General features: G+C 61.2%; 54 protein-coding genes and 3 pseudogenes (2 of these 57 only partly in view). 20 read left to right on the top strand and 37 right to left on the bottom strand.

Annotation, left to right across the window (positions count from 1 at the left end; all coding sequences use genetic code 11):
- Positions 1-2,155, top strand: partial view of an efflux RND transporter permease subunit gene (locus L901_RS06085; RefSeq protein ID WP_059754464.1) — the 3' portion only. 1,166 nt of this gene lie to the left of the window's left edge; only the last 2,155 of its 3,321 coding nucleotides appear in the window; the start codon falls outside the window, past its left edge; it ends in the stop codon at positions 2,153-2,155.
- A gap of 473 nt (positions 2,156-2,628) precedes the next feature.
- Positions 2,629-3,318, top strand: coding sequence for a Crp/Fnr family transcriptional regulator (locus L901_RS06090; RefSeq protein ID WP_059754467.1), 690 nt, complete (start codon positions 2,629-2,631; stop codon positions 3,316-3,318).
- A 72-nt stretch (positions 3,319-3,390) separates the two neighbouring features.
- Here L901_RS06090 and L901_RS06095 read toward each other — a convergent pair whose 3' ends face one another.
- The 16 genes from L901_RS06095 to urtE all read right to left on the bottom strand — a co-directional run bounded on the left by L901_RS06095 (position 3,391) and on the right by urtE (position 14,873).
- Positions 3,391-4,215 (bottom strand): MBL fold metallo-hydrolase, encoded by an 825-nt coding sequence (locus L901_RS06095; protein ID WP_059754470.1) that lies wholly within the window; start codon positions 4,213-4,215, stop codon positions 3,391-3,393.
- Between the two features lie 3 nt (positions 4,216-4,218).
- Positions 4,219-4,830: an urease accessory protein UreG gene (gene ureG / locus L901_RS06100; protein ID WP_059754473.1), complete on the bottom strand. Its 612-nt coding sequence runs from the start codon at positions 4,828-4,830 to the stop codon at positions 4,219-4,221.
- An 89-nt stretch (positions 4,831-4,919) separates the two neighbouring features.
- The gene (locus L901_RS06105) at positions 4,920-5,591 is read right to left on the bottom strand and encodes an urease accessory protein UreF (RefSeq protein WP_059754475.1); all 672 of its coding nucleotides are present in this window, start codon (positions 5,589-5,591) and stop codon (positions 4,920-4,922) included.
- Positions 5,592-5,594: 3 nt separating this feature from the next.
- Complete coding sequence (gene ureE / locus L901_RS06110; RefSeq protein WP_003520598.1) at positions 5,595-6,080, bottom strand: urease accessory protein UreE; 486 nt, start codon at positions 6,078-6,080, stop codon at positions 5,595-5,597.
- Between the two features lie 308 nt (positions 6,081-6,388).
- Complete coding sequence (locus tag L901_RS06115) at positions 6,389-6,925, bottom strand: peroxiredoxin (protein WP_003520599.1); 537 nt, start codon at positions 6,923-6,925, stop codon at positions 6,389-6,391.
- Positions 6,926-7,068: 143 nt separating this feature from the next.
- A complete protein-coding gene (locus tag L901_RS06120) occupies positions 7,069-7,752 on the bottom strand; it encodes a TIGR02117 family protein (RefSeq protein WP_059754478.1) in 684 nt (227 codons plus the stop codon).
- Between the two features lie 9 nt (positions 7,753-7,761).
- Entirely contained in the window at positions 7,762-9,471 is a 1,710-nt protein-coding gene (gene ureC, locus L901_RS06125; RefSeq protein WP_020808771.1) for an urease subunit alpha, read from the bottom strand.
- Between the two features lie 4 nt (positions 9,472-9,475).
- Positions 9,476-10,120, bottom strand: coding sequence for a hypothetical protein (locus L901_RS06130; protein ID WP_059754482.1), 645 nt, complete (start codon positions 10,118-10,120; stop codon positions 9,476-9,478).
- Positions 10,121-10,124: 4 nt separating this feature from the next.
- Complete coding sequence (locus L901_RS06135) at positions 10,125-10,550, bottom strand: lysozyme inhibitor LprI family protein (RefSeq protein ID WP_082710500.1); 426 nt, start codon at positions 10,548-10,550, stop codon at positions 10,125-10,127.
- 3 nt (positions 10,551-10,553) lie between these two features.
- Complete coding sequence (locus L901_RS06140) at positions 10,554-10,910, bottom strand: GFA family protein (RefSeq protein ID WP_059754485.1); 357 nt, start codon at positions 10,908-10,910, stop codon at positions 10,554-10,556.
- Position 10,911: 1 nt separating this feature from the next.
- Positions 10,912-11,217, bottom strand: a complete 306-nt coding sequence (locus L901_RS06145) for an urease subunit beta (protein ID WP_059754488.1) — start codon at positions 11,215-11,217, stop codon at positions 10,912-10,914.
- A gap of 18 nt (positions 11,218-11,235) precedes the next feature.
- Positions 11,236-11,493 (bottom strand): DUF1272 domain-containing protein, encoded by a 258-nt coding sequence (locus L901_RS06150; RefSeq protein ID WP_059754491.1) that lies wholly within the window; start codon positions 11,491-11,493, stop codon positions 11,236-11,238.
- 9 nt (positions 11,494-11,502) lie between these two features.
- Positions 11,503-11,805 (bottom strand): urease subunit gamma, encoded by a 303-nt coding sequence (locus tag L901_RS06155; RefSeq protein ID WP_031233386.1) that lies wholly within the window; start codon positions 11,803-11,805, stop codon positions 11,503-11,505.
- Positions 11,806-11,910: 105 nt separating this feature from the next.
- Positions 11,911-12,762 carry an urease accessory protein UreD gene (locus L901_RS06160; RefSeq protein ID WP_059754494.1) on the bottom strand — a complete coding sequence of 284 codons (852 nt, stop codon included), beginning with the start codon at positions 12,760-12,762 and terminating at the stop codon, positions 11,911-11,913.
- Entirely contained in the window at positions 12,669-13,922 is a 1,254-nt protein-coding gene (locus tag L901_RS06165) for a PHB depolymerase family esterase (RefSeq protein ID WP_059754497.1), read from the bottom strand. The genes L901_RS06160 and L901_RS06165 overlap by 94 nt, the downstream gene beginning before the upstream one ends.
- Positions 13,923-14,177: 255 nt before the next feature.
- Positions 14,178-14,873 carry an urea ABC transporter ATP-binding subunit UrtE gene (urtE, locus tag L901_RS06170; RefSeq protein ID WP_031233384.1) on the bottom strand — a complete coding sequence of 232 codons (696 nt, stop codon included), beginning with the start codon at positions 14,871-14,873 and terminating at the stop codon, positions 14,178-14,180.
- Between the two features lie 257 nt (positions 14,874-15,130).
- Between urtE and L901_RS06175 the strand changes: the two genes are divergently transcribed.
- Positions 15,131-15,415: a GIY-YIG nuclease family protein gene (locus tag L901_RS06175; protein WP_059754500.1), complete on the top strand. Its 285-nt coding sequence runs from the start codon at positions 15,131-15,133 to the stop codon at positions 15,413-15,415.
- Positions 15,416-15,564: 149 nt separating this feature from the next.
- Here L901_RS06175 and urtD read toward each other — a convergent pair whose 3' ends face one another.
- The 5 genes from urtD to L901_RS06205 form a co-directional block, all read right to left on the bottom strand.
- Complete coding sequence (gene urtD, locus L901_RS06180; RefSeq protein WP_020808761.1) at positions 15,565-16,326, bottom strand: urea ABC transporter ATP-binding protein UrtD; 762 nt, start codon at positions 16,324-16,326, stop codon at positions 15,565-15,567.
- Between the two features lie 7 nt (positions 16,327-16,333).
- Positions 16,334-17,509, bottom strand: a complete 1,176-nt coding sequence (gene urtC, locus L901_RS06185; RefSeq protein WP_059754503.1) for an urea ABC transporter permease subunit UrtC — start codon at positions 17,507-17,509, stop codon at positions 16,334-16,336.
- On the bottom strand, positions 17,506-19,119 hold the full coding sequence (gene urtB, locus L901_RS06190) for an urea ABC transporter permease subunit UrtB (protein ID WP_059754507.1): 1,614 nt from the start codon (positions 19,117-19,119) through the stop codon (positions 17,506-17,508). Before urtB ends, urtC begins: the two co-directional genes overlap by 4 nt.
- A 293-nt stretch (positions 19,120-19,412) precedes the next feature.
- A complete protein-coding gene (gene urtA / locus L901_RS06195; RefSeq protein WP_035219970.1) occupies positions 19,413-20,702 on the bottom strand; it encodes an urea ABC transporter substrate-binding protein in 1,290 nt (429 codons plus the stop codon).
- Between the two features lie 360 nt (positions 20,703-21,062).
- A complete protein-coding gene (locus tag L901_RS06205; RefSeq protein ID WP_003520619.1) occupies positions 21,063-21,269 on the bottom strand; it encodes a DUF2735 domain-containing protein in 207 nt (68 codons plus the stop codon).
- A gap of 480 nt (positions 21,270-21,749) precedes the next feature.
- On the opposite strand from L901_RS06205, the gene L901_RS06210 reads away from it, so the two are divergent.
- The 5 genes and pseudogenes from L901_RS06210 (at position 21,750) to L901_RS06230 (ending at position 28,918) form a co-directional block, all read left to right on the top strand.
- Positions 21,750-22,784 carry a glutamine synthetase beta-grasp domain-containing protein gene (locus tag L901_RS06210; RefSeq protein ID WP_003520621.1) on the top strand — a complete coding sequence of 345 codons (1,035 nt, stop codon included), beginning with the start codon at positions 21,750-21,752 and terminating at the stop codon, positions 22,782-22,784.
- 218 nt (positions 22,785-23,002) lie between these two features.
- Positions 23,003-23,772: pseudogene (locus tag L901_RS06215) on the top strand (SDR family oxidoreductase).
- Positions 23,773-23,803: 31 nt separating this feature from the next.
- Positions 23,804-27,193 carry an ATP-binding protein gene (locus L901_RS06220; RefSeq protein WP_059754512.1) on the top strand — a complete coding sequence of 1,130 codons (3,390 nt, stop codon included), beginning with the start codon at positions 23,804-23,806 and terminating at the stop codon, positions 27,191-27,193.
- Positions 27,190-28,119 (top strand): response regulator, encoded by a 930-nt coding sequence (locus tag L901_RS06225; protein ID WP_059754515.1) that lies wholly within the window; start codon positions 27,190-27,192, stop codon positions 28,117-28,119. The genes L901_RS06220 and L901_RS06225 overlap by 4 nt, the downstream gene beginning before the upstream one ends.
- Positions 28,120-28,393: 274 nt before the next feature.
- A complete protein-coding gene (locus L901_RS06230; protein ID WP_059754518.1) occupies positions 28,394-28,918 on the top strand; it encodes an AAA family ATPase in 525 nt (174 codons plus the stop codon).
- Between the two features lie 24 nt (positions 28,919-28,942).
- On the opposite strand, the gene L901_RS06235 is transcribed toward L901_RS06230, so the two are convergent.
- From L901_RS06235 to L901_RS06265, 7 genes are all read right to left on the bottom strand, one after another.
- The gene (locus L901_RS06235) at positions 28,943-29,659 is read right to left on the bottom strand and encodes a polysaccharide deacetylase family protein (protein WP_059754624.1); all 717 of its coding nucleotides are present in this window, start codon (positions 29,657-29,659) and stop codon (positions 28,943-28,945) included.
- 124 nt (positions 29,660-29,783) lie between these two features.
- Complete coding sequence (locus tag L901_RS06240; RefSeq protein ID WP_003522916.1) at positions 29,784-30,902, bottom strand: branched-chain amino acid ABC transporter substrate-binding protein; 1,119 nt, start codon at positions 30,900-30,902, stop codon at positions 29,784-29,786.
- Positions 30,903-31,021: 119 nt separating this feature from the next.
- Positions 31,022-31,375 carry a DUF6867 family protein gene (locus L901_RS06245; RefSeq protein WP_059754520.1) on the bottom strand — a complete coding sequence of 118 codons (354 nt, stop codon included), beginning with the start codon at positions 31,373-31,375 and terminating at the stop codon, positions 31,022-31,024.
- A 171-nt stretch (positions 31,376-31,546) separates the two neighbouring features.
- Positions 31,547-32,275, bottom strand: a complete 729-nt coding sequence (locus L901_RS06250) for an ABC transporter ATP-binding protein (protein ID WP_003522918.1) — start codon at positions 32,273-32,275, stop codon at positions 31,547-31,549.
- Positions 32,275-33,153 (bottom strand): ABC transporter ATP-binding protein, encoded by an 879-nt coding sequence (locus tag L901_RS06255; RefSeq protein WP_059754523.1) that lies wholly within the window; start codon positions 33,151-33,153, stop codon positions 32,275-32,277. Before L901_RS06255 ends, L901_RS06250 begins: the two co-directional genes overlap by 1 nt.
- Entirely contained in the window at positions 33,153-34,505 is a 1,353-nt protein-coding gene (gene livM / locus L901_RS06260) for a high-affinity branched-chain amino acid ABC transporter permease LivM (protein WP_371259707.1), read from the bottom strand. The genes L901_RS06255 and livM overlap by 1 nt, the downstream gene beginning before the upstream one ends.
- Before the next feature lie 49 nt (positions 34,506-34,554).
- The gene (locus L901_RS06265) at positions 34,555-35,457 is read right to left on the bottom strand and encodes a branched-chain amino acid ABC transporter permease (RefSeq protein WP_059754529.1); all 903 of its coding nucleotides are present in this window, start codon (positions 35,455-35,457) and stop codon (positions 34,555-34,557) included.
- 335 nt (positions 35,458-35,792) lie between these two features.
- Here L901_RS06265 and cysQ point away from each other — a divergent pair, with 335 nt between their 5' ends.
- The 4 genes from cysQ to L901_RS06285 all read left to right on the top strand — a co-directional run bounded on the left by cysQ (position 35,793) and on the right by L901_RS06285 (position 38,924).
- Positions 35,793-36,581 (top strand): 3'(2'),5'-bisphosphate nucleotidase CysQ, encoded by a 789-nt coding sequence (gene cysQ / locus L901_RS06270; RefSeq protein ID WP_059754532.1) that lies wholly within the window; start codon positions 35,793-35,795, stop codon positions 36,579-36,581.
- Positions 36,582-36,909: 328 nt separating this feature from the next.
- Positions 36,910-37,950, top strand: coding sequence for a DUF2793 domain-containing protein (locus tag L901_RS06275; RefSeq protein WP_059754535.1), 1,041 nt, complete (start codon positions 36,910-36,912; stop codon positions 37,948-37,950).
- A 191-nt stretch (positions 37,951-38,141) separates the two neighbouring features.
- Positions 38,142-38,417: a DUF1153 domain-containing protein gene (locus L901_RS06280; protein WP_003491799.1), complete on the top strand. Its 276-nt coding sequence runs from the start codon at positions 38,142-38,144 to the stop codon at positions 38,415-38,417.
- A gap of 225 nt (positions 38,418-38,642) precedes the next feature.
- Entirely contained in the window at positions 38,643-38,924 is a 282-nt protein-coding gene (locus L901_RS06285) for a GNAT family N-acetyltransferase (RefSeq protein WP_003522924.1), read from the top strand.
- A gap of 253 nt (positions 38,925-39,177) precedes the next feature.
- On the opposite strand, the gene L901_RS06290 is transcribed toward L901_RS06285, so the two are convergent.
- Both L901_RS06290 and L901_RS06295 read right to left on the bottom strand, forming a co-directional pair.
- A complete protein-coding gene (locus tag L901_RS06290; RefSeq protein WP_003522925.1) occupies positions 39,178-39,381 on the bottom strand; it encodes a DUF1059 domain-containing protein in 204 nt (67 codons plus the stop codon).
- A 286-nt stretch (positions 39,382-39,667) separates the two neighbouring features.
- Positions 39,668-40,018: a flagellar export protein FliJ gene (locus L901_RS06295; RefSeq protein ID WP_003491821.1), complete on the bottom strand. Its 351-nt coding sequence runs from the start codon at positions 40,016-40,018 to the stop codon at positions 39,668-39,670.
- A 480-nt stretch (positions 40,019-40,498) separates the two neighbouring features.
- Here L901_RS06295 and ctrA point away from each other — a divergent pair, with 480 nt between their 5' ends.
- A complete protein-coding gene (gene ctrA, locus L901_RS06300) occupies positions 40,499-41,203 on the top strand; it encodes a response regulator transcription factor CtrA (RefSeq protein ID WP_003522926.1) in 705 nt (234 codons plus the stop codon).
- 229 nt (positions 41,204-41,432) lie between these two features.
- A pseudogene (locus L901_RS06305) lies at positions 41,433-41,949 on the top strand (GNAT family N-acetyltransferase).
- Between the two features lie 52 nt (positions 41,950-42,001).
- Here L901_RS06305 and L901_RS06310 read toward each other — a convergent pair.
- The 3 genes from L901_RS06310 to chpT all read right to left on the bottom strand — a co-directional run bounded on the left by L901_RS06310 (position 42,002) and on the right by chpT (position 44,458).
- Complete coding sequence (locus L901_RS06310) at positions 42,002-43,048, bottom strand: alpha/beta fold hydrolase (RefSeq protein ID WP_059754538.1); 1,047 nt, start codon at positions 43,046-43,048, stop codon at positions 42,002-42,004.
- A 150-nt stretch (positions 43,049-43,198) separates the two neighbouring features.
- Positions 43,199-43,726 (bottom strand): GNAT family N-acetyltransferase, encoded by a 528-nt coding sequence (locus L901_RS06315; protein WP_059754541.1) that lies wholly within the window; start codon positions 43,724-43,726, stop codon positions 43,199-43,201.
- Positions 43,727-43,810: 84 nt separating this feature from the next.
- The gene (gene chpT, locus L901_RS06320) at positions 43,811-44,458 is read right to left on the bottom strand and encodes a histidine phosphotransferase ChpT (RefSeq protein WP_003522930.1); all 648 of its coding nucleotides are present in this window, start codon (positions 44,456-44,458) and stop codon (positions 43,811-43,813) included.
- A gap of 251 nt (positions 44,459-44,709) precedes the next feature.
- On the opposite strand from chpT, the gene L901_RS06325 reads away from it, so the two are divergent.
- Both L901_RS06325 and L901_RS06330 read left to right on the top strand, forming a co-directional pair.
- Positions 44,710-45,306, top strand: a complete 597-nt coding sequence (locus L901_RS06325) for a DUF1134 domain-containing protein (RefSeq protein ID WP_003522931.1) — start codon at positions 44,710-44,712, stop codon at positions 45,304-45,306.
- Positions 45,307-45,578: 272 nt separating this feature from the next.
- Positions 45,579-46,808, top strand: coding sequence for a hypothetical protein (locus L901_RS06330; RefSeq protein WP_059754543.1), 1,230 nt, complete (start codon positions 45,579-45,581; stop codon positions 46,806-46,808).
- 219 nt (positions 46,809-47,027) lie between these two features.
- Here the strand turns inward: L901_RS06330 and L901_RS06335 are convergent, their stop codons facing one another.
- A complete protein-coding gene (locus L901_RS06335; protein ID WP_059754549.1) occupies positions 47,028-47,882 on the bottom strand; it encodes an RNA methyltransferase in 855 nt (284 codons plus the stop codon).
- Positions 47,872-48,264: a hypothetical protein gene (locus tag L901_RS06340; RefSeq protein WP_059754555.1), complete on the bottom strand. Its 393-nt coding sequence runs from the start codon at positions 48,262-48,264 to the stop codon at positions 47,872-47,874. The genes L901_RS06335 and L901_RS06340 overlap by 11 nt, the downstream gene beginning before the upstream one ends.
- Before the next feature lie 38 nt (positions 48,265-48,302).
- On the opposite strand from L901_RS06340, the gene L901_RS06345 reads away from it, so the two are divergent.
- The 3 genes from L901_RS06345 to rpoH all read left to right on the top strand — a co-directional run bounded on the left by L901_RS06345 (position 48,303) and on the right by rpoH (position 51,493).
- Positions 48,303-49,325, top strand: coding sequence for an RluA family pseudouridine synthase (locus L901_RS06345; RefSeq protein ID WP_035259711.1), 1,023 nt, complete (start codon positions 48,303-48,305; stop codon positions 49,323-49,325).
- Positions 49,326-49,599: 274 nt separating this feature from the next.
- Positions 49,600-50,424 carry a class I SAM-dependent methyltransferase gene (locus L901_RS06350; RefSeq protein WP_059754558.1) on the top strand — a complete coding sequence of 275 codons (825 nt, stop codon included), beginning with the start codon at positions 49,600-49,602 and terminating at the stop codon, positions 50,422-50,424.
- 166 nt (positions 50,425-50,590) lie between these two features.
- On the top strand, positions 50,591-51,493 hold the full coding sequence (gene rpoH / locus L901_RS06355) for an RNA polymerase sigma factor RpoH (protein ID WP_003522581.1): 903 nt from the start codon (positions 50,591-50,593) through the stop codon (positions 51,491-51,493).
- Between the two features lie 321 nt (positions 51,494-51,814).
- Here rpoH and L901_RS06360 read toward each other — a convergent pair whose 3' ends face one another.
- Positions 51,815-54,109 carry a hypothetical protein gene (locus L901_RS06360; protein WP_059754561.1) on the bottom strand — a complete coding sequence of 765 codons (2,295 nt, stop codon included), beginning with the start codon at positions 54,107-54,109 and terminating at the stop codon, positions 51,815-51,817.
- 70 nt (positions 54,110-54,179) lie between these two features.
- Entirely contained in the window at positions 54,180-55,478 is a 1,299-nt protein-coding gene (locus L901_RS06365; protein WP_003522583.1) for an adenylosuccinate synthase, read from the bottom strand.
- 241 nt (positions 55,479-55,719) lie between these two features.
- Here L901_RS06365 and L901_RS06370 point away from each other — a divergent pair.
- Positions 55,720-56,559: pseudogene (locus L901_RS06370) on the top strand (DMT family transporter) (it continues 47 nt past the right edge of the window).

The raw sequence follows: 56,559 nt of genomic DNA on the forward strand, positions 1-56,559 counted from the left end.
CCTGACGCTCGCCACGGGTATTCTCGTCGACGACGCCATCGTGGAAATCGAGAACATCGCCCGCCATATCAAGATGGGCAAGACGCCCTATCGCGCGGCGCTGGAAGCGGCGGATGAAATCGGCCTCGCCGTCATCGCCACCAGCTTCACCATCATCGCCGTCTTCGTGCCGGTGTCGTTCATGCCCGGTATTCCCGGCCAGTACTTCATCCAGTTCGGCCTTACCGTCGCCTTCTCGGTGTTCTTCTCGCTCGCCGTGGCCCGTCTCATCACACCCTTGATGGCGGCCTACCTGATGCGCGCCGAAGATGCGATGGACGATCACCACGACAATGACAGCCGGTTGATGAAGGCCTATACGCGCATGGTAACCGCCACCACCCGCAAGTGGTGGGCGCGCTATCTGACGCTGCTCGGCGCCATCGGCTTCCTCGTCGCTTCCGTCATTCTGCTTGCCGGCGTTCCGGGCAGCTTCCTACCGCCGGACGACGCCTCGCGCGTGACGCTTTCGGTGGAACTGCCGCCCAATGCGACGCTCGACGAAACCGACCGCACGACGACCCAGATTTATCATGCCCTGCGTGACATCAACGGCGTCGAAAGCGTCTTCATCCTCGGCGGCGCTTCGCCCAAGGGCGATCTGGAGCTCCGCCGCGCCACCGTCAACGTCATCCTCCAGCACATCGATCATTCGCTGCTCAAGCTGGTGGTTAACAAGGGGCTGGGCTCCATTCCGCTCATCGGCCAATACTTGCCGAAGGTGGAGGAAAAGGGTCGCACACGTCCGCAATGGGATGTGGAACGGGATATTTTCGCACAGGTGCGCGGCATCCCGGATGTCCGCATCATCAAGCTGAACGACCGTGCGGAACGCGAGCTCTCCTTCAACTTCCTCTCGACGAATGAGAAGGATCTGAACGATGCCGTCGGTCTGCTCGAAAGCCGCCTGCGCGCCTCGCCCATCCTTGCCAATGTCAGCTCGGAAGGTGCCCTGCCCCGCCCCGAACTGCAGATTCGCCCGCGCAAGGATGAGATCGCCCGTCTCGGCATCACGCCGCAGCAGATTTCGCAGACCGTGCGTGTCGCCACCATCGGCGATATCGACGCGCAGCTGACGAAGATTTCGCTGGATGACCGGCAAATTCCAATCCGTGTGCAGGCATCGCTCGATACCCGCCGCGATCTCGCCACCATCCGCGCGCTGAAGATCAAGACCGCCTCCGGATCGCTGGTGCCGCTCTACAGCGTTGCCGATATCGACTATTCGGAAGGTCCAAGCTCGATCAAGCGCAACGATCGCAACCGCGTAGTCTCCATCGGCTCCGACGTTCCCTTCGGCACGGCGCTCGATACATCGACGGCCGAGTTCAAGCGCATCGTGTCGGAAACCGACCTGCCGGCAAGCGTGCGCCTTGCCGAAAGCGGCGACGCCAAGGTGCAGGGCGAAATGCAGCAGGGCTTCGTCAACGCCATGCTGCTTGGCCTGATGCTGGTGCTGGTGGTGCTCATCCTGCTGTTCAAGGATGTCATTCAGCCCTTCACCATCCTGTTCTCGCTGCCGCTTGCCATCGGCGGCGTGGCGGTCGCGCTCATCATCACGCAGAACGCGCTGTCCATGCCCGTTCTCATCGGCATCCTGATGCTGATGGGGATCGTGACGAAGAACGCCATTCTGCTGGTGGATTTCGCCATCGAAATGCGCCGTCACGGCATGGAACGGGTGCATGCCATGGTGGAGGCCGGCCGCAAGCGCGCCCGCCCGATCATCATGACCTCCATCGCCATGTCGGCGGGCATGTTGCCCTCCGCACTCGGCGTCGGCGAAGGCGGTTCGTTCCGCGCGCCGATGGCGATTGCGGTGATCGGCGGCATCATCGTCTCGACGGTGCTGTCGCTCATCGTGGTGCCGGCCTTCTTCCTCATCATGGACGACCTGTCGCGCCTGCTCGCCCACCTCTTCGGCCGCTTCGTCGGCAAGAAGGAAGAGGAGGAAGAGGCCCTCTCCAACGAGAAACTCTCGGAGATCGCCCGCGAAAACAGCCTGGCGCTCTCCTCGCTGGAGGCACGCGTCGCCAGCATGGAAAAGGGCACCGGCGACAAGGCCGCGGACAAGGGCAGCAACATCTTGCGGCTGCCGCCGCTCGCTGCGGAGTGAAGCTTGCAGAATAGCGATTGAGACGCCGGGCCCTGTGCCCGGCGTTTTCTTTTGGGGGGATGTTTAAAGGGCAAAACGTCGCCGCCTGTTTCTTCTCCCCGCCGGGGAGAAGGTGGCCCGAAGGGTCGGATGAGGGGGCTACGTTGCCGAATATCTTTACCCTTGCCCCCTCATCCCGCTGCCGCGACCTTCTCCCCCTCAGGGAGAAGAAATATGTGGCGCTCGCCCGCTCCATATTTCCCCCTGCGCTTCTCAGCACGAATGGACGAACCATTTCCTCCCCGTAACGACTGCAATCCTGTTTGATCGAAATCAATTCGCTTTCCAGGTGAACTGCTAATCTCCCTCGCATCGGGAATTGCCGGTCGAAGGATAATGCGATGAGCTCTTTTCAGATAGGCGTGCGGGAACACGAACATCCCCGGTTTCGTATCGCTTCGGACAGCCCGGCAAAAGGTATGAGCGGGAGCCGGATGGACGTGAACAAGACCGTGAAGCTGAGCAACAGGGACAGGAACATTCTGCTGCGTGCACCCTTGATCGGGATAGCGGATGATGCGGCGGCATTGAAGTTGATGGAGGCGGCGACCATCGCCAATGTGAACGCCCGCCATGTGCTCTTCAAGGAAGGCGAAGCGGCGCAACATTTCTACTGTGTGCTGTCGGGTTATATCAGGCTTTACCGGCTGGACCGGCATGGGCGCGAGGCGGATGTGCGCGTCAGCGGCCCCGGCGATACCTTCAACGAATGCCTGATTTTCGGCAGCGATACCTATCGCTACAGCGCGCAGGCGGCGGAAAGCTGCACCGTGGCGCGGTTCGAACTCACGAGAATCCGCAGCCTGATCGATCAGGAGCCGGCAATCGCCAAGGCCGTCATGCGTTGCCTGTCCAACAGCCTGCTGGCCACGATGGATTGCATCGCCAACGACCGGCTGCAGACGGCGCCGCAACGTGTCGCCCATTACCTCATCAATCAGGGCCCGCGCGACGCGACATCCTTTTCGCTGCGGCTGCCCTTCCAGAAAAGCCTGCTCGCCGGCAAGCTCGGCCTCGCGCCGGAAGCGCTGTCGCGCGCCTTTTCGGCACTCAAAAAGGCTGGCGTTACCGTGCGCGGACGCATCGTGCAGGTCAATGACGTCGCCGCATTGAAGCAAATCTGAAAATACCGGGAGAGGACGAAGGGCGGGATGCCATCAGGCATTCCGCCCTTCTACATGTTCGAAATCGGAAAATCAGTCCGGCTGCGGCACGAAGCGGAAGCTGTCACCCTGCCGCTCGACACGGAAAAATCCGCCGAGATGACCGCCGGAAACCAGCCAGCCATGATCGGCGGCCTCGGCCAGCGCCTTGAGGCGTGTTTCATAAGCAAGCGCGGAATCGATATCGTAGACGAAACCGACGCCGGGATCCTTCACCTGCAACGCGCTCACATGCAGCACATCGCCCCATAATAACAGCCGCTTGTCGCCACTGCCGATCAGATAACCGGTGTGCCCCGGCGTATGGCCGGGCATGGCGACTGCCTCGATACCCTCGGCGACCGCGCCCATGGGGATCGGCCGCAGCATCGGGCCGCAAATGTCGAGCAGCCGTGCGGCAAGGTCGAAACCGCCCTGCCGGGCGGGCGGCAGGCTCTTGCGCGCCTCCGCGCTGCTGAAAAAGCCGAGATCGGCCTCGGGAACCCATATGTCGGCATTGGGAAAATAAGGCCGCTCGCCATCGATGAGGCCAAGCGCATGGTCGCCATGAATATGGGTGAGGATGACACGCCTCACATCGGCCGGCTGGATCCCGGCGGCGATCATCGCCGCGCGGGCATGGCCATAGGCTGCACCCCAGGCCGTGCCGCAACCGGCATCGATCAGCCAGACGCCGTCAGGCCCGGACAGCGCGAAGCAGTTGACGTCCATATCCACCGTTTCGCCCTGATGGCTGGCAAGGGCCGCAGTCAGCGCTTCGGCACCCTGACGGTGGATGAGATGGCCGACCGGCGCCTTGTAGACACCGTCGACAAAACGGGAAACCTCGTAAGCGCCGAAACGGCGGGAGATAGCCATATTTCAGAGACCGCCCTGCTCTTTCAGGAAACCGACGATGCGATCCACGCCGTCGCCGCGTTTCATATCGGTGAAAACGAAGGGCATGGCGTTGCGCATGCGGGTCGCATCGTTGTCCATAACGGTGAGGTCAGCGCCGACATAGGGTGCAAGGTCCTTCTTGTTGATGACCAGCAGGTCCGAGCGGGTGATGCCCGGCCCGCCCTTGCGCGGAATTTCCTCACCCTGGCAAACGGAGATCACATAGATGGTGATATCGGCCAGATCGGGAGAGAAGGTCGCCGCCAGATTGTCGCCGCCGGATTCGATGAAGACCACGTCGAGATCGGGAAACCGCGCATTAAGCCCGGCAATCGCCTGCAGATTGATCGTCGCATCCTCACGAATGGCGGTATGCGGGCAACCACCCGTCTCGACCCCGACGATACGCTCGGACGGCAGTGCCTGCATGCGCACCAGCGCCTCGGCATCTTCCTTGGTGTAGATATCGTTGGTAACGACCGCGACGGAATAATCCGCGCTCATCGCCTTGCAGAGCTTTTCCGTCAACGCCGTCTTGCCAGAACCGACCGGCCCGCCAATGCCGACGCGCAGCGGCCCATTACCCGATTTCATCACGCTGTTCCCTTCGATATGCTTTGGTCTTGTTTCACCATAATCCCTCAACGGGACGCTTCAAGATATGCAAGGACCGTGCCGCCCTTTCATGACCGGAAAAGCCGGGTGCCCTGCGTTTCATGGCGCATGGCTGCCGTATCGGCGATGATCGTCGCGCTGCCGAGATCGTCGAGCGTGGATTGCATCGCCCGCGCCGCCATCGCCGTGATGATCGCCTCGCTTGCGGCCAGAATGGTAACGCCATCCTTCTGTCCCGCGACCCCGAGGCGGATGCCCGCTGAAACGATCTGCGAGGCGCCGGCATGCAAAAAGGCGGCAATCGTTTCCCTGAGCGGCACCGCATGGCCGGAAGCGACCACCCCGACGGCGATGGGATAGGGAACGTCTTTCGGCAAGAGGTCCAGAACCGCATGCGGCCAGGCGCTGGCGGCGGCAACGAAAGCATCGCCCAGAAGCACCGTCTCGCGGTATCGCTCCGCCGAACCGGCCAGCGCCCGCGCCAGATCGGCCGTTTCGCTCAACACGACGGCGTCCCCGGCGCTGCGCCAGGCATGCGCCAGAAACACCGCATCGTTCCACAGGCTGCCATGGCCCAGCAGCGTTTCGAGCCAGTCGCGCAGGGCCGCCGCATCGCCGACGCGCCGATCCTCCACCGCCTTTTCAAGCCCGCCGGAATAGGAAAAACCACCGACGGGAAAGGCCGGCGACATCCAGGCCATCAGCCGCAGTAACGCGGCGACGCCGCGATCTTCACTCACGGCTCAGCCGTGATCGTGATGGTGATGGCCGTGGTCATGACCATGGGAATGGCCGCCATGAGCGTGGTAAGCGCCGCGCGCCGGCTGGAATGGCTCTTCCACCTCACGCACGGTGGCGCCCAGACCTTCCAGCATGGCGCGAATGACATGGTCGCGCAGGATGAGAATACGCTCTTCCTCGATCTGCGCGGAAAGATGCCGGTTGCCCAGATGCCAGGCAAGTTCGATCAGGTGAAGACGATCCTTCGCCTTGATTTCGAACAGCTTTTCATCCGCCGCACGGACCTCGATCAGATCACCGTTCTCCACCACCAGAAGATCGCCATGGGCAAACAGCACGGCTTCCTTCAGGTCCAGCATCACCATCTCATCATTTTGCAAATGCAGCAGCTTGCGGCGCAGATGCCGCTGGTCATGCGCCAGGGTGACATAACCGGAAGCTTCGTCGGCAGGAGTTCCGGCCGGATGATAGGAGGTGACGCGCAGCATGGGATGATCCGTTTCAGAAACAGTCTTGGGGGTCTGATTTTTGCCGGATAGGCGGGGTGATTTCAAGGTGAATGAATGCAAGGTATGAAAAAGGCCGGCATTGCCGGCGTAAAGACTTGAGGCGTCCGGCAACTTCTCCTCCGTCATGCCGGACTGGATCCGGCATCCAGCCACGGCGCGTCTGCGCCGTGAGAGTAGTCCGGGATGACGGTGTGCGGATGAGGCGGCATCGCGAAAGACAATCACGTCCCAGAAAACGAAAAAGCCCGGCATTGCGGCCGGGCCTTCGTAAAATCGCAAAACCAAAATCAGGCCGCAGCGCGTGCCTTCAGGTTTTCCAGAATGTTCTGCGGCGCGGAAACGCCATAGGGGTCGGATTCGCAATTGTCCGAATAGCCCTCTTCCTCGAACCACTGCTCGACGACGCCATCGTTGACGACGGCGGCGTAACGCCAGGAGCGCATGCCGAAACCGAGATTGTCCTTGGCGACCAGCATGCCCATCTTGCGGGTGAACTCACCCGAACCATCCGGAATGACCTTAACGTTTTCGAGGTTCTGGCCCTTTGCCCAGGCATTCATGACGAAGGCGTCATTGACCGACAGGCAATAGATGTCATCGACGCCGAGCGCGCGGAACTCGCCCGCCAGCTTTTCGAAATCGGGCAGCTGGTAGGTCGAGCATGTCGGCGTAAAGGCGCCGGGCAGCGAAAACAGAACGACCTTCTTTCCCTTGAAATAATCGTCGGAGGTCATGTCCTGCCAACGGAACGGGTTGGGGCCACCGACGGCCTCATCGCGAACGCGCGTGCGGAAGGTTACGGCGGGCACTTTTTTGCCGAGCATGTCTTGTCTCCTGTTCTGGCGTTTTACGAGGATCGCTTGGGATCGATCCGCGCGGAATTCTTTTGCCGTTTCCATAGCGCAAGACGCGCTGCGGTGCAGCATAAAAATAGGCTTTGCCGGAGGAAAACCGCGGCTTGCGAGGATCAATTATGCAGCGCCACCGACCAGCGCAGAAATGGCGGCAACGGTGTCCACCAGCCGGTGCGAATGCCGGCTTCCCGAAGCATCGCGGCCGACCATGTGTTGCAGCCGACAAGGGCATTGAACCGGCCATTCGCCTCGAAAAACGCATCCGTCAGACCATAAGAAACGCCGGGTATCAGCCGCACCTTGCCCCCACCCCCGTCATCGTCCCGCAGGAAGCTTGCGCGAATGGCGGCCACGAGGCGCCGATAGCCCGCTTCGGAAATGCGAAGGCGCTTTACCTCGGCAAGATCGGCGGGAAAATCCCCCGTCACATCCACATGCATCACCGACCGGTCGAGCGTCAGCGAACGCAGGACCGGCATGGGCTTCAGATCGGCCCAGGTGGGTGTCTCGGTGTAAAACGACCGGCCGCCCCAGCCGAACACCAGATAGGCCGCCGCCGGATGGTTGACGGCAATGCCGCTCTCCTGCAATTCGGCAAATGCCCGCCGCAGATCGTCGTCAACCGGCAGGGCGATATCGGTATGGATCGGGTTGGATAACAGCAGGATTTCACGACCCGCCGCGCCGCCGCTCACATCCCCGGCAAAAAACGGGCGCGGCACGACAGTGCCGAGCAGAAGCAACAGGAGGATCAGCAGCATGCCGCCGCCGATCCGCCTTGTGAGAAGTCTCAACACGAAATGCCGTCAAAACAGGAAATAACGCTGCGCCATCGGCAGCACCGTCGCCGGTTCGCAGGTCAGAAGCTCGCCATCGGCGCGCACTTCGTAGGTTTCGGGATCGACCTCGATATGGGGGGTCAGCGAATTGTGGATCATCGACGCCTTGGAAATACCACCGCGCACATTCTTTACCGGCAGCAGCTTCTTGGCGACGCCGAGGCGCTGGGCAAGGCCGGCATCCAGCGACGCCTGCGACACGAAAGTCACCGAGGAATTGGTGCGCAGCTTGCCATAGGCGGCGAACATCGGCCGATAATGCATCGGCTGCGGCGTGGGAATGGAGGCGTTCGGATCGCCCATCGGGGCGGCGGCAATAGAGCCGCCGAGCAGCACCATCTCCGGCTTCACGCCGAAAAAGGCCGGGTTCCACAACACCAGATCGGCGCGCTTGCCGACTTCGATGGAGCCGATCTCGTGGCTGACACCCTGGGCGATGGCCGGGTTGATGGTATATTTGGCGATATAGCGGCGGACACGGAAATTGTCGTTTTCGCCGGTCTCTTCCTTCAGGCGGCCGCGCTGGCGCTTCATCTTGTCGGCCGTCTGCCAGGTGCGGATCGCCACTTCGCCGACGCGGCCCATGGCCTGGCTGTCGGAAGAGATGATCGAAAACGCGCCAATATCATGGAGAATATCCTCCGCCGCGATGGTTTCCTTGCGGATGCGGCTTTCGGCAAAGGCGATATCTTCGGGAATGGACGGCGACAGGTGGTGGCACACCATCAGCATGTCGAGATGTTCGGCGAGCGTGTTGACGGTATAGGGCCGTGTCGGGTTGGTGGAAGACGGAATGACGTTGGGATTGCCGCAAACCTTGATGATATCAGGCGCATGGCCGCCGCCCGCCCCTTCTGTGTGGAAGGCATGGATGGTGCGGCCCTTGATGGCGGCGACCGTATCTTCCACGAAACCGCTTTCGTTCAGCGTGTCGGTGTGGATCATCACCTGCACATCGTATTGATCGGCAACCGTCAGGCAATTGTCGATGGCGGCCGGCGTCGTGCCCCAATCCTCATGCAGCTTCAGCGACGACGCGCCGGCAAGGATCATCTCTTCCAGAGGGGCCGGCAGCGAGGCATTGCCCTTGCCCGCGAGCCCAAGATTCATCGGGAAGGCATCGAAGCTTTCGATCATCCGCTCGATGTGCCAGGCGCCGGTGCAGGTGGTGGCAAGCGTGCCATGCGCCGGGCCGGAGCCGCCGCCCAGCATGCAGGTAATACCGCTCATCAGCGCTTCTTCGATCTGCTGCGGGCAGATGTAATGGATATGCGCATCCATGCCGCCGGCCGTCAGTATCCTGCCTTCGCCGGCAATCGCCTCCGTCGATGGGCCGACGATGATCGTCACACCCGGCTGCGTATCGGGATTGCCAGCCTTGCCGATGGCGTGGATGCGGCCGTTCTTCAGGCCCACATCCGCCTTGTAGATGCCGCTATGGTCGACGATCACCACATTGGTGATGACGGTATCGACCGCGCCTTCGGCCCGTGTCGCCTGGCTCTGGCCCATGCCGTCGCGAATGACCTTGCCGCCGCCGAATTTCACTTCCTCGCCATAGATCGTGTGGTCCTTCTCGATCTCGATGAAGAGTTCGGTATCGGCAAGACGCACCTTGTCGCCAACGGTCGGGCCGAACATGCCGGCATAGGCGGCGCGGGAAATCTTGTAGGGCATGGGCTCAGGCTCCTTCGGACGCGGAGAAAATCGATGTGGGAGAAATTCGTGTCAGCCGGCCCTCGCCCGCGAGGGCTTCGACCAGCTGTTGTTCGGCGGTAAATGGATGGCCACTCCAGCCCTGATGACCGAAACCGGCAATCGCCACCTCGTCGCCATCGTCACTCACGCTCTCAAGAACATGGGCGATGGCGAAAAGGCCGGTGCTGGGGCAGACATAGGGCATGGGCGCATAGGCTTCGAGCGCGGCATCGAGCCTTTCATGCACACCGCGCGGAATGACGATGTGACCCTTGCCGGCTTCTCGTGCGATGGCGGCAAAACCGGCGGTATAATCGGCGCAGAAATCGGTCAGTTCCGGCCAGCGTGCGCGGATATCCGGTTCCATTTCGGAAAATTTTGCGGGATCGCGCACCGACCAGATGGCGGAGGCCTGCCGCACGCCGTCGCTTTCGCGCCAGTCTGTCCCTTCCGCCATCTCGCGGCCAGGCCGCCCGGTATTGCACACCGCCACCACATCGGTGCGCGTACCGCCTGGCCCCAGCGACCGGCAATCATTGAAGCGGATGACGATATCGGAACAATCGATGAAATCAGCAGCACCCGGCGGCAGTTCCCCGTTTCCAACGATCGTGATGCGCCGCCCCATGCGTTCAGAAACCTTCCGACAACTGACGCAGCTCTTCCGCCCGCTTGCCGCTCATTTCGGCAAGGCAGGAGGAAATCAGCATCGGTTCCATCGAGCCGCCGCGGGCCTGAAAGCCTGAAAGTGCGCAATTGGCGTCACGAAACGCCACCCAGGCGCGCTGGGCAGTCACCAGCGCGTCGGTCGCACCCTTGCCGTCCGCATCCGCCGCCTTGTCGCGCTCGGTGAGCAGCTTGCGCAGCTTCTGATATTCGGCGTTCAACTGCTTGTCGGCCTTTTCGTAATCCTTGCCGGCGCAGATGGTCATGTCCGCCTGCGTCTGCGGGGCCTTGCAATCCGGCTCGCCCTGCGCGGCGGCCGACATGGACAGGCCGGCGGTCGCACTGAACAGCACGACGGCCGCCATAAGGACGTTTTTTCGGCTCATCTCCATCGCTCAGGCCGCCGCGCCATCGAAAGCCTGCGGCTTCAGCGCCCGGGGATCGACACCATCGAGACAATTAGCGTTTACCGCCACCATCGGCGTGCCATCCGGCCCGTCGGCATAAGCAAAGCTCTCAATGCCGCAGGTGGCGCAGAAAAGATGATGGATCTTGTGTTTGTTAAAGAGATATTCCGCCAGCTTGTCCTCCCCGGAAAGCAGCGTGAATTTCTCACGCGGCGCGAAGGCCAGCGTGGAACCGAGACGCTTGCAGCGCGAACAATTGCAGATGACGGTATGGTCGAGATCGGCATCGACCTCGAAGCTCACATCGCCGCACTGGCAGCTTCCATGATAATGCGCCGTCGCCATTTCATAACCTCCCCATGACCTGTTGACGGAAACCGTAGACCTCGCGCTTGCCGGAAAGCGGCACCAGCGTCACTTCCCGCTTCTGGCCGGGTTCGAAACGAACCGCCGTGCCGGCCGGAATATCGAGGCGCATGCCGCGCGCCTTGTCGCGGTCGAACAGGAGACCCGCATTGGTCTCGAAGAAATGATAGTGGCTGCCCACCTGCACCGGCCGGTCGCCCGAATTGGCAACTTCGATGGTCACGGTCGGCTGGCCGGCATTGAGTTCGATGCTGCCCTCTGCGGTAATGATTTCGCCGGGTTTCATGGTATTTCCCCTTTTGTCTCAGGCAGCGTTGGCCGCCGTGCAGCCTTCGGCCTTCAGGACGCGCCGTGTCGACGCAGGATTATTGACGAGTTTCGCCACCGGGCGAACGGGCCTGCGAACCAGCTCACCGCCGCAATTCGGGCAGGCGCCGTGAAGCACATCCGTCACGCAATCGACGCAGAAGGTGCATTCGAACGAGCAGATCATCGCATCCCGGCTGTCGGGAGCAAGATCGCGGTCGCAGCATTCGCAATTCGGCCGAAGCTCCAGCGCCATATTCGCCCCCTACCGTATCGGTTCGTGAACGGTCACCAGCTTGGTGCCATCGGGAAACGTCGCTTCCACCTGCACATCATGGATCATCTCGGCCACACCTTCCATCACCTGATGGCGGGAGATGACATGCGCGCCGGCTTCCATCAGCTCGGCCACGGCGCGGCCGTCGCGGGCGCCTTCGACCACGAAATCGGTAATCAGCGCAATCGCTTCCGGGTAATTCAGCTTCACGCCGCGTTCCAGCCGGCGGCGCGCCACCATGGCGGCCATGGAAATCAGCAGCTTGTCTTTTTCTCTTGGGCTAAGGTTCATCGTGGTCCCGCAGCTTGGAACCTGTTCCGCAAGCATGGCTGCGGCAAGCAGATCCGACATGTTGACAGACCCCGAAGGCCGCCGGTTGCCGACGATCCGAAGGGTTTACAGATTCCAGACTTTCGGCACTGGCGCGCCGTTTCGCAAGAGCGAAATGATCGGAAAAAGCAATTTTCTCAAGGAGAAACCATCGGCGGCAGAGACCCGAACGACAAGCTTGCCCTGCCATTCGCTGGCGCCGCCGCTTTCCCCGGCAATAGCCCGGATTTTAGGCAGAAGCGCCTCGGCCAGCGGCCCGATATAAAGCAGCGTCGCAAAGGCGACCTGACCGGCCAGAACCGCCGGTTTCGCGGTCAGCGCCGCTACCTCGCCTTCCAGCAGAAGCTCTTCGGCATGCACCAGCCTGCCGCCGTGGCGAATGCGCCAGCGGTCGCGGAAAAGGCCATGCGCCATCGCCTCGCCCATGGCCTTGCGACCGAGCAATACAGCTTCGACAGCGATGAATTCGGAAGATTGGTCGAGATCGGCTTCAAGCCGGCGGGTCAGCGACGCCCGGTCGAAAAGAATGGTTTCCTGCGGCAGCCAGTGCAATCTGGCGCCCGGCCCGGCGGAAACCCGGGCGGTAACGGTGGCTGTGCCGGAGGATGCCTTGTAGACCTTCTCGCAGGCCTGCGTGGTTACCACCAGCGATGTGCCGGCGCCGGCAACCGCCTGCCATTCCAGTTCGTCCCCGCCGGTCAGGCCGCCGGAGGAATTGATGAGAATGGCTTCGGCTTCGTTCGAAAAGGTTTCCGGCAGGCGGATTTTGGCGCAGCCTTCCTGGAACAGTTCCTCCAGCCGGCTGCGCCCTTCAACCGCTTTGGTTACAATGCGTCCTCTGCCACGGGCGCGCTGCTGCCGGACAGGTTGAGCGTCTTGGCGACCGGAAGGGCCGATGGCTTGCTGTTGCTGCTGCACGCGGTCTCCGAAGCGGTTGCGGAAGCGGACGAGGCCTTTGCGCCGCAATCCTTCTTGACGACGGCATCCACGACCAGCTGCCCTTCCGTATTGCGGAAGAAATCCCACATTCTTTCCGCCGCATCAACCGTGCGCGTCACTTCGCCTGTGGGCATCTTGCGCTCCACGGCCGGTTCCGCCTTCGGCGTCTGTTCGCCGCCCGGCTTGCGGGTAACGACGGCGCTTGCGGCCAGCACTTCCGCCTTCATGGTGGCGCGCGGCCAGGCATGGTCCCAGTCGTTGATGACATAGGACTGAATGCGTGCGCCGGCCTTGCAGACATCGTAGGAATTGACCGTGAAACTTTCGCCCACCTTGCTTTTGGCGGCGCCCTTGCAGCCGTCCATCTCGGCCCAGCGCTTCAGCGCCGTCTCGCCGCCATATTGCCAGTAGGATTTGCCGCCGCCCTGATAGGGGTTGGCGGGATCCTTCAGCCCGGCAAAGGCGATGATCGACATCGGCCGCGCCGGCGTGCAGCTTGCCGCATCCGGTGCCCATTTGCCCTCGGTCTCCAACGGATAACCCGCGCGCAGCGAGGCGACGAAACCGGCAGCGGTGAAATCCGCGCTGCCATTGCAGATGAATTGCGACAGCATGCGCCCGCCGCCGGAATAACCGGAACCGTAAAAACGCTCCTCATCGACGCAGAACTTGCCCTTCACCATGGTGATGGCATCGCGAATGAAGCCGACCTCGTCCAGCCCGCCCGGACGCTTGGTGACGCCGGGAACATTCCAGGCATGGGTGCCGGGCAATTCGCCATTCAGGCTGCCGGCCAGCGCCACGACCACCAGACCGTCACGTTCCGCCAGCTTGTCCCAGCCGCTGCGGTTCAGCTGGCCATGCGGATTGCTGTTGGAGCCATGGAAATCGAACACGACAGGCAGCGGCTTTTTTCCGTCATAGGCGGAGGGAACAAAATAGACGCCGTCGCGTTTTTCACCGTTGGAGAGAATGGAAAAATCATGCCTGCCCGGTTCCATGCCGGGTCCGGGTAACTGACCGCAGGTCGATGCCGACGCTGCGACACCGGCGCTCGCGCACATCGCAAGACCCAGAAACAGGGTGCGGGCGGAGCGGAACAGCCGGGCGGCCCGGCCAATGGCAAAGTCTTGATTCATTGACACGCCTTTATTGGGCACGGTTTCCCCGACGATACGTCGGACGTGCGTGGAATGTAAGGGATCAACTGTCGCGGCGTGCGAATAGACTTTTCCTGTGTCTCGCATGCAGCATTTTCGCTGCCAATATCACAGGCAATTATTCAATGAAATGCTAAAATTACGCATGAAAGCCATGTCGAGACGCATAGGCTTTCAAAATATTAATCGGCCGTTTGCACGCCGTGATCGGCGCACAAAGGTTTTAGTCTCGATCTATACTGTCAGGTGACGCCGCGCTTCCGGCGTATCCAGCGTTTCGGCCAGCCCCTGATGCACGATTTCGCCGCGGTCCATGATGTAAACGTAATCGGCAAGCTCGCGGCAGAAATCCAGATATTGCTCGACCAGCAGGATCGCCATGCCGGTGGAATCGCGCAGATATTTGATCGCCCGGCCGATATCCTTGATGATCGACGGCTGAATACCCTCGGTCGGCTCGTCGAGAACGAGAATTTTCGGCCGCGTCACCAGAGCCCGGCCAATGGCGAGCTGCTGCTGCTGGCCGCCGGAGAGATCGCCGCCGCGTCTTCCCAGCATGGATTGCAGTACCGGAAACAGGCTGAAAATATCATCCGGAATGAACCGTTCCTTACGCGGCAGCGGCGCATAGCCGCTTTCGAGATTCTCCTGAACGCTGAGCAGCGGAAAAATCTCGCGCCCCTGCGGCACGTAACCGACACCGCGCTTGGCCCGGTGGTAAGGCGCCAACCCATCCAGCGCCGCCCCTTCAAAGCTGATCGTCCCGGCACTGATGGCGTGCTGGCCGGTAACGGCCCGCAGCAGCGAACTTTTGCCCACCCCGTTGCGGCCGAGGACGCAGGTGATCTTGCCCATCTCCGCCGTCAGCGAAACGCCGCGCAGGGCCTGCGCCGCGCCGTAGTGGAGATTGATGTTGTCGACGTTCAGCATGGTGCCACCTTGTCTGAAAAAGCTTGATGGGCGCGTGGGGCATGGATCCTCGGGTCAAGCCCGAGGATGACGTGGAGGTGGAACGGACGGGAGGCGACATTGCCAAATGCCGATTTCGGTGCGCAATTTTGCCGTTCTGAAGGGGTCACAATCGAGCGAAAATTTCTTGTGACATTGCCGGAGTAATCTCCAGACGTAACCTCCGCCCACCCGTCATCCTCGGGCTTGACCCGAGGATCCACTTCCAGGAACACACCGTGGCCGGCTTCGTCTACATCGTCGCAAGTGGCAGACACGGAACGCTTTATATCGGCGTGACGTCGAACCTCGAGCAGAGAGTTTACGAGCACCGCGAAGGACTGACGAAGGGATTTACGAGCCGATATGGGTGTACGAAGCTCGTCTGGTATGAAGAGCATATGAGCATCGGCACCGCGATCCAGCGGGAAAAATCGTTGAAACGCTGGTATCGCGATTGGAAGATAAAGCTGATTGAAGATTTTAATCCGAGTTGGCGTGATCTTTACGAGGAGTTCGGCTGAGGGTTTGCGGGTGGATCCTCGGGTCAAGCCCGAGGATGACGGCAGCGAATGGGGCACAGGCAATACCATACGCACTGACGTCATCCTCGGGCCTGACCCGAGGATCCATAGCAGCAAACGCCCAAATGTCGTTGTGAAACACCGCACCATCACCGCCCCAGATAATTCTCGATCACCTTCGGATCGTTCGACACAAAATCGATCGATCCCTCCGCCAGCACCGAGCCTTCGGCAAGGCACGTCACCTTCACCCCCAGCTCGCGGATAAAACCCATGTCGTGTTCCACCACCACAACCGAACGGGTCTTGGCGATTTCCTTCAAAAGCACGGCGGTTTCGGCGGTTTCCGCATCCGTCATGCCGGCCACCGGCTCATCCACCAACAGCAGCTTCGGCTCCTGCGCCAAGAGCATGCCGATTTCCAGCCATTGTTTCTGGCCGTGCGAGAGGTTCGCGGCGAGATCGCCGCGGCGGTGGCCGAGGCGCACGGTGGCGAGGATTTCCTCGATGCGGGCCTTGTCCTCTTCCGTCAGCCGGTAAAACAGCGTCGCGAAAACGCCGCGCTTGCGGTTGAGCGCCAGTTCCAGATTGTCCCAGACGGTATGGCTTTCGAACACCGTCGGTTTCTGGAACTTCCGCCCTATGCCGAGCTGGGCAATATCCGCCTCGTCCTTCTTGGTGAGGTCGATGCTGTCTTCAAACAGCACCGTGCCCGTATCCGGCCTTGTCTTGCCGGTGATGATGTCCATCATCGTCGTCTTGCCAGCACCGTTCGGGCCGATAATGGCGCGAAGCTCACCCGGTTCCACCACGAAGGAGAGGGAATTGAGCGCCCTGAAACCATCGAAGGACACCGAGACGCCGTCGAGATAAAGCAGGCTTTTCGTTCTGTTTTCGGAAATCGTGTTCATATCCGCCTCACTCCGCCGCCTGTTGCGCCACTGTCGAGCCGCTGTCATTGCCCGGCTGGACGTCGCCTGCCGCGAGCGTGACCCGCTTTTCGCGCCGCCGGGCCAGATAGTGTTGCAGCGTGCCGACGATGCCCTTGGGGAAGAACAGCGTCACCGCGATGAAGAGCCCGCCCAGTGCAAACAGCCAGAATTCGGGAAAAGCGCCGGTGAAATAGCTCTTGCCGCCATTGACCAGGACAGCGCCGATAATCGGCCCGATCAGCGTGCCGCGCCCGCCCACCGCCGTCCACACCACCACTTCGATGGAGTTGGCGGGCGAAAATTCACCGGGATTGATGATGCCCACCTGCGGCACGAACAGCGCACCGGCAATACCCGCCATCATGGCCGAAACGACAAAGGTGAAGAGCTTGATGTTTTCCACCCGGAAGCCGAGGAAGCGCACCCGGCTTTCGGCATCGCGCACGCCCACCAGCACCTTGCCGAATTTGGAATTGACGATGCCGGATGCGATCAGCAGCGAAAGCGCCAGCATCGCGGCCGTCATGGCAAACAGCACGGCGCGCGTGCCATCCGCCTGCACGGGAAAGCCGAGAATATCCTTGAAATCGGTCAGCCCATTATTGCCGCCGAAACCCATGTCGTTGCGGAAGAAGGCAAGCAGCAGGGCGTAGGTCATGGCCTGGGTGATGATGGAGAGATAAACGCCGTTGACGCGCGAGCGGAAGGCGAACCAGCCGAACACGAAGGCCAGCAGGCCCGGCACGACAAGCACCATCAGCGCCGCAAACCAGAACATGTCGAAACCCTGCCAGAACCACGGCAGTTCCTTCCAGTTGAGGAACACCATGAAATCAGGCAGCACCGGATGGCCATAAACCCCGCGCGTGCCGATCTGACGCATCAGATACATGCCCATGGCATAACCGCCGAGCGCGAAGAAGGCGGCATGGCCGAGCGAGAGAATGCCGCAATAACCCCAGACGAGATCGAGCGCCAGCGCCAGCAACGCATAGGCCAGATATTTGCCCAGCATCGACATGATATAGGTCGGGATGCGGAATGCGCTGTCTGCCGGCAACAGCAGGTTGGAGGCCGGCACCAGCACGGCGATGGCAAGGATGATGCCGATGGCGATGGAGATGCGGCGGTCGAGCGCGCGCAGGAGGAAGCCGGTAATCATGCTTCGATCGCCCTTCCCTTGAGTGCGAAGAGACCGCGCGGCCGCTTCTGGATGAACAGGATGATGAGGACGAGCACGAGGATCTTGCCGAGCACGGCGCCGACCGTCGGCTCAAGGAACTTGTTGAGCACACCGAGAGACAACGCGCCGACCAGCGTTCCCCAGAGATTGCCGACGCCGCCGAACACCACCACCATGAAACTGTCGATGATGTAGCTCTGGCCGAGATTGGGCGAGACATTGTCGATCTGCGACAGCGCCACGCCGGCGAGACCGGCGACGCCCGAACCGAGCGCGAAGGTGAAGGCATCCACCCACGGCGTGCGAATGCCCATGGAAGAGGCCATGCGACGGTTCTGCGTCACGGCGCGCATCTGCAGGCCAAAGGCGGAGCGCTTCAGGAGAACCAGCAGCGCGAAGAACACCGAAAGCGAGAAGCAGACGATCCACACCCGGTTCCAGGTGAAATTGAGATAACCGACGCTGAAGGAGCCGGACATCCAGCTCGGGCTGCCGACCTCACGATTGGTAGGCCCGAAGATGGAGCGCACGCCCTGTTGCAGGATAAGCGAAATGCCCCAGGTGGCGAGCAGCGTTTCGAGCGGCCGCCCGTAAAGGAAACGAATGACGCCACGCTCCATCACGAGGCCGACGAAGGCCGTCACCAGAAAGGCGGCGGGCAGAGCGATGGCGAGCGACCAGTCGAACAGGCCGGGGAAATGCGTGCGGATCACCTCCTGCACCATGAAGGTGGAATAGGCGCCGATCATCACCATCTCGCCATGCGCCATGTTGATGATGCCCATCACACCGAAGGTGATGGCAAGGCCGATGGCGGCGAGCAGCAGAACGGAACCGAGCGACAGGCCGTACCAGACATTCTGCGCATAGTCCCAGAAGGCAAGGGAGCTTTCGATGCTCGATATGGCGCTGTCGATATCCGGTTTCAGGCTCTGATCCACCGACGAGGAAGCCGCCATGAGAATGCCGATGGCATCGCGCCCGCCAAGGCTCTTGATGGTGGCGATTGCCTCTTTCTTCTGTTCGAGCGACCGTTCGGAGGAGAGCAGCGAGACAGCCCGCGCCTCCTCCATCCGGGTCCGCACCTCAGTATCGGTCTCCTTGGCGATGGCCGCTTCCAGCAATTCGAGATTTTCCGCGCTCGGCGCTTTCAGAACCGCATCGGCCGCGGAAAGCCGCACGGATTTTTCCGGGCTGAGCAGGGTCAGGCCGCCAAGTGCGGCGCGGATGACGCGGCGCAGATTATTGTTGACCTTGATCTTGCTGACAGCCGCCTTCGGCGCTTCACCCGCACTTTCGCCCGTCAACGGGTCGATCAGCGTGAAATTGGAGCCTGCCGGCTTCGTCATGAACACCAGATTGTCGGCCTTGCGCACGTAAAGATCGCCCGCCGCAAAAGCCTCGAGCGCCGGCACGACACGCGCATCGCCTGTGGCGGCAATCTGCCCGATCAGCACTTCGGCCTGCTTGAAATCCGCCGTGCCGAGCTGGTCGATCAGCGCCTTCGGCTCGCTTTGCGCGAAGGATTGGGCTGCGATCCCCAGGGTGAGCCAGAGGAAGATGGCTCCGAGAAAAGATCGGATCGTCATGTCGGGTTCCTTGGGCGGTTTGCGACGGGGCGTTTGTGGGTAATGCCACTTGAGTATGTGGTTTACCCCCCTCTGCCCTGCCGGGCATCTCCCCCACAAGGAGGGAGATCGGCAAGGTGCGCTCGCATCGCTCTATCTCGACCGAAGAGAAATGCGGGGCCTAGCCACGAGTCGATCTCCCCACCTGTGGGGGAGATGCCCGGCAGGGCAGAGGGGGGGCACGCTTGTTCAGTTTTCAACTATTGAAGCACCGCCCCCAACGAAGAGGGAGCGGCACCATCCCCCGGGGCTAATCAGCTACCCTTGCCGCCGCACTTCCCACTGGCCACATTGAAGTTCCCGCAAGACATCGGCTTCCTCCAATCCGAGATCAAATCCTTCGAGTCCGGCAGATAATCCGACCACTCGTCACCCACGACCTGCGGCGTCTGCTGTACGATTTCGAACTGGCCATCGGCCTGGATTTCGCCGATCAGCACCGGCTTGGTGATGTGGTGGTTCGGCATGACGGTGGAGTAACCGCCCGAAAGGTTCGGCACGGAAACGCCGATAATCGAGTCGAGAACCTTGTCCGTATCCGTCGTGCCGGCGGATTCGACGGCCTTTACCCAGGCGTTGAAGCCGATATAGGCGGCTTCCATCGGGTCGTTGGTCACGCGCTTGTCGTTCTTGGTGAAGGCATGCCAGGTCTTGATGAACTCGGCATTGACCGGCGCATCGACGGACTGGAAGTAGTTCCAGGCGGCAAGGTGGCCGACCAGCGGTGCGGTATCGAGACCGGCCAGTTCTTCTTCGCCGACCGAGAAGGCGACGACCGGAATGTCTTCAGCCTTGATGCCCTGGTTCGCCAGTTCCTTGTAGAAAGGCACGTTGGCGTCGCCGTTGATGGTGGAGACCACGGCGGTCTTCTTGCCGGCCGAGCCGAATTTCTTGATGTCGGACACGATCGTCTGCCAGTCGGAATGACCGAACGGCGTGTAGTTGATCATGATGTCCTCTTCCTTGACGCCCTTCGACATCAGGTAGGCCTTCAGGATCTTGTTGGTGGTCTGCGGATAGACATAGTCCGTGCCGGCCAGAACCCAGCGCTCGACGCCTTCGGTATTGGCAAGGTAGTCTACGGCCGGAATGGCCTGCTGGTTCGGTGCAGCACCCGTGTAGAAGATGTTGCGCGAGGATTCTTCACCCTCATACTGAACCGGATAGAACAGGATCGAATTCAGTTCCTCGAAGACCGGCAGAACCGACTTGCGCGAGGAAGACGTCCAGCAGCCGAAAACGGCGGCGACCTTGTCCTGCGAAATCAGCTGGCGGGCCTTTTCGGCAAATAGCGGCCAGTCGGAAGCCGGATCGACCACCACGGCTTCGAGTTTCTTGCCAAGCACGCCGCCCTTCTTGTTCTGCTCATCGATGAGCATCAGCATGGCGTCCTTCAGCGTCGTTTCTGAAATGGCCATGGTGCCGGACAGCGAATGCAGCACGCCGACCTTGATGGTGTCGTCAGCGGCAAAAGCGCCATGGAAGGCGGTGGTGGACAGGATTGCGCCAAGCAGCGCGGCACTAAGCGTCTTGCGGAATATCATCGGAAGAACCCCTCTCCTTGTTTGGCCTCTCGTGGAGGCTCAGCGGCATCTGCGGCCGCTGCTGGAAGGGACTATCGATCTCGTGAGAGCGAAACCGTATACGTCAATTGACGTAGGCGGGGTGGCGAAAGATGCAGGGGGGGTGTTTGGGAATAAGCTGAACCTGAAGGGGCATGTCTGTGAAGCAGGAGGGCTCAGCTTGTTTCTTCTCCCCGCCGGGGAGAAGTCCGTGGCAGCGGGATGAGTGGGCGAGCGCCGCGATATACGGAGGGGTTGCCCCCTCATCCGACCCTTCGGGCCACCTTCTCCCCGGCGGGGAGAAGAAATGCGCGGCACGGTCTCACATCAGGAATGCGGCCATCAGGAATGCGGCTTGTCGTTCCGCTCTTCGTCGCGGATCGCATCGTCGTGATACCACGAACCGAAATCGATATGCGGCTCCTGCGCCTGACGCTCGAGGTCGCTGAGGCTGCTGTTGCGGAACTTGGAAAGACCCGCACGCCCGCCGACCGGGAATTGATAGATCGTTGCCGTCTCGCGATGAATGCCAGTTGCCATTTCGATCATCTCACTTTGTTTGCATCGAAGCACTTTATGTCTGGAGCTAACCCGCAAAGGCCAGATTCGCTCCGTTTGATTAAAAAAAAATCACCTTGCGAAAAATATAGGCATTAATCGTCTCATCTACAAGAAAAACCATTCCGAAAGCGCCGGTTTTTGGGGCAAATGCCAATCCCTCGCGCGCAACCGAAATCATTGCACCGCAGCAGGGCATTCCGCCGGGAGACGCCGGCTATCTATCAGGATTCAATGATGAAACATGAGGGGTGAATTTGCCTGCCGCAGTGCAGCAGAACCAGCCACGCGCGATATCCAGGCTCCTGCGCGACAGGGCCCCTGAAAGATTTTTCGAAAAAATCGTCTGATATCGCCAATCTGGCACGCGGCATGCATCTAAGGGGTCAGCCCTTGAACGCGAATACGCTTCGGTGGCCAAAGCCACGGGAGGCCTCAAGGCTTCGCATTGTTACCTATGAGAGGTTCGTAATGACTAAGTTCAAACTCGAGTACATCTGGCTGGACGGATACAAGCCGGTCCCCAACCTGCGCGGCAAGACCCAGATCAAGGAATTCGACGAATTCCCCACACTCGAGCAGCTGCCGCTTTGGGGCTTTGATGGCTCGTCCACGCAGCAGGCCGAAGGCCACTCGTCGGATTGCGTGCTGAAGCCCGTCGCGATCTATCCCGACCCGGCCCGCTCCAACGGTGCACTCGTCATGTGCGAAGTCATGATGCCCGATGGCGTCACCCCGCATGCTTCGAACAGCCGCGCAACCATCCTCGACGACGAGGACGCATGGTTCGGCTTCGAACAGGAATATTTCTTCTACCAGGACGGCCGCCCGCTCGGCTTCCCGGAACAGGGTTACCCGGCTCCGCAGGGTCCTTATTACACCGGCGTCGGCTTCAAGAACGTCGGTTCGGTTGCCCGCGAAATCGTTGAAGAGCACCTCGATCTCTGCCTCGAAGCCGGCATCAACCACGAAGGCATCAACGCCGAAGTGGCCAAGGGCCAGTGGGAATTCCAGGTATTCGGCAAGGGCTCCAAGCGCGCCGCCGACCAGATCTGGATCGCCCGTTACCTGCTGCTGCGTCTTTGCGAACAGTACGGCATCGACGTCGAATTCCATTGCAAGCCGCTCGGCGACACCGACTGGAACGGTTCGGGCATGCACTGCAACTTCTCCACCAAGTTCATGCGCGAAGTTGGCGGCAAGGACTATTTCGAAGCCCTCATGGCCGCTTTCGCCAAGAACTGGAAAGAGCACATCGACGTTTACGGTCCGGACAACCATCTGCGCCTGACCGGCAAGCACGAAACCGCTCCGTGGAACAAGTTCTCCTACGGCGTTGCCGACCGTGGCGCGTCGATCCGCGTTCCGCATTCCTTCGTCAACAACGGTTACAAGGGTTACCTTGAAGACCGTCGTCCGAACTCGCAGGGCTGCCCTTACCAGATCGCTTCCGTCGTTCTGAAGACGATCGCAGAAGTGCCGCTCGCAAAGTCGGCTGCTGCCTGATAAGCCAAGACATGGCGTCGCCCGCAACCGGGCGACGCCATTTTTCTGTCCACCGAACGGCCGGGCCGGTCAGGCGACCTTTCGCCGAGCGCCGCACACGGCATAGTCTTCCCATACGCAAGCTCAAACAAGCGGCGTGGCTTTGACCAACAGCCTCGGATTTTCCGAAAACCGCACCGTCGTTTTCGGTCCGACGCTCTGAAGCAAGAAGGTGAGCGATGGGCATTCTCCAGAAATTCTCTCTCGAAAACCGCACGGCCATCATCACCGGCAGCGGCCGCGGCCTCGGTTTTGAAATTGCCAGCGCCTTTGCCGAAGCGGGCGCGCATGTGTGGCTGACCGGCCGCAATGCCGAAACGCTGGAACAGGCGGTCGACACGTTGCGCAAGGCTGGCGGAAAAGCCGATTACGCCGCCTTCGATATTGCCGATACGGCAGCCGGCAGCGCCCTTGTTCGCCGTATCATGGACGAGTTCGGCCACCTCGATATCCTCGTCAACAATGTCGGCGCGCGCGACCGCCGCCCGCTTGCCGAATTCAGTGACGAGGACGTGCTGGAATTGATCCGCACCGATCTCACCTCCTCCGTCTCGCTGTCGCGGGATGCAGCGCAGGCCATGAACGCCAATGGTTACGGCCGCATCATCACCATCACCTCCATTCTCGGCCATATCGTCCGGCCGGGGGATGCCATCTATCCCGTCGCCAAACAGGGGCTGACCGGGCTGATGCGGGCGATTGCCGTGGAATATGGCGACGCGGCATCACCAGCAACGCCATCGCACCCGGCATGTTCGCCACCGAAACCAATGCCGCCCTTGCCGAAAATCCTGAGATGGTGGCCTTCGCCAAGCTGCGCGTGCCGTTGGAGCGCTGGGGCCGGCCGGATGAGATTGCCGGTGCGGCGCTGTTTCTGGCCAGCGATGCGGCCTCCTTCGTCAACGGCCATGTGCTGACGGTGGATGGCGGCATGTCGGTGCGGCTGTGAGAGGCCCGTTGCGAAAAGGCGCTCGATAGGCATGGCCGCACGGCAACGCATCATCCCCGTCAGGCGCGAATATAACCGCTGGGTCGCCAACCAGACGCTGGAAGATTATGCGCTGCGCTTCACCGCCAAAAGCGCCCGGCAATTTTCCTCCAACCGCATTTCCCACACCGCCATCGGCGCGATTTCCTTTCTGGCGCTGGAAGCCATCGGCGGGGCCATCACGCTCTCCTACGGCACCACCAACGCCTTTTACGCCATCCTCGTCGCCGCCATCGCCATGCTGGCCGTCGGCCTGCCGATCAGCCGTTATGCTATCCGCCACGGTGTCGATATCGATCTTCTGACGCGCGGCGCGAGCTTCGGTTATATCGGCTCCACCATCACCTCGCTGATCTATGCCGCCTTCACCTTCATGCTCTTCGCCATCGAGGCGTCGATCATGTCCGGCGCGCTGGAACTGGCGCTCGGCATTCCGCTGTGGATCGGCTACATCATCTCGGCCGTCATGGTCATTCCGCTCGTCACCCACGGCGTGCGCCTCATCAGCCGTTTCCAGATCATCACCCAGCCCTTCTGGATCATCCTCAACGTCCTGCCTTTCGTGTTCATCGCTTTGTTGGACTGGGAAAAATACGATCTCTGGCGCGCCTTTGCCGGCATTCATCACGCCTCCGGCCCGCCGGGAACGGTCGCGGATTTCAACCTCGTGGAATTCGGCGCGGCCTCCGCCGTCATTCTGGCGCTGATGTCGCAGATCGGCGAACAGGTGGACTTCCTGCGCTTCCTGCCGGCCGAAGGGCAAAGCCGCCTGCGCCATCGCATTGCGGTGTTCCTGGCGGGCTCGGGCTGGGTCGTCGTCGGCGTGCCGAAGCTGCTGGCCGGCTCCTTCCTCGTGGTACTTACCTTCAGCTCCGGCGTTTCGGTGGACCGCGCCGCCGATCCGGCGCAGATGTATCTCACAGCCTTCGGTTACATGATCCCCAACGAAACCGCCGCCATGCTGCTGATGGTCGCCTTCGTGGTTGTCTCGCAGCTGAAGATCAACGTCATGAACGCCTATGCGGGTTCGCTCGCATGGTCGAACTTCTTCTCGCGCCTCACCCACAGCCACCCCGGCCGCGTCGTCTGGCTGGTCTTCAACGTGGCGATCGCGCTGCTTCTGATGGAGCTCGGCATCTACCGGCTGCTGGAAGAAACACTCGGCATCTTCTCCATCATCGCCATGGCGTGGCTCTGCACCATTTCCGCCGATCTCTTCATCAACAAGCCGCTCGGCCTTGCCCCGCCCGGCATCGAATTCAAGCGCGCCCATCTTTACGATATCAACCCCGTGGGCGTCGGCTCCATGGCGCTTTCGGCCACCATTGCGCTGATGGCGCATTTCGGCGCCTTTGGCCCGCTCGCCGCATCGCTCGCGCCCTATCTGACGCTGATCGTCGCTTTCATCGCCTCGCCGCTGATTGCATGGGGCACGAAGGGCAGATTCTACCTCGCCCGCAAGCCACGCCAGAAGTGGCGTGAGGAAAGCAGCATCACCTGCTCCATCTGCGAACACCCCTTCGAGCCGGAAGACATGGCCTGGTGTCCCGCCTATGCCGCGCCGATCTGTTCGCTCTGCTGCTCGCTGGACAGCCGCTGCCACGACATGTGCAAGCCGAAGGCCAAGCTGAACTATCAGGTCGCCACCGTCGCGAAATCCTTCCTGCCGGATCAGCTGGTGGCCAAACTCGCCACCCGGCTCGGACGTTACGGCATGGCGGCGGCGATTGCCGTCACCGCCATCGGCGGCATTCTCGCGATGATCGCCCATCAGGTCGGCACCGCCTCGCCAGAAACGGCCGATGTGGTGAACCGCACCATCCTCATCGTGTTTTTCGTCTTCGCCGTCATTGCCGGCATCGTCTGCTGGTTCCTCGTGCTCGCCCATGACAGCCGGGTGGTGGCGGAAGAGGAATCCTCGCGCCAGAACACATTGCTGCTGAAGGAAATCGCCGCCCACAAAAAGACTGATGCCGCCCTTCAGGACGCCAAGGAAACGGCCGAGGCCGCCAACCGCGCCAAGAGCCGGTATGTGGTGGGCCTCAGCCATGAATTGCGCACGCCGCTCAATGCTGTTCTGGGGTATGCCCAGATCCTCGAACGCGACGACACCATTCCCCCGCCCCGGCAATCGGCGATCAAGGTCATCCGCCGCTCGGCCGATCACCTGTCCGGCCTGATCGACGGGCTTCTCGATATTTCCAAGATCGAGGCCGGCCGCCTGCAGGTCTATTCCAACGAGATCAATATTCAGGATTTCCTCGACCAGATCGTCGACATGTTCCGCCCGCAGGCGCAGGCCAAGGGGCTGGAGTTCCGCCATGACCGCTCCCGCGCTTTGCCGCAATATGTCCGCACCGATGAAAAGCGGCTGCGCCAGATCCTCGTCAACCTCATCTCCAACGCCATCAAGTTCACCGATGAGGGCGCCGTCACCTTCGATGTCGGCTATCGCAGCCAGGTGGCGAGTTTCACCGTCTCCGATACCGGCCGCGGCATTGCCGAAAAAGACCTCGCCCGCATCTACGAGCCCTTCCAGCGCGGCGAGGCAGACAGCGTGCGCCCCATGCCGGGCCTCGGCCTTGGCCTCACCATCACAAGGCTCCTCACCAACACGCTCGGCGGCGAAATTTCCGTTTCCAGTGCAAAGGATGAAGGCTCCACTTTCCGCGTGCGCCTCATGCTCTCTGCCGTGCACCGGCCAAGCACGGCGCCGGCGGCGGAAAAGACCATTCGCTCCTATTCCGGCCCGCGCCGCACCATCGTCGTGGTCGATGACAATGAGGATCATCGCGAACTGATGCGGCAGGTGCTCTCGCCGCTGGATTTCGTAGTGCTGACGGCGCAGAGCGGGCCGGAATGCCTGACGCTCATCGAAGGCGTGAAGCCCGACCTTTTCCTCATCGATATTTCGATGCCCGGCATGACCGGCTGGCAGCTTGTGACGAAACTGCGTGAAGCCGGCCAGACCGCCCCGCTCATCATGCTCTCGGCCAATATCGGTGACGGAACCGTGGCGGGTGCTGGAGAAGACAACCACAATGACGCCATCGCCAAGCCTGTCGATATCCGCCAGCTTTGCGACAGGCTTGCCGTGCATCTCGGCCTGAAATGGATTTACGAGGCGGATATGCCGCCCCCGCCATCGCCCGTAGCGCAGATCGTCCATCCCGGCGCAATTCACATTCAGGATTTGCAGCGGCTCGGCGAAATAGGCTACATACGCGGCATCGAGGCGAAACTCGCCGATCTTGCCCGCAACACGGAAAACCTGCCCTTCACGCAGGAGCTCGGCACCTATGTGCAGGCCTTCGATCTGGCTGGTTACGCGCATTTTCTCAAACGATTTGCGGATAGTGACACGGGAGACGGCAAGGCATGAGCGGTCAGGCGGCGGCAGCCCCGAGAGACATCGTATTGCTGGTGGATGACAGCCCGGAGGCACTGGGGTTCCTCACCGATGCGCTGGAACAGTCCGGCTTTTCCGCCCTCATCGCCACCTCCGGCCAGGCCGCGCTCAACATTGCCGAACGCATCACGCCCGACATCATCCTGCTCGACGCCGTCATGCCGGCCATGGACGGTTTCGAGACCTGCCGCCGCCTGAAGGCCAATGCGGCGGTGGCGCAGGTGCCCGTCATCTTCATGACCGGGCTCACGGAAACAGAACATGTGGTGCGGGCGCTCGAATCCGGCGGCGTCGATTATCTGACCAAGCCGATCAATATAGACGAGCTGCGCGCCCGCATCCGCGTCCATCTCTCCAATGCCCGCTCGGCACAGAGCGCCCGCGTCGCGCTCGACGCCGCCGGCCGCCACCTGCTCGCCGTGCGCGCCAATGGTGCCATCCACTGGTCGACGCCGCAGGCGACGCGGCTCGTCAACGCCGCCACCGGCCGCGACGACGGCATGGAAATCGTCACCAGCAATATCGGCCGCTGGCTCGCAGAACGGGCGGCGGCGGAAACCGGCCGCGACGTGCCGCTGACGATCACCGAGGCCGGGCGGCCTGCCCTGCAGCTGTCCTTCCTTGGCGCCATGGGGCCGGATGAATTCCTCTTCCGCCTCACCGCCGCCAATGAGAAATCCGGCGACCACCTGCTGCGCGAACATTTTTCCCTCACCGCCCGGGAATCGGAAGTGCTGCTGTGGATCGCGAAGGGCAAATCCAACCGCGATATTGGCGATATCCTCGGCCTTTCCGCGAGAACCGTGAACAAGCATCTGGAGCAGATCTATGTGAAGCTCGGGGTGGAAAACCGGGCATCGGCGGCCGTGAAGGCGGCGCATATTCTGCATCAGGGGTGACGACAGCCATTATTATGGTAGGTTGTCCGACATATTCCGCTTGAGTTCACGACGTCCGCTTATTGGGCGAGCGTCCGCCGCTTGTTTCTTCTCCCCGCCGGGGAGAAGTCCGCGGCAGCGGAATGAGGGGGCTAGCCCTCCGAAATCCGGCAACGTTGCCCCCTCATCCGACCCTTCGGGCCACCTTCTCCCCCTCGGGAGAAGAAACAGGCGGCAACGCCGCAACCCATTCCCACATACATGCCTCGCATCCCCCAACAAGGAGGACGTTCCCATGGACCGTTTCACCATCCTTTCCGGCTGCTCCGGCGGCGGAAAATCCACGCTTCTCGCCGAGCTTGCCCGACGCGGTTTCGCCACCGTGGAAGAACCCGGCCGCCGCATCGTCATCGAAGAAACCCGCAATGGCGGCACGGCCCTGCCGTGGATCGACATCGAAGCCTTTGCCCGCCGCGCCATCGCCATGGCGCTCGAAGATCGGCAAAAAGCCCCACCGGAAGGCCCGGTCTTCTTCGATCGCGGTCTGATCGACGCCGCCTCAGCGCTTCGCCATATAAATGGCGATGCTTTCATCGAGACGCTGCGGGTTGCGCACCGCTATAATCGTCTGGTCTTCCTCACCCCGCCATGGCCGGAAATCTACAGGGGCGACAGCGAGCGCAAGCACGGCTTCGATGCGGCGGTCGAGGAATATGAGCGTTTGCTCCGCGACTATGACGAACTTGGCTACGATATTTCCGTGCTTCCGAAATCCGGCATAGGGGAACGTGCGGACTTTATTCTGACCCGGATCGACTGAACCGCTCTGGCAAGAGAACGGGCGTCAGCGGTTTTCGAGTAATTGCGAGACGGTGACAAACTCAAACCCGCGTTGACGCAGACCGTCGATGATCAAGGGCAAAGCCTGCCGGGATATCTCGCGGCTTCGATACATGACATGCATGATGATGATGGAGCCGTTTCCGGTCCGCTCGATGACGTGTCTGGCGAAGGCGGCAGCATCCTCGGCGACATCGGGAAAGGATTCCGGCTCGACATCCCACATGATGGTTTTCCGGTCATGCCGGGAAAGATACCAGGGCAAGGTCAGCAGCTTCTTGCCATAGGGCGGGCGGAACATGATCTCGCCTTCATAACCCGCAGCCCGAATGGCCGCATCGGTGCGCTCGATCTCGTCCCCGATCCGCGCCAGCCCCATCAGCATCATGTTGGAATGCGTGTAACTATGGTTGCCGATCTGATGCCCGTCGCTGACGATCATGCGCGCCTGCGGCAGATTCTCTTCGGTCTCCTTACCGGTCAAAAAGAAAGTCGCTTTTACCCCGCGCTCCCTCAGGATCGCCAGGACATCAGGCGTGAAACGCACCGACGGCCCGTCGTCGAAAGTCAGCGCCACCATCGGCCTCGCTGTTTCAACCCTTGCGATGATGCCGCCGAATAATTGCGTCGTCCGGGATTTGCTGAAGAAATGCAGGCCGACAAGCGCCGTCGCCAGCACGGCGAGAACAAGGAAGAGCGACACGGCTCGTTTTGTCGTCATTGCCATCCCTCATTGCAGTTCCCGAGAGGATTAGTTTCCTGCCTTGTTGTCCCTAGTGTGGCCGAGACCGCAAACAAAAAGCCCGGCATCGCTGCCGGGCTTCGATAGGGTGTCGCAGAAGGGCTTAGCTGCCCTGCTGGATGTAGGTGAACTTGCCGTCCGGACCCTTCTTCCATTCGTACATGACGTAGCCGGGAAGCTTCGGGTCACCCTTCTCGTCGAAGGAAATCTCGCCGAGCGCGGTCGGGAAGGTGCCGGACTTCAGGGCCTCGGCAACCTTTTCCGGCTCCACGGAACCGGCGGCCTTCGCCGCACCGGCAATCGCCTGCATCGCGGCATAGGAGTAGAGCGTGTAGGCTTCCGGGTTGAAGCCGGCGGCCTTGAACTTCTCTACCAGTTCCTTGTTTTCCGGGCGCAGCGTCGGATCGGGGCCGAAGGTGTTGAGCGTGCCTTCGACGGCGTCGCCGGCGATGGAAGCAAGTTCGTTCGAGACGATACCGTCGCCCGAAACGAGCTTGGCCTTCAGGCCCTGGTCAGCCGCCTGACGGATGATGAGGCCGGCTTCGGTGTGCAGGCCGCCCCAGTAGATGATGGAAACGCCGGCTTCCTTCATCTTGGAGATCAGCGCGGAGAAGTCCTTGTCGCCGACGTTGACGCCTTCATACATGACTTCCGTCACGCCAGCGGCATTGGCAGCCTTCTTGGTTTCATCGGCAAGGCCCTGACCGTAAGGCGTCTTGTCGTGAATGATGGCGACCTTGGCGTCCTTGAAATGATCGGCCAGGTACTTGCCGGCAATGCCGCCCTGCTGGTCGTCACGGCCGCAGGTACGGAACGTGTTCCACAGGCCGCGCTCGGTAAAGACCGGGTTGGTTGCGGCGGGTGTGATTTCGAGAATGCCGTTTTCGGCATAAACTTCAGAAGCCGGAATGGAAACGCCGGAGTTGAAGTGACCGACAACGAATTTCACGCCGTCAGCGACGAATTTGTTGGCAACCGAAATACCCTGCTTGGGGTCGGATACGTCGTCGCCCAGCACGATCTTGATCTGCTCGCCATTGATACCGCCGGCGGCATTGATGTCTTTCGCGGCCTGTTCGGCACCCTTCTGGATCTGAGCGCCGAAAGCAGCGTTCGGGCCGGTCAGCGGTGCGCCGACAGCGATCACGACATCGGCCCAGGCCGAACCGCCAAACGCGACCATGGCGGTCAGCGCGACAGCGGAAAGAAGAGACTTCTTCATTACTTTACTCCCAGTTCCTTTGGATGGGTTGATTGCAAGGACCTGTTCAGTACCCACCTTAACCGAACAGGAAACGTTCCACTCTGCCGAGTATTAGTGACCCCGGAAAAGACCGGCTGTCAATTTTTCTTTTTATAGGAGAATGCCGACGTGCGGTCGTAGAGCCAATAGTAATTATTGACCATCTGGCTCGTCCTGCGCATGCGGAAACCGACGCTGGAAAAGACCAGAAGAAGAACGACGTCAAACACGTAGTAGAAGCCGTTGATGAACGGCCCGTTGAAGAGCGCGTGATGCAGAAACCGCATCACCAGCCCGAGTGCGAGCGTGTAGATCACCACCCGCGTATAACCGCCCCAGCCATCGGCCACGGATCTGCCCGTGCGCCATGCCGTCCAGAAGCCCAGGAGAACAACCAGTGCGCGCAGAACATAACGCACGCCGTTATCGGTTTCGAAAAAAAGGCCCTGCATCTCTTTCCCCATCAGTGCCGGGCGCAAACGCCCAGGCCCTGCCTTGTCTGTCGTCCCGCCGTTTTCCCGCCGGGCATTTTATTGTTCGCGTCCCGCCGCTTGGCGCCAAGGCGGCGGCGGGTCGCCGTTTGCAATCTTGCGCCGCAAGACGTCCGGCGCAAGTAAAATCTTTCAGTGCCGTCCGCCTTCCAGATAGGCGGCGCGCACCTGCGGATCGGCAAGCAGTTCCCTGCCCGAACCGCTCATCGTCACCTTGCCGTTGACCATCACATAGGCGCGGTCGGAAAGCTTCAGCGCGGCAAAGGCGTTCTGCTCCACGAGGAAGACGGTCAGCCCCTCTTCCTGGTTGAGTTTCTTGATCGCCTCGAAAATGCCCTTGACGATCAAGGGTGCGAGACCGAGCGACGGCTCGTCCAGCAGCAGGAGCTTCGGCCGTGCCATCAGCGCACGGCCGATGGAAAGCATCTGCTGCTCGCCGCCGGAAAGCGTGCCGCCGCGCTGGCTCTGGCGCTCCTTCAGGCGCGGGAACATCACGAAGATTTTCTCGACGTCTTCCTTGAAATATTTCAGGTTGTCGAGATTGGCGCCCATCTGCAGGTTTTCCAGCACCGTCATGCGCGGGAAAATCCGTCGGCCTTCGGGCGACTGGGCAATGCGCTTGCGGGCGATGAGATGGGTCGGCAGATGGGTAATATCCTCGCCGTCGAAGATCACCTGGCCGGCGCGCGCCTGCGGGCTGCCGCAGATGGTCATCATCAACGTCGACTTGCCGGCGCCGTTCGCGCCGATCAGACTGACGATCTCACCCTTTTTGACCTCGACATCGACACCGGCCAGAGCACGGATATTGCCATAATAGGTTTCGACACCCTGGACTTTCAGAAGCGGTTCACCGGACATCAGGCCGCTCCTCCGTCGAGTTCTTCCGCAATCACGTCTTCCACTTCATCATCCTCGACACCCAGATAGGCGGCGATGACCTTCGGGTCGTTCTTCACATGGTCCGGCGTGCCGTCGGAAATCTTCTGGCCATATTCCAGAACCACCACATGGTCGGAAATCTGCATCACCACGGACATGTCGTGCTCGATGAGGAGCAGCGACGTGCCCTCGCCGCGGATGCCGCGCAAGAGCGCGTTGAGCGCCAGCGATTCCTTCGGGTTGAGGCCGGCGGCCGGCTCGTCGAGGCACAAAAGCTCCGGCCCCGTGCACATGGCGCGGGCGATTTCCAGACGGCGCTGCGCACCATAGGGAAGGTCGCCGGCCGGGTCGTCGGCGCGGTCGATCAGATCGGCCTTTTCCAGCCAGTATTTAGCCTTTTCGATAGAGGCATCCACCGCCCGCCGGTAAGCGGGCAGGCCGAGAAGACCGAGGATCGTGTAACCCGAGGCCTTCATCAGCGCATTGTGCTGCGCCACCAGCAGGTTTTCCAGAACGGTGAGGCCCGAAAACAGGCGGATGTTCTGGAAGGTGCGCGCCACCTTTGCCTTCTTGGTGATTTCGAAATCCGGCAGGCGCTCGAGAAGATGCGCCTCGCCGCTTTGCTGGCGCATGGTGATCATGCCCATGGTCGGCTTGTAGAAGCCGGTGATGCAGTTGAAAACCGTGGTCTTTCCAGCACCGTTGGGGCCGATCAACGCCGTGATCTCGCCGCGCTTCGCCTCGAAGGAGAAGTCGTTGATGGCCATCAGGCCGCCGAAGCGCATCGAGAGATGTTCGACCTTAAGGATCGTATCGCCAGTCGTATTGGGTGTCATTGTTGCCGTTCCGGAAGCCATCAACCGTGACCTTCCTTGGTAAAGCTGCCGGAGACGGCCTTGCGTTCCTTGAGGAAGGCCGTGGGTTCACGCGAGCCGACGAAGCCGCGCGGCTTGAACAGCATGACGATGACCATGGCAAGGCCGAAGAGCAGCATACGGTAAAGTTCAGGCGTGAAGTCGGGCCCGAAGACATGCTTCAGGAACTCCATTTCGCGCAGAAGCTCGGTGCCGCCGACCATGACCAGCGCCGCAATGGCGATACCCGTCAGCGAGCCCATGCCGCCAAGAACGACGATGGCGAGGATGACGGCGGATTCGAGGAAGACGAAGCTTTCCGGCGACACGAAACCCTGACGCGCGGCGAAGAAGGAGCCGGCAAAACCGCCGAACATCGCGCCCGTCGCAAAGGCGGTGAGCTTGGTGATGACGGTATCGATGCCGAGCGAACGGCAGGCGATCTCGTCCTCGCGCAGCGCTTCCCAGGCACGGCCGATCGGCATGCGGCGCAGGCGGATGGTCACATAGGCCGTCAGCATGCAAAGCAGCAGGATCACATAGAACAGAAAGATCTTGTAATAGGCCGACGACATCGACAGGCCGAAGGCCTTGGCGAAATTGTTCGACGCGCCGACATCGAAGGACCAGATGCCGAAAACGGACGCCTTGGCGATGCCGGAAATGCCGAAGGTGCCCTTGGTCACATCCGTCCAGTTCAAAAGCACGAGGCGGATGATTTCACCGAAGGCGAGCGTCACGATTGCCAGATAGTCGCCGCGAAGACGAAGCACCGGAAAACCGAGGATGATGCCCCAGAAGCCCGCGAGAATGCCGGCGACCGGCAGGAGCACCCAGAAGGACAGGCCGAAATGGCTGGAGAGCAGCGCATAGGAATAGGCGCCGACCGCATAAAAGGCCACGTAACCGAGATCGAGCAGGCCGGCGAGGCCGACGACGATGTTGAGGCCCCAGGCCAGCATCACATAGATCAGGATCTGGATGCCGAAATTGTCGACGAATTTCAGCGAACCCTGAAAGCCGAACAATTGCACGGCGATAACGGGATAAAGCAGCAGCAGGACCAGCGCCAGCTTCAGGAAGTGCTTGTGGAAAAAGCCCTTCTCTTCGGAAATCTCCAGCACGCCGCTCTTGGCCTTGGCCAGCTTGCGACGATCCAGCGACGGCTTGATGAAGCCGACGACGAGGAAACGGCCGACAGCGGCAATGCCAACGAAGACCGCCAGAAGCCCCCAGCGGGTGCCCCAGATCAGCTGGTTATTGATATCCTGATAGGTGACGATGCCGACATAAAGAATGAACATGCCGAACGAGATGAGGCCCGCAATCAGGCCCTCCTTCACAGCCGCCGCCATCAGGCTCGGGCTGGAAGCAGCGTTGTCGGAAGCGATATTGGTCATGGGATCACACCTTCTCGACTTCCGGACGACCGAGAATACCGGTCGGCTTGAAGATCAGCACGAAAGCCAGGATGCCGAATGCCGCGACATCCTTGTAGGCGATGGAAAAATAGGCCGACCACAGCGATTCGATGAGGCCGATCAGCAGACCGCCGAGAACAGCGCCCGGAAGCGAGCCGATGCCGCCGAGAACGGCTGCGGTAAACGCCTTGACGCCGGGGACGAAACCATCGCTGAACGAGGCCACGCCATAATACATCAGATACATCGTACCGGCGACGGCGGCCAGCGCCGCACCCATGATGAAGGTGATGGAGATCGTCTTGTCGACATCGACGCCCAGCAGCGCCGCCATCTTGCGGTCCTGTTCGGTGGCGCGCTGCGCCCGGCCGAGCGGGGTCTTGTTGACGATATACCAGAAAGCGAAGAGCAGCACCGAGGTGACGACCATGATGATGAGCTGCTTCAGCGACACGGTGACGGCGCCGAAATGATAGCTTTCCGTCACCATCGACGGGATCGGCTTGTTACGCGGACCCTGCGTCACCTGAATGAAGTTGGACAGCGCGATCGACATGCCGATGGCCGTGATCAGCGGTGCAAGACGGAAGGAGCCTCTGAGCGGGCGATAGGCGACGCGTTCGATCACCCAGTTCCACAGGCCGGTCATCAGCATGGCGACGACCATCATCAGAAGCAGAAGAAGCGCCACCGGAATGCCGGCGACAAAAGATGTCACGATCAGGAAAACGATCAGCGCGGCGAAGCCGCCGAGCATGAAAATATCGCCGTGGGCGAAGTTGATCATGCCGATGATGCCGTAAACCATCGTATAGCCGATAGCGATGAGGCCGTAGATCGATCCAAGAGTCAGCCCGTTGATGAGCTGCTGGATAAAATACTCCATGTCTTTCCCCCGGGCACGACCTCGAATGGGCCACGCCTCGTTATGTTAATTATAGGAGCGCCCTTTAAAGGCAGGCCCCCACCCCCAAAATGCATATCGTGTTCGTTAAAAATGTGAAGTCAAAAACGGGCGATCCTGCACAAAATTTGGAATTTCCACATGGACTGCCGCTTTCCCGGTCAAAAGAGCCATGATTTTGGCAGGAAGTGCTGAAAAAATGACGGCCGGATGCTTATTTCAGCATTGTCCGACGCCATTATTTGACGGGCAGCGGGCAAAGGAGTAGCGAAGATCGGAACGGCGATATCCCGCAGACGGGATCAATTGGCAAAGAGATGATCGACATATTGACGAAAGCGGCGCTGGACGCCGGGCAGGCCATCATGGCGGTCCACCGTGCCGGCCCGCATGTGTCGTATAAGGACGACTGCTCGCCGGTGACCGAGGCCGATCAGCGCGCCGAGGCGATCATTCTTGCGGCGCTCGCCGCCCATTTTCCCGATATCCCCGTGGTTGCCGAAGAGGCGGTATCGAGCGGCATCCTGCCGGAAACCGGTGCGGAATTCTTCCTCGTCGACCCGCTGGATGGCACCAAGGAATTCATTTCCGGCAAGGACGATTTCACCGTCAACATCGCGCTCATCCGCAACGGCGTTCCGGTGGCCGGCGTGGTTTACGCCCCCTGCCGCGGACAGGCTTGGACGGGCGAGGACAATGCCGCCGAAAAGCTCGCCATTTCCGGCGAAGGCGTCATCCTGTCGCGCCACCCCATCCGGGCGCGCCAGCGCGGCGCTTCCCCCGTGGCGTTGATCAGCCGCTCGCATTGCACGGCGAAAACGGAAGCCTTCGTGGCCGAACACGGGCTGAAGGACTGCATCTCCGTCGGCTCCTCGCTGAAATTCTGCATGCTGGCCGAGGGCGCCGCCGATATTTACCCCCGCTTTAGCCGCACCATGATGTGGGACACGGCCGCCGGCGACGCCGTGCTGCGCGCTGCGGGCGGCAGGACGCTCGATTGCGAGGGCAGGCCGCTTGCATATGCGGTAAGGGGTGACGGCGAGGATGCGCTGGCCAATCCGGATTTCATTGCCGAAGGGGCGATGGCAGTGGAGCACGCGGGGTAACGGGCGCTCGGCGTTTGCTGCGGCCATTGGTGAGCTTCGGCGTATGCCGCTTCACCCCCCTCTGCCCTGCCGGGCATCTCCCCCTCAAGGGGGGGGGGGAGATCGGCAGGAGGCGCTACCACCGCTTCATTCGCAAACGTGGTGATAGGCGAGACCTATCCACGAGTCGATCTCCCCCCTTGAGGGGGAGATGCCCGGCAGGGCAGAGGGGGGTGAAGCGGCATACGCCGAAGCCCCCCAAAAAATAATCCCATCCCCTCTCATCCCCACCCCACGCTACCGCCCCACAATGCCCCGCAACGAAACACCGCAGCGCGGAAGGCACATCATGACGGAACAGACGGCGAGACTTCGGCTTCCCTATATCCTCCCCTCGCAGGCACAGAAACACGTCACCCACAACGAAGCCCTGCAAAGGCTGGATGCGATCGTGCAACTGGTCATCAAGGCCATCGTCACCGCGCCACCCGATAATGCAGCGGAAGGGGATTGTTTCCTCCTCTCCGCCGATGCCACGGGCGACTGGGCCGGCAAGGGCGGCAGGCTCGCCTTCCGGCAGGATGGTGCCTGGCTCTCGATCACGCCGCAGCCCGGCTGGACGGCATGGTTTGCGGCCGAGAGCAGATATCGCATCCTGCGCGACAGCAACTGGCGCGACATGCCGCTGCCGGCCGCCGGCCGGCTGGAAAGGCTGGGCATCGGCACGGAGGCCGACGCCACCAACCGGCTGGCGCTCACCTCCCCCGCCAGCCTCTTCACCCACGCCGAAGAAGGTGGCAGCCACCGCATGACGATCAACAAGGCGGGCAAGGGCGATACCGCCTCGCTGCTGTTCCAGTCCGGCTGGAGCGGCCGGGCGGAAATGGGCCTTGCCGGCACTGACGGGTTTTCGATCAAGACCAGCAAGGATGGCGCCTCATGGCACACCGCACTTCTCTGCAGCGGCGACGGCCGGGTCTCGATGCCGAACCGCCCGCTCGCCGTCGCCGGCCTGACGGCGGGCACGACGAAACCCGCCAATGGCGCGGCGACGGGTTTTTCCGTGCTCTCCATCGCCGAGGGCGGCTTTGCGCTCGGCGATGCGGTGAGCGGCGGTGGGCGTGAACTCGTGGTTCCGGTAAAGGGCCCTTATCTGGCGGCCCTGACGCTCGCCGTGGCCTCCTCTTCCGGCCACCGGGTGACGCTTTTCATCAATGGCGCGGCGGCCAGTTTCGGCATCGCCGGCGATGCATCGACGTCAGGCACATCGCAGTCGGCAACCTCCATCCTTTCCCTCGACGCCGGCGACCGCCTGCGGCTGCAGCATGAGGGAACGGCGGAATTTACCCAGGGCAGCGGGAAAACGTGCCTTTCGCTTGCGGCACTCTGACGGAAACAACCGATGAGAGAGAAAAATTGCGATTTTTGGAAAAATTTTTTCCCGGCAAAATAAGGCGACTCGAACAAATCAGGCGAAACCGTTCAAATTCTTAATAAATTGTCACGAGCTGCTTAGGCAATTTTTAAAGGTACCGGGATAGAGTTCCCGTCATATGGTCTTGAGTTTGTATAGAGTGTCCAATGACCGAAATGATACGCCCACGAGTTAAATATGTCATCGGCCCCGATGGCAGCCCTCTGACGATCGCGGATCTTCCGCCTGCCAATACCCGTCGCTGGGTCATTCGCAGAAAGGCGGAGGTGGTTGCCGCGGTACGCGGTGGACTGTTGAGCCTCGAGGAAGCCTGCGAGCGTTATACGCTCACCGTCGAAGAATTCCTGTCTTGGCAGTCCTCGATTGCCGATCATGGCCTTGCCGGCCTGCGCACCACGCGCATTCAGCAATATCGCCACTAAAACAGTGCGCCGGCGCGAAAACGCGCCCAGACCGAATGTCCAGAACGCCCCGCCGGATCCTCGACGGGGTTTTCGGTTTGATTTCGGATTTCCCCCTGAGAACTGCCCCACAAAGCCGGCGATTGTCGCCGGTTTGTGTCCGCTGCGTTCGCTATCCCGCTGTTTCAATTCAGGCTGAAGCCGTTACAGTGGCGACAACGAACAGCAATGCGGAAGGCGCTCATCATGGACATCAAGACAACCGAAACCGGATCGCACGGCGAATATTCCGCGACCATCGACGGCCATAAGGCGGAGATGACCTATTCGCGCACCTCCCCTTCCCTCATCATCATCGACCATACCGGCGTGCCCGATGCGCTACGCGGCAAAGGCGTCGGCCAGGCGCTTGCCGCCCATGCAATCGATGAAGCCCGCAAGGGCGGCTGGAAAATCATTCCGCTCTGCCCGTTCTTCAAGGCCCAGACGTTGCGCCATGCCGAATGGGCGGATGTTATTCAGGGGTAAGGACGCTTTATCTTCTGTCTGAGGGCAGAATAATCGCAAGCGTCGCGGCATATTTCTTCTCCCCGCCGGGAAGAAGGTGGCCCGAAGGGTCGGATGAGGGGGCGACATTGGCGATAAATCGAGAACTTGCCCCCTCATCCCGCTGCCGCGACCTTCTCCCCGGCGGGGAGAAGAAACAAGCGGCTTACGCTCAATCCCTCACAACCGTTCCAAATATCGCGGTATTCATACAAAAGGGCGTCGATCCGCCGCGTCACGCCACCTTCAACGGCGGCGTCCCGGCATGCATGCTCCGGCGGACTTCTTCACGGAATTCAAGCGTATCCTTTGCGCCATGCACGGCCACGGCGTGTTGCACGGCCGCTTCCATAAGTTCCTCCGGAGAATCGGCGGAGATGGCGACGGTGCATCTGCTGTCACTGGGGAATTCGCGGCAATCGATATATTGGCGGGCCATTTTTTCCTCCCTGCAAGTGCCGCCCGCACCCGCACGGGGCGCGTGCGCGTAAAAGCCTCCGGCTCACGGTCGGAACCCCCGTAAAATACGCCTTTCCCCACCTCCGGACAATCGAAATCAGGCCTGACCGTCCCGGCGGGAAACACCGGCGACGCGGCAAAACAAAAGGCCGCCCTGAAGGAGCGGCCTTTCGAAAAAAGCATGGCGTCCCGTCATTGAAAGCCGCCTCCTGATCCACCGGCAGCCGTCAATGAGGACGATCTTCGTAAATTCCTGCGCCTATAGGTCAGGCGCGGGCGCGGATGGCTCCGTCGCGGTTTTCCAGTGCGGCGGCCTTTTCATATTCGGCCTGCACTTCTTCCAGCGAAGCTTCGGCCGCTTCCTGCTGGGCCTTCAGCTCACGGATCGAGACCTGAAGATTATCCGCCCGCTGGCGCGCGGCCTTGGCGAAGGTCGGATAGGCGAAATGCGTCGGATCGGTAATGCCCGACTTGCTCTCTTCCAGAGATATCTGATGCACCAGTTCCTTTGCCATCCGCTCGAACTCGGACATCATCTGCTGCAGCTGGTTAAGCTGCCGGCGTTTTTCATTGACCTGAAATTCCTTCAGGCGAACCAGGCTGTCACGCGACTTCATACGCAATACTCCATGGATAGCGAGACCCGGATCAAAAAGGCACTATGCCACCCTGATCGGCCCGTTTAACCCGCCCGTTTTTCCGTAAGGGTTGACCCCTGTCCCGGAATGATTCCCAAAAGTTACCCGACGTTAATAAAAAACCGCCGTCGTTAACCTTTCGTTTACGGGCATCGTTAATGATAACGACGATCATTTAAGGGTCGGTAAATGCCAGGTCCAAAAAAATGGACCCGACGATGTAAGAGTCGATTGAATCACTTAACGGGATTTCCTCACGTTAAGCTTCAATTTTGGCGATGGTGGATTCACGTGCAAAAACAGCGAAATGCCTACTTTGCTTAATAAATTCGATACACCTTGCCAAAGGCAATTAGAATTTGTTAACCATTTGGTGGCAGCCTGCAAATCAGGCAACGTCTGGATCCGCATCGCGCGAGGCAATGATTTACCGGTTCGCGGGCGGCAAAGGGGATAATTATGCGGGTTCTACTTATTGAAGACGACAGCGCGACAGCGCAGAGCATTGAACTGATGCTCAAGTCGGAGAGCTTTAACGTCTACACGACCGACCTCGGTGAGGAAGGCGTGGACCTCGGCAAGCTCTATGATTACGACATTATTCTTCTCGACCTCAACCTGCCCGACATGTCGGGTTACGAGGTTCTGAGAACGCTTCGCCTCTCCAAGGTCAAGACGCCGATCCTCATCCTGTCCGGCATGGCCGGCATCGAGGACAAGGTTCGCGGCCTCGGCTTCGGCGCAGACGATTACATGACGAAGCCGTTCCACAAGGACGAGCTTGTTGCCCGCATTCACGCCATCGTCCGCCGTTCCAAGGGCCATGCACAGTCGGTCATCGCCACTGGCGAGCTGATCGTCAATCTCGATGCCAAGACGGTTGAAGTGGGCGGCCAGCGCGTTCACCTGACCGGCAAGGAATATCAGATGCTCGAGCTGCTTTCGCTGCGCAAGGGCACGACGCTGACCAAGGAAATGTTCCTGAACCACCTCTATGGCGGCATGGACGAACCGGAACTGAAGATCATCGACGTCTTCATCTGCAAGCTGCGCAAGAAGCTCGCAAACGCCGCTGGCGGCGCAAACTACATCGAAACCGTCTGGGGCCGCGGCTATGTTCTGCGCGAGCCGGATGGCGCGACGGAATTCCTCGAAACCGCCTGATCCATTCCGGAACAGGACAGTTTTTAAAAGACCCGCTGGAAACGGCGGGTTTTTTGTTGCGATTTTCTCTCCCTCATTCCTGTGCTTGTCACAGGAATCCAGCCAGCCCAAGTCCTTGGGCTGAAAGGACTCTCCCGCCGCGCAGACGCGCGTCGACTGGATTCCTGTGACAAGCACAGGAATGAGGGGGAGAAAAACCTAGCCACACATCGCCAAAGGACGACGGCAGATGAATCACACCATCCCCACCATCAGGACCGAACGCCTGACGCTGCGCCCGCTGATGATCACAGACTTTCCCGCCTATCGGGACTTCATGGCGTCGCCACGCTCCCGTCGGTGTCGGCGGACCGTACGATCTCTGGAAAACATGGGGCGTGTTCTGCCACGATCAGGCCAACTGGTACTTTTTCGGCCATGGCGCGCTGATGATCGAGCTTGGCGAAACGGGACAATGTGTCGGCCAGGTCGGCATCAATCACGGCCCGCTGTTTCCGGAAAAGGAACTGGGCTGGCTGCTTTACGACGGCCATGAAGGGCGCGGCTATGCGGCGGAAGCCGCCTCGGCGCTGCGCGACTGGGCCTTCAAGACCCTGAACCTGCCCACGCTTGTCAGCTACGTCTCGCCGCAGAACCGCAAATCCGCGGCCGTCGCCGAACGAATCGGCGGCAGGCTCGACCCGGCAGCGCCCCGTTCCGATCCCGAAGATCTCGTTTATCGGCACCATCCGGTAAGTGCCGTTTGAAAAAAGGGAAGCCTCAGGACCATCCGGCCACGAGGCGTCCGGAAAACCCGACTTAGCGCATTTCCGCTTTCAGAAAGCCGAGGATCGCCTCCGCGATCTGCGCATGGATGGCCGCGCGGTCCCTGCCGCCGCCATCCCGGCAGACGAAACCTTCGCCCGGTGAAAGCTCCTCCACGATCTTTTCGCCGTTCGGCCTGCAAATCTGCATGAAGCTGAAATGGCTGGCATCCGGTATTTCCCGATAAACGGTCGTCGCCTTTGGCAGATGCCGGGCAATATAGTCGGAATCGGCCTTGATGGCGGCGATCTCTGGTGTTTCCACACCCGCGGCCAGAACCAGAACCGGCACGCCGACGGCTTGCAGCGTCTCCGGCAGGAAACCGGCGGCCGGCCCGAGATCCAGCGCGATGGCGGCGCGGATGCGGGTATCCTTCAAATCCATCGAAAGACGCGGATCGGCTCTGCCGTCACCGACAACCCCGACTTTGGCGAGCAGCCGCGGAGCCTTGCATTGCGGCGGGCGCGTCTCCCCGCGACAATCCTTCAGGGCAAGATCGGCGCTGTATCGCGCGCCAACCAGCTCCATTGCGGTCCAGCCGCCGAGGGAATGGCCGATTACGGCGATGCGCGTCGCGTCGATCCTGCCGGCGAATCGGTCATCGCCGAGCAATGCGGTCAGCGTTCTGCTGATGTCGCGCGGCCGTTCCCACAATGGAACGATCTCGGTCGCATTTTCTTCGGTGAACGATTCGCCGCCGTGATCCGGGGCGGCCACGACATAACCTTCCCGCACAAGCTCACCGGCAATCCAGTTCAGATTGCGCCAGCTTCCGCCGAAACCGTGCGACAGCAATATGAGAGGACGTGAACCGTCAAGAAGGGAAGCACCCGGTTGAACCTCAAGGCCGTAAAAGGCGGCATTTTCGCCGACGATCTCGCTTTTGCCCGACGGCGCGGCCGGGTACCACAATGAAACGGCTAGCGTTCTCGAACCGGCCTCATCCGGCAATTCGACCTGTTTAAAACCGATGCCGCTTTCCGCCATTGCGGACTGGACAGTGGAAAAAATGACGATGGCCGCCAGAAGAAGATAGCGCATGGGATGCTCCGGAGTTGATATGACCAACTCCTGGTTCAATCCGCCGCCCGCCGAGACCTCAAACAGGTTTCAGGTCGTCCTGAAACGCGATTCGAGACAGCAACACCGGGCGCTTGAGAAAGCCGCGTCGCACTCTTACTCAGAAATGCTCTAGATATCCGCGATCCGCTCGAAAAGCCGAACGGGGCTGTCGCGGAACGCCGTATCGCGAAATGGCCGGAAGCCGAATCGGGCGGCTATGGCCAGCGACGGGCTGTTGAGCGGATTGATCATGCAGACGGTCCGCTGCGAAATCCCACGATCATCGAACCATCGCAGCGCCGCCTCCACCGCCTCGGTCGCGACACCCTTGCCCACCAGCGCCCCGTCGATTTTCCACATCGCCTCGGGCACGCCATCGAAATCCTCACCGTTGCCACGGCGCATATGGGCAAAACCCACCTCGCCCACGATGCGCCCCGTGGCCAGCTCTTCCACCACAAAGGGGCCGAAGCCGAAAGCGGACCAATGGCCCAGAAAACGCAAAAGCCGGGCGAAGGCGAGTTCCGGGTCCAGCGGCGCAATCGATACGACCCCTTCGATCTGCGGAACATCCGCGCCCCAGAAGGCGCGATAAAGCGCTTCATCCGCGATTGCATGCGGCCGCAGGACAAGGCGAGCGGTTGTCAGACGTGTCATGAACATGCTCCCCAAACGAAAAAGGCCGGCGCGTCGGTAGACGCGGGCCCGGCCCTTCACAAATTCAGATCGGCGATTGAACGGTCACTCGGCAACCGTCTTGGCGGTAAACACGATGCGGTCGTCATGCACCTTGTATTCCACCGCCATATTGGCCTCCTCGGCCAGAAGCAGCGTGTAATAGGGCTGAACGGAATGGGCGTCGACCGCCTCTTCCAGCCTGCCCTCGTAAATTTCCACGAACTTGGCCGGCACGCGCATCATCCGACCCTTGACGGTGATTTCGAACCTGGCGTCGCCGTCGGGGCTTTCCAGCAGCACATCCACATTACCGCCGCGCGGAATGGCGCCATAAGCCACGAGGAAGAGGTTGAGCAGAAGTTTGACACGATTCTTCGCAACGATGGCGCGCGGGCCGTTCCAGCTCACCTCCGCCTTCTTTTCGGCGGCGGCGAAATCCTGGGCGGCTTTTTCGGCCTCGCCGGTGTCGATGGACGCGCCGGCGGAGCCGGAAGCACCGAAAGCAAGGCGGGCGAACTTCAGCCGCACGGATGCGTTAAGGGCTGACGTGCGGATGAGATCGAGCGCATCGTCATCCGTGCCGCCCTCGTCCAGGAGTTCGAGGCCGTTATTGATGGCGCCGACAGGAGAAATAACGTCATGGCACACACGGCTGCACAGAAGAGCCGCCAGATCGGGACCGGACAGCGTGATATTGAGTTTGCTGGTCATAAAATTCTCTCCTGCGCAAGGGAGGCGCGGACGGTGTGGAAATTGTTAAGCCATAATGACACCATATTTGGTAAACCGATTGTTAATAGGATGGTTTCAAAATGCCAAATGCCTTAACAGGCCACACTGGAGCCCCGTGTATCCGCAAGGATGCGCGAAACATGCTGTAGAACTTTGACTCTGCGCATCGGCCCTTTCGAAAACCGATTCGGATTTTCGAACCGATGCGCTAACGAAACAGACGGACGGACATGACGATGCGCCTTACGAAAACCCGCACCATTGCACGCCTCGGACTGGGAAAGATTGTCGCGCTCCTTGCGAGCCTACTGATATGGGTCGCACCGGCCGCGGCCCAGAACAGCGATCAATATTCTTTCCAGGAAGTCGTGGATGCAGGCCACGGATTCTTCGGTGAAACCACCGGCGGCCTTGCCAAGGTGGTGGAGCGCGCCTTCCAGCAATACGGTCTTCCAAACGGTTACATTCTAGGCCAGGAAGGCTCCGGCGCCTTCGTCGCGGGCCTCACCTATGGCGAAGGCACGCTTTACACCAAGAATGCCGGCCAGCACCCGGTCTTCTGGCAGGGCCCGTCGCTCGGCCTCGATTACGGCGGCCAGGGCACCCGCGCCATGATGCTGGTCTACAACCTGCCCTCCGTCGATGCGCTTTACCGCCGTTACGGCGGTGTGAGCGGCTCCGCCTTCATCGTCGCCGGCGTCGGCATGACCTATCTGAAGAGCAGCGACGTGACCCTTGCCCCCATCCGCACCGGCATCGGCGCGCGCCTTGGCATCAATGTCGGTTACCTGAAGCTCACCCAGCAGCCGACCTGGAACCCCTTCTGATTATGCGAGGGTGCCGCGTCTTTCTTCTCCCCGGCGGGGAGAAGGTGGCCCGAAGGGCCGGATGAGGGGGCAACGTTGCTGTATCTCACCACCCTTGCCCCCTCATCCCGCTGCCGCGGACTTCTCCCCCGCGGGGAGAAGAAACAAGTGGCGCCGGCACCGCCTGTGCAATTGCCGGGAGCCCCCTCCCCACGGTTGCAATAATAGCGTAACGTGCTTTCGCGCCCCTCTTTCCGAATGCGCGCGTATCTGAGTTTCGGAGACTGTCCCGCGTGATCGAATATGCCATTCTCTTCGGATTGGGTTTTCTCACCGCAACCCTGCTGGCCCTGTTGATCGCACCCGCGATCCACCGCCGCATCGTCGCCTATACGGAAAACCGCATACGCGCGACGATGCCCATCAGCCCGCAGGAAGTGCGCGCCCAGAAGGACATGGCGCGTGCGCTCTACGCCGCCGAAAACGCCAAGGTCCGCCAGGAACTGGATACGGAACGGGAAAAGAACACCTCGCTGCGTCTCGCCAACGAGGCCGCCTCCAGCGATGCCTATCGGCTGGGCGAGCAGAACCGCAGCTTCTCCCTGAAAATCGAGGAGCTGACGCTGGAAATCGGCGAATTGCGCGCGGCCCTCGATGCCGCCGAAGAACACGCCGGCGCCGTACAGGCGAACCTTACACAACAGGAGCAGGCCGCCAACGAGCGCGCCGGCCAGATGTCCGATCTCACCGCCCGCCTCACCAATCTGACGCGCGAGCTGGATGATTCGAAAATCCTCGCCGCCACCCGCGATCTGGAAGCCGAGCAGGCCAAGCAGAGCGCCACGCGTTTCCGCAAGGAAGGCGAGACTGCGACCCGCGAATTGCAGGATGTGGCAGCCCGCAACAAGGAGGCGATGACGGCGGTTGCGCGCGAAAGCCGCAAGGTCACACGGCTTGAGGAACAGGTCGCCACCGTCATGGCGAAAAATGCCGATCTCGACACGATGCTGACGCTGCGCAACCAGGAAGTCGCCCGCCTCAAGGAACAGCTTGCCGCAACCGGCGGCCGCGCCAACGACATGATCATCCGCCTGCCGAACCCGGCCGTGCCGGTCGAGAAAACGGTTAGCCCATCGCAACCGGCGGCCCCTGCCCCAGCCGCCGCGCCTGAAACCGCACCCACCGCCGAAGAAGAGGCGGCACCGGCGATGGCCGCAGAGGAGCCAGCCCCCCCGGTCGTGACGGAGCCAGCGGCGTCGGAAGGTCTGGAGCAGGAAATCGAGGATATCCGCAATCAGGGCACCGCGCTCACCGAACGCCTGCTGAACGTGCGCGGCACCGGCAATGACGAACCCATCCGCCGCGAAATCGCAAGGATCGCCGCCGAGATGATCGCGCTCACCGCCGCGCAGGAGGGCGAGAAATCGCCCATTCCGGCGCTGCTCGCCAAGGCCTCCGGCTCATCGGGGCGGGAGAGCCTTGCGAAGCGGGCGAAGGTGGTGATGGAGAAGCGGGAACATTAGGTCCTCGGTGGGTGTGGTTGTACCCCGCGTTGAGTGTGCGGCTTACCCCCCTCTGCCCTGCCGGGCATCTCCCCCTCAAGGGGGGAGATCGATATGCGGCACTCTTCAGCCCAACTCTAACGTTACGAATGAGCGAGCGTTAGCTCCCAGCTGATCTCCCCCCTTGAGGGGGAGATGTCCGGCAGGACAGAGGGGGGTGAAGCCGCATACGCTTCGGCATCACACCCGCCCCATAACCCCCGCCATCTGATAAAGCGCCAGCCCCGAAGCCGTCCCCGCATTCAAGCTATCCAGCTGCGGCGACTGCGCAATCCGCGCCGTATGAAACCGCGAGAGCACCGATTGCGGCAGCCCCTCGCCTTCTGTGCCGATCACCAGCGCCATGCGCTCGGATAGGGGAATATCGCGGATCTCGGTCTCGCCACCCGGCGAAAGGCTCCAGATCGCAAAACCGGCCTCGGAGAGCCGCTCCAGCATCTCCACCGCCCCGCCGCCGCGATGCCAGGGAACCGAAAGCACCGAGCCGACGGAAACGCGCAGCGCCTTGCGATAAAGCGGATCGCAGCACGTCTCGTCCAGCAACACCGCATCGGCATAAAACGCCGCCGCATTGCGGAACATCGCACCCAGATTGTCGTGATTGGAAATGCCGCAGCCGACAAGCACCAGCGACGAGGCGGGAAGTGCCGCCGTCATCTCTTCCAGTCCGCGATCCTGAACCCGCCGCCCGAGCGCCAGAATGCCGCGATGCAGGTGAAAACCGACAATGCCATCCAGCACCGGCGCTTCAGCCACATAAACCGGCACATCCGGCGGGAAATCGGCAAGGATATCCGCGACGCCGGAAAGCCGGTTTCTGAGGATGAGGATACTCTCGGCCGCAAAGGCGCCGCCCGCTTTATGGGCGGCGGCCAGCATGCGCAGCACCACCGTTCCTTCGGCAATGAAACGGCCCTGACGCCCGGTCAGGTCGCGCTCGCGAATATCGCGAAAGGCGGCGATGCGCGGATCGGCCGGGTCCTCGACCGGTATCAGCGCCCGCCCGTCCAGCAGCTTATTGGCCTCACTGGCCATCGACCGTCACATCGGCAAGGAACCGGCCGGCCGCGACGTTGAAGACCAGCGCCTTGCGGGTGCCATTGGCGAGCCGCCCGTAAAATAGCATGTCGCCGCCGGAATAGCTGACATTATCGATGACGAAGCCCTGCGGCAGGCTGGCGGTGACGGCAAGCGGTCCGTTACCGGTGGGAACGGCGAGGTTCGGCGCTTCGCTCTGCGTCTGAACCGCCTTCGACGGCCCCATCGCCTTGTAGACAACCGCACCGAAGACGGCCATAAGGCTGATAAACATCACGGAGCCCGACACGATCTGCAAACGGATCATCTTGCGGCGAACTTTTTCCATGGCCGGATCAAGCGGCTTGTCTTCCTGTTCGTCTTGCTCGATCTGCGTCATCGGGTTCCCTGAAATGCTGATGGATCGGAAAAATAAGAATGAACGACCCCTTTAAACAAGGCGGAGACGCAAGGAAAGTCCTGATTGCCGGGGAAAACGCCGAAGGCCGCCTCGATTCCTGGCTGGCAGGCGAAGTGGGCGGCGACTTCTCCCGCAGCCGCTTGAAAGCACTGATCGAGCAGGGCGCGGTCTCCATCAACGGCCAGCCGGTGACGGAGCCGAAAAAGAAGGTGCATCCCAAGGACCGCATCGAAATCGTCATGCCCGAGCCGGAAGACCCTGAACCCAAGGGCGAGGACATTCCGCTCGACGTGGAATATGAGGATGAAGACCTGATCGTGCTCATCAAGCCCGCCGGTCTCGTCGTGCATCCGGGCGCCGGCAACTGGACCGGCACGCTGGTCAACGCCCTCATCCACCATTGCGGCGACAGCCTCTCCGGCATTGGCGGCGTCAGGCGACCGGGCATCGTGCACCGGCTGGACAAGGAAACCTCCGGCGTCATGGTCGTGGCGAAGAACGACAATGCCCACCGCCATCTCGCCGCGCAATTTGCCGACCATGGCCGCACCGGGCCGCTGGAGCGCGCCTACAAGGCCGTCGTCTGGGGCCGCCCGCGCACCCTGCGCGGCACCATCGACGCCGCACTCGGCCGCAGCGCCGACCGCACCAAACGCGCCGTCAAGCACGAGGATTCGGACGATGCCCGCGAGGCGATCACCCATTACGAGGTGATGGAACGTTACCATGAGCGGCCGGACGCCACCTGCCTCGCCTCCATGGTGGAATGCCGACTGGAAACCGGCCGCACCCACCAGATCCGCGTTCACATGGCCCATATCGGCCATCCGCTGATCGGCGATCCCGAATATGGCGCGGCCTTTCGCACCAAGGCGAACCTTCTCGAAGAACCGGCAAAGAGCACCGTTCGCGGCTTTCCGCGCCAGGCCCTGCATGCCTATCTGCTCGCTTTCGAACATCCGCGCACCGGCGAGGTAATGGAATTCGAAACCGACCTGCCGGATGACATGGAAGCGCTGACCGCCGCATTGCGTGGCTGAAAACCTGCATGGCGCGGTCAAAAAAACTGCGCCATGCATTTCGCCGGAAGCCCCGGATAATAAAAAAAGATTAGCGGATAGCGATATTCCGCAGTCGGTCCTTTTTATAGACCGCCCCAATTTCGCTTCAATCGTCGCACCTCCTCGGCCCCGCAAAGCCTGAAATCGCCGCCATTGAACCGTGGCGATTTCAAGCCTGCCAAATAAAACCGCAGGGACGCCATTCGTTCGATCCGCCCCCGAACGGAACCGGCATGATGACGGGATCTATCGCATGAATATCGAAGACCGCCGGTTTATCTTTCAGGAGTTGCGCAGCGTCGAAGGCTATATCGACCCGCCCGATGCGCTCGTCTTCAAGGCGCTGTTGCAGGCCCAGACGAAAAGCGGCCTCCATGGCGGCATGGCGGAAATCGGCGTTTATTACGGCCGCTCCTATTTCCTGCTGCGTAAATTCGCCGGGAAGCAGGAAAAGGTGCTGGGCGTCGATCTCTTCGATCTCGATCCGCCCGAAGATGGCAGCCTCGACCAATATGAACGGCTGATGGAAAACGGCCGACGGCTGGGTTTCGCCATGGATGAAGACCTGATCATCAGGGGCGACAGCACGCAGCTGGCGCCCGCCGACATCACCTCCCGCATCGGCCCCGCGCGCTTCTTCAGCATCGATGGCGGCCACAACCTGCACCACGTGCTGGCCGATGCGAAACTGGCGATGGAGGTGATCGCACCGCATGGCGTCATCGTCTTCGACGACACCTTCAATCCCGCCTGGCCGGAAGTGACGGTGGGCGTCGCCGATTTCCTGCGCACCCATGGCCACAGCCTCGTCTGCTTCGGCATGACGAAATACAAAACCTATGTCTGCCGCCGGGAATTTCACGCGACCTATGCGGGCGCGATTGCCGCCGATCCCGATCTGCAGGCGCTTGCCCATGTGGAGACGCAGTTCCTCGGCTCCAAGGTTGTGCGCCTGCACAATCCCATGCGCCGGCGGGTGATGTATGAGCTGATGGTGCGCTCCGGCCTTGGCGGTTTTTCGGAACGAATCTACCGTTCGAAAGTTAAACAGGTCAAAGAAGGTGTCACTGGAACATAACGCATGTGTGAACGCAGCGTTCGCTTGAAACGCAGCGGGCGCGTACATATCTGTCACATGGGTTCGTGCGGGGTCGGTAACGACCCGCAGCTTACGGTGTGCCTCCGGCGGGTCAGTCGCCGATCAAAGAGGGTGCCGTTCCAGACCATAGATAAGGGGGTGCTTTATGGCCCGCAATAGTTTGCCTACGATTACAGCCGGCGAAGCCGGTCTCAATAGATATCTCGACGAAATCCGTAAATTTCCGATGCTGGAGCCGCAGGAAGAATACATGCTTGGCAAGCGTTATGCCGAGCATGGCGACCGCGACGCCGCGCATAAACTCGTCACCAGCCACCTGCGTCTCGTCGCCAAGATCGCCATGGGTTACCGCGGTTACGGCCTGCCGATCGGCGAAGTCGTCTCCGAAGGCAATGTCGGCCTGATGCAGGCGGTGAAGAAGTTCGATCCGGAGCGCGGTTTCCGCCTGGCCACCTACGCCATGTGGTGGATCAAGGCCTCGATCCAGGAATACATCCTGCGCTCCTGGTCGCTGGTGAAGATGGGCACGACCGCCAACCAGAAACGTCTGTTCTTCAACCTGCGCCGGCTGAAAGGCCGCATCCAGGCAATCGACGATGGCGATCTGAAGCCGGAGCACGTCAAGGAAATCGCGACGAAGCTTCAGGTGTCGGAAGAAGAAGTCATCTCGATGAACCGCCGTCTGCATGGCGACGCATCGCTGAATGCGCCGATCAAGGCGTCGGAAGGCGAGTCCGGCCAATGGCAGGACTGGCTGGTGGACGACCATGACAGCCAGGAAGACGTGCTGATCGAACAGGACGAACTGGAAACCCGCCGCCGAATGCTGGCAAAAGCCATGGGCGTGCTGAACGACCGCGAACGCCGCATCTTCGAAGCCCGCCGGCTTGCCGAAGACCCGGTGACGCTGGAGGAACTCTCCTCCGAGTTCGACATCAGCCGCGAACGCGTGCGCCAGATCGAGGTTCGCGCCTTCGAGAAGGTGCAGGAAGCGGTGCAGAAGGAAGCGCTGGAAGCTGCTCGTGCGCTGCGTGTGGTGGATGCTTAAGGCCGAAGTGGCCGTCTTAGTTCTGGATTGAGCTATCCGCTCGTTGAGCCCGCAGATCGCAAGGTCTGCGGGTTTTTCTTTGAGGGAGCAGCGCAGCTGCGCAAAACAGCAGGCGTTGCCCCCTCATCGCCTCGCTACGCTCCGGCACTTCTCCCCGGCGGGGAGAAGAAGCTGGGGAACCGTCTCGTTCCGTATGAGACTTCGGGTAAGGCTTTTTATGGGTCGATAGGGCGCGGCAAATTCTTCTCCCCGCCGGGGAGAAGTGCCGGAGCGCAGCGAGGCGATGAGGGGGCGAGCTATCGGTGGAACGCCCCCTAACCATCACTGTCCGGTCGCCGGCGTTGCCGCCGCCCATTCGCTGAGCGCCTTGTCGAAGGCGGCGATGCCGTCATTGCCCTTTTGCAGGGTCAGCAGCGCACGCCGACCGTTGCGGTAGGACACCGGAATGTCGATCCAGTTGCGGCTCTTCAGAAGCTCCAGATTGGTCTTCATCGCATCCGGGAAGTCGTTGAGCGCGATCATGTGGAAATCGTCGGTGATCTTGGCCGGAACCGCGATCAGCGCGTTGCCGCGATCCTGCTCGGTGCTCTTCATCGCGATGCGCTGGACGCTGTCGATAGCGCCGCCTTCGAAGCCGGGCGAAACCGAGAAGACGATCTCGATCAGATGGCTGGCCGGCAGCGACGGATCGGTATTGCGCTTGAAGGTGATCAGCGCGCTGAGGCCACGGCCGGGAACGGTGATCTGGCCCTGCACGGTCGGAGAAGGTTTGCCCTCACCGTCGTTTTCCTGCTGCAGCGACCAGGAAACGCTGCCCTGAATGGCGGTCGGCACCGTCTGGCCCAGCACTTCCTCATAAAGGAACATGCGGTCGCCGGCGGCGGCGGCAGGCTGCTGCGCCGGCGGCGTGCCGGCAGGCGTTCCGGCGGGCGCAACGGCATTATTGGCCGGAGCCTCGCCCGCAGGCGGCGGCGCGACATTCTGCTCATAGACCGACTGGCCTTCGGCGGTGACCGGCTGGCCGTTCGCACCGGCGGCAGGTCCCTCGTCACGCTCGGTGCCGTCGGCCAGAAGCCGCTGGGTGAACTTGGTGCCGGTGACGGAGCCGTCATCGCCATGGGTCGGGGTCTGATGGTTGGTCGGGGTTGTCGGCTGCTGCCCCGTGGCGGGCGGCTGCTGGGTCGCCGGCGGTGTCGAGGTCTGCGCCTCACCCGTGCCGTTCGAAGCCGTCTGGCTGGTGCCGCCGTTCTGTGCGGAACTGACCAGCCCGCCGACCATATCGTTCAGCGCATCGCGGTTCATCCACACGGCATAACCGCCGCCGGCAAGCAGCGCCACGCCGACGAGGGCCAGAACCAGCGACGCATAATTGCGGCGCGGCTTCTTCTTGACCATATAGGCAGGCGTTGCGGCGGCAGCGCCCACGCCATTCGTTTCGCCCGAAGCCTGACGGGTGGAGGACGACGCGCCGTCATAACCGATCAGCTCGTCCAGATCGTCCCAGGGCGTGCGTTCCTTGTTGTCCTTTGCAGCTGCCTGATCGCCGAAGAGATCGTTATCCGCGCGCGGCAGCGCCGGCGCTTCCTTGGCGGGAATGGCAATATCCGCATCCTGGAAATAGGACGAGAAATCCTCGACCACGGCCGCCTTTTTCGGAGCCTGCTCTTCCGGCTGCCGATGGTCGTCAAAATCGTGCCGGCCGCCAAACGCCGGAGCATGCTCCACGGCGGCGGGGCCGAAATGGTCGTCCGTCTCGCGCCGCTCATCCTTTTCGTAAGGGGCGGGCTCGAAACTTACTTCCGGCTCCTGGTAATGCTGAGCGGCATAACCGGCAACGAGCGGACGTTCGTCGGTCTCGTTGCGAACCTCTTCATATTCCTCGGCGGCCGGACGCGCATCGTCGTCCTGCGCTTCGTCGAGCTTGCGCCAGTCATCCTCATCCACCGGCTGCGCCCAATGGGAGGGAACGGAATCATCAGCAGCGCCGAGCGCCGTTTCAGGCTCCGGCTGATGAGCCGGCTCTTCATCCGTCCGTGTGAAATAGGTGCCGACGGCTTCGTCGGAAGCGTGCGCCGGGGCGGGAGCGGCATGAACCGTTTCCGGCGCATCATAAAGCTCTTCCGGCTCGCGGTCGCCGTGATGCGGCTCCTCATCGGCAGCGGTGTCAGCGTGCCGGGGCTCTTCCTCTTCGACCGCTTCTTCGTAAGCCGGCTCCGATTGCGCAGGTTCAGCGGATGCCGGCTCTTCGTAGGCCGGCTCGTGCCGCGCCTCTTCCCGGTCGGCATCCTCTGCCGGCTCGGCGGCGCGGGCCTCGTCTTCGTCGGCAGCATCCTGCTGGTAATAGGATGCCGCCGTCTCTTCCGCAGCGGGAGAGACAGCGTCATCATCCTCCAGCGCCGGAAGCGCCTCGGCATATTCGCTGTCCACCTCGGCTATGGCGGCGTCCAGCTTGGCGATCTGCCGGCGCAACAATTCTTCCGGCGGACGTGGCTTCATATTCTCGAGTTGGCGCACAACCGCACTGCGCGCCTTGTCGTAAACCTTCGCCCGGTTTTCGGGAGTATTGTTCGCCAAGCCATCCACGGCCTTGCGAATGACTGCTACAAAATCCGCCATAAGCACTTTCTCGTCGTGACCGGCGACGTACCGGCCCGATATGGTTTATGAATCTAGATCGCCGAGGACATTAATCCTCAAACGGATCAGTCACAAGTATGGTGTCGTCACGCTCCGGACTTGTCGACAGAAGTGCGACAGGCGCCCCGATCAATTCCTCGACCTGACGGACATATTTGATTGCCTGAGCAGGCAAATCCGCCCATTTTCGGGCACCGACGGTAGATTCCTTCCAGCCTTCCAGCGTGACGTAGATCGGCTCGACGCGCGCCTGCGCGCCCTGGCTTGCCGGAAGATGGTCGATTTCCTGCCCGTCCAGCTTGTAGCCGACGCAGATTTTCAGCTCGTCGAGACCATCCAGAACATCAAGCTTGGTGAGCGCGATGCCGGTAATACCATTGGTGGCGACCGACTGGCGCACCAGTGCGGCGTCGAACCAGCCGCAGCGGCGCTTGCGGCCGGTGACGGTGCCGAATTCATGACCCTTTTCGCCGAGGAACTGGCCGATCTCGTCATTCAGCTCGGTCGGGAACGGACCTTCGCCGACGCGGGTGGTGTAAGCCTTGGTGATGCCGAGAATATAACCCAGCGAACCCGGACCCATGCCCGAACCGGCGGCGGCCTGGCCGGCAACCGTGTTCGAAGAGGTCACATAGGGGTATGTGCCATGGTCGATATCGAGCAGCGAGCCCTGAGCGCCTTCGAACAGGATGCGCGCACCGGCGCGGCGCTTCTTGTCGAGCAGCAGCCAGACGGTTTCGCTGAAGGGCAGGATGCGCTCGGCAATCGAGCCCAGCTCTTCCATGATCGTCTCGTGCGAGACTTCGGTTGCACCGAAACCGCGGCGAAGCGCATTGTGATGCGTCAGAATACGATCGACCTTGGCGGAAAGCGCCTCCATGTCGGCGAGATCCATGACGCGGATGGCGCGACGGCCAACCTTGTCTTCATAGGCCGGGCCGATGCCGCGGCGGGTGGTGCCGATCTTGGTGCCGCTGTTCGAGGCCGCGTCTTCGCGCATGCCGTCCAGCTCGCGGTGCAGCGAAAGAATGAGGGTGGCATTGTCGGCGATACGCAGGTTTTCCGGGGTAACCTTCACACCCTGCGCTTCCAGACGGCCGATTTCGGCGATCAGCGCATGCGGATCGACCACGACGCCATTGCCGATGACGGCGAGCTTGCCGGGACGCACAACGCCGGACGGCAGAAGCGAAAGCTTGTAGCTGATGCCATCGATGACAAGCGTATGGCCGGCATTATGGCCGCCCTGATACCGCACGACGACATCTGCCCGCTCGGACAGCCAGTCGACAATCTTGCCTTTGCCTTCGTCGCCCCACTGCGAGCCGACCACCACAACATTCGTCATTTCTTGCTTTCCTGCTCATGGCGCTTGCGCGCCCGATAACCCGATGGGAAACCCAAACCCGCGAATGTATACTGTGTTGTTTTACGGAAAGCGACCCTGTTTCTTATGGAGAATTTTGCTTTTTCCGTGACAAGGCGCGGATTTCCCGCATTATCTCGCCCCGTGGGGGCCAAGCGCGGGCGCAAGACCGCCATTCACCCCTTAGCCGTTTTCCCGCCCCGTGAAGAAGCGAAACATCAGCGTGCCCTCCAAAGCCTATATCGCCCTCATCATCGCCACGCTCTGCTGGGGCGGCAACACCGTTGCCGGCAAGCTGGCCGTCGGCCACATCAGCCCCATGGCCTTCACCTTCCTGCGCTGGGTCTTCGCCGTCGCCATCATCTTCGCCATTTCCGTACCGCAGCTCATCAAGGACTGGCCGGTGGTGCAAAAACGCCTGCCCTATTTCCTCGTGCTCGGCAGCGTCGGTTACACCGCCTTCAACGTGTTTCTCTACACGGCCCTGCAACACACCTCGGCCATCAACGCCGCCGTCATCCAGGCCGGCATTCCCATGGTCATCTTCGTGCTGAATTTCATGCTGTTCCGCACCCGCGTGCTGTTCGGCCAGATCGCCGGCTTCTGCCTCACCATTGCCGGCGTGGCGCTTCTCGCCTCGCATGGCGATCCGGTCTCGCTGCTGCAACTGGAAATGAATGTCGGCGACGCGATCATGCTGCTCGCCGTGCTGGTCTATGCCATCTACACCGTCATCCTGCGGTGGAAACCCGCCGTCGACTGGCGCACGCTGATGGCCATCCCCGCCTTCTTCGCCCTCGTTACTCCGTGCCGCTGATCTTCTGGGAAATCTCACGCGAGAGCGTCGTCTGGCCGGACCAGAAGGGCTGGGTGCTGGTGGTCTATGCCGCCATTTTCGCCTCTCTCGTCGCGCAGATCCTGTATATCAAGGGCGTTGAACAGATCGGCGCCAACCGCGCCGGCCTCTTCATCAACCTCGTGCCCGTCTTCGGCACCCTGCTGTCCGTCGTTGTGCTCAGCGAAACCCTGCACACCTATCAGATCGTCGCTCTCATCATGGCGC

The organism is Agrobacterium sp. D14, from assembly GCF_001526505.1.
GTDB classification, from domain to species: Bacteria; Pseudomonadota; Alphaproteobacteria; order Rhizobiales; family Rhizobiaceae; genus Agrobacterium; species Agrobacterium leguminum.

What these genes read in the sequence shown, in the direction of transcription:
- L901_RS06090 (WP_059754467.1), top strand. Translation starts at nt 2,629, where the DNA reads ATGGACGTGAACAAGACCGTGAAGCTGAGCAACAGGGACAGGAACATT.
- L901_RS06095 (WP_059754470.1), bottom strand. Translation starts at nt 4,215, where the DNA reads ATGGCTATCTCCCGCCGTTTCGGCGCTTACGAGGTTTCCCGTTTTGTC.
- ureG (WP_059754473.1), bottom strand. Translation starts at nt 4,830, where the DNA reads ATGAAATCGGGTAATGGGCCGCTGCGCGTCGGCATTGGCGGGCCGGTC.
- ureE (WP_003520598.1), bottom strand. Translation starts at nt 6,080, where the DNA reads ATGCTGCGCGTCACCTCCTATCATCCGGCCGGAACTCCTGCCGACGAA.
- L901_RS06115 (WP_003520599.1), bottom strand. Translation starts at nt 6,925, where the DNA reads ATGCTCGGCAAAAAAGTGCCCGCCGTAACCTTCCGCACGCGCGTTCGC.
- ureC (WP_020808771.1), bottom strand. Translation starts at nt 9,471, where the DNA reads ATGCCCTACAAGATTTCCCGCGCCGCCTATGCCGGCATGTTCGGCCCG.
- L901_RS06130 (WP_059754482.1), bottom strand. Translation starts at nt 10,120, where the DNA reads ATGGGGCGGCGCATCACGATCGTTGGAAACGGGGAACTGCCGCCGGGT.
- L901_RS06135 (WP_082710500.1), bottom strand. Translation starts at nt 10,550, where the DNA reads ATGGAGATGAGCCGAAAAAACGTCCTTATGGCGGCCGTCGTGCTGTTC.
- L901_RS06140 (WP_059754485.1), bottom strand. Translation starts at nt 10,910, where the DNA reads ATGGCGACGGCGCATTATCATGGAAGCTGCCAGTGCGGCGATGTGAGC.
- L901_RS06145 (WP_059754488.1), bottom strand. Translation starts at nt 11,217, where the DNA reads ATGAAACCCGGCGAAATCATTACCGCAGAGGGCAGCATCGAACTCAAT.
- L901_RS06150 (WP_059754491.1), bottom strand. Translation starts at nt 11,493, where the DNA reads ATGGCGCTGGAGCTTCGGCCGAATTGCGAATGCTGCGACCGCGATCTT.
- L901_RS06155 (WP_031233386.1), bottom strand. Translation starts at nt 11,805, where the DNA reads ATGAACCTTAGCCCAAGAGAAAAAGACAAGCTGCTGATTTCCATGGCC.
- L901_RS06165 (WP_059754497.1), bottom strand. Translation starts at nt 13,922, where the DNA reads ATGAATCAAGACTTTGCCATTGGCCGGGCCGCCCGGCTGTTCCGCTCC.
- urtE (WP_031233384.1), bottom strand. Translation starts at nt 14,873, where the DNA reads ATGCTGAACGTCGACAACATCAATCTCCACTACGGCGCGGCGCAGGCC.
- urtD (WP_020808761.1), bottom strand. Translation starts at nt 16,326, where the DNA reads ATGAACACGATTTCCGAAAACAGAACGAAAAGCCTGCTTTATCTCGAC.
- urtC (WP_059754503.1), bottom strand. Translation starts at nt 17,509, where the DNA reads ATGATTACCGGCTTCCTCCTGCGCGCGCTCGACCGCCGCATCTCCATC.
- urtB (WP_059754507.1), bottom strand. Translation starts at nt 19,119, where the DNA reads ATGACGATCCGATCTTTTCTCGGAGCCATCTTCCTCTGGCTCACCCTG.
- urtA (WP_035219970.1), bottom strand. Translation starts at nt 20,702, where the DNA reads ATGATATTCCGCAAGACGCTTAGTGCCGCGCTGCTTGGCGCAATCCTG.
- L901_RS06205 (WP_003520619.1), bottom strand. Translation starts at nt 21,269, where the DNA reads ATGATCGAAATGGCAACTGGCATTCATCGCGAGACGGCAACGATCTAT.
- L901_RS06210 (WP_003520621.1), top strand. Translation starts at nt 21,750, where the DNA reads ATGACTAAGTTCAAACTCGAGTACATCTGGCTGGACGGATACAAGCCG.
- L901_RS06220 (WP_059754512.1), top strand. Translation starts at nt 23,804, where the DNA reads ATGGCCGCACGGCAACGCATCATCCCCGTCAGGCGCGAATATAACCGC.
- L901_RS06225 (WP_059754515.1), top strand. Translation starts at nt 27,190, where the DNA reads ATGAGCGGTCAGGCGGCGGCAGCCCCGAGAGACATCGTATTGCTGGTG.
- L901_RS06230 (WP_059754518.1), top strand. Translation starts at nt 28,394, where the DNA reads ATGGACCGTTTCACCATCCTTTCCGGCTGCTCCGGCGGCGGAAAATCC.
- L901_RS06235 (WP_059754624.1), bottom strand. Translation starts at nt 29,659, where the DNA reads ATGACGACAAAACGAGCCGTGTCGCTCTTCCTTGTTCTCGCCGTGCTG.
- L901_RS06240 (WP_003522916.1), bottom strand. Translation starts at nt 30,902, where the DNA reads ATGAAGAAGTCTCTTCTTTCCGCTGTCGCGCTGACCGCCATGGTCGCG.
- L901_RS06245 (WP_059754520.1), bottom strand. Translation starts at nt 31,375, where the DNA reads ATGCAGGGCCTTTTTTTCGAAACCGATAACGGCGTGCGTTATGTTCTG.
- L901_RS06250 (WP_003522918.1), bottom strand. Translation starts at nt 32,275, where the DNA reads ATGTCCGGTGAACCGCTTCTGAAAGTCCAGGGTGTCGAAACCTATTAT.
- L901_RS06255 (WP_059754523.1), bottom strand. Translation starts at nt 33,153, where the DNA reads ATGGCTTCCGGAACGGCAACAATGACACCCAATACGACTGGCGATACG.
- livM (WP_371259707.1), bottom strand. Translation starts at nt 34,505, where the DNA reads ATGGCGGCGGCTGTGAAGGAGGGCCTGATTGCGGGCCTCATCTCGTTC.
- L901_RS06265 (WP_059754529.1), bottom strand. Translation starts at nt 35,457, where the DNA reads ATGGAGTATTTTATCCAGCAGCTCATCAACGGGCTGACTCTTGGATCG.
- cysQ (WP_059754532.1), top strand. Translation starts at nt 35,793, where the DNA reads ATGATCGACATATTGACGAAAGCGGCGCTGGACGCCGGGCAGGCCATC.
- L901_RS06275 (WP_059754535.1), top strand. Translation starts at nt 36,910, where the DNA reads ATGACGGAACAGACGGCGAGACTTCGGCTTCCCTATATCCTCCCCTCG.
- L901_RS06280 (WP_003491799.1), top strand. Translation starts at nt 38,142, where the DNA reads ATGACCGAAATGATACGCCCACGAGTTAAATATGTCATCGGCCCCGAT.
- L901_RS06285 (WP_003522924.1), top strand. Translation starts at nt 38,643, where the DNA reads ATGGACATCAAGACAACCGAAACCGGATCGCACGGCGAATATTCCGCG.
- L901_RS06290 (WP_003522925.1), bottom strand. Translation starts at nt 39,381, where the DNA reads ATGGCCCGCCAATATATCGATTGCCGCGAATTCCCCAGTGACAGCAGA.
- L901_RS06295 (WP_003491821.1), bottom strand. Translation starts at nt 40,018, where the DNA reads ATGAAGTCGCGTGACAGCCTGGTTCGCCTGAAGGAATTTCAGGTCAAT.
- ctrA (WP_003522926.1), top strand. Translation starts at nt 40,499, where the DNA reads ATGCGGGTTCTACTTATTGAAGACGACAGCGCGACAGCGCAGAGCATT.
- L901_RS06310 (WP_059754538.1), bottom strand. Translation starts at nt 43,048, where the DNA reads ATGCGCTATCTTCTTCTGGCGGCCATCGTCATTTTTTCCACTGTCCAG.
- L901_RS06315 (WP_059754541.1), bottom strand. Translation starts at nt 43,726, where the DNA reads ATGACACGTCTGACAACCGCTCGCCTTGTCCTGCGGCCGCATGCAATC.
- chpT (WP_003522930.1), bottom strand. Translation starts at nt 44,458, where the DNA reads ATGACCAGCAAACTCAATATCACGCTGTCCGGTCCCGATCTGGCGGCT.
- L901_RS06325 (WP_003522931.1), top strand. Translation starts at nt 44,710, where the DNA reads ATGACGATGCGCCTTACGAAAACCCGCACCATTGCACGCCTCGGACTG.
- L901_RS06335 (WP_059754549.1), bottom strand. Translation starts at nt 47,882, where the DNA reads ATGGCCAGTGAGGCCAATAAGCTGCTGGACGGGCGGGCGCTGATACCG.
- L901_RS06340 (WP_059754555.1), bottom strand. Translation starts at nt 48,264, where the DNA reads ATGACGCAGATCGAGCAAGACGAACAGGAAGACAAGCCGCTTGATCCG.
- L901_RS06345 (WP_035259711.1), top strand. Translation starts at nt 48,303, where the DNA reads ATGAACGACCCCTTTAAACAAGGCGGAGACGCAAGGAAAGTCCTGATT.
- L901_RS06350 (WP_059754558.1), top strand. Translation starts at nt 49,600, where the DNA reads ATGAATATCGAAGACCGCCGGTTTATCTTTCAGGAGTTGCGCAGCGTC.
- rpoH (WP_003522581.1), top strand. Translation starts at nt 50,591, where the DNA reads ATGGCCCGCAATAGTTTGCCTACGATTACAGCCGGCGAAGCCGGTCTC.
- L901_RS06360 (WP_059754561.1), bottom strand. Translation starts at nt 54,109, where the DNA reads ATGGCGGATTTTGTAGCAGTCATTCGCAAGGCCGTGGATGGCTTGGCG.
- L901_RS06365 (WP_003522583.1), bottom strand. Translation starts at nt 55,478, where the DNA reads ATGACGAATGTTGTGGTGGTCGGCTCGCAGTGGGGCGACGAAGGCAAA.